At 69.2% G+C, this 46,134-nt stretch carries 35 protein-coding genes (1 of these 35 cut by a window edge); 20 read left to right on the top strand and 15 right to left on the bottom strand.

Annotated elements, in window-relative coordinates:
- Positions 1 to 378 (top strand): DUF4214 domain-containing protein (locus N553_RS0113055; protein WP_028046885.1); only part of this gene is annotated, 378 nt, incomplete at its 5' end.
- 37 nt (positions 379 to 415) lie between these two features.
- On the opposite strand, the gene N553_RS24345 is transcribed toward N553_RS0113055, so the two are convergent.
- The 6 genes from N553_RS24345 to N553_RS0113025 form a co-directional block, all read right to left on the bottom strand.
- Entirely contained in the window at positions 416 to 1,846 is a 1,431-nt protein-coding gene (locus N553_RS24345; protein ID WP_028046884.1) for a glycosyltransferase, read from the bottom strand.
- 71 nt (positions 1,847 to 1,917) lie between these two features.
- Positions 1,918 to 3,270, bottom strand: coding sequence for a glycosyltransferase family 1 protein (locus N553_RS24340; RefSeq protein ID WP_051640138.1), 1,353 nt, complete (start codon positions 3,268 to 3,270; stop codon positions 1,918 to 1,920).
- Positions 3,271 to 3,437: 167 nt separating this feature from the next.
- On the bottom strand, positions 3,438 to 4,394 hold the full coding sequence (locus tag N553_RS22640; protein ID WP_051640137.1) for an FkbM family methyltransferase: 957 nt from the start codon (positions 4,392 to 4,394) through the stop codon (positions 3,438 to 3,440).
- Positions 4,395 to 4,436: 42 nt separating this feature from the next.
- Complete coding sequence (locus N553_RS24335) at positions 4,437 to 5,957, bottom strand: glycosyltransferase (RefSeq protein WP_081844544.1); 1,521 nt, start codon at positions 5,955 to 5,957, stop codon at positions 4,437 to 4,439.
- A complete protein-coding gene (locus tag N553_RS0113030; RefSeq protein WP_028046882.1) occupies positions 5,954 to 7,426 on the bottom strand; it encodes a glycosyltransferase family 1 protein in 1,473 nt (490 codons plus the stop codon). The genes N553_RS24335 and N553_RS0113030 overlap by 4 nt, the downstream gene beginning before the upstream one ends.
- Positions 7,423 to 7,974 carry a hypothetical protein gene (locus tag N553_RS0113025; RefSeq protein ID WP_028046881.1) on the bottom strand — a complete coding sequence of 184 codons (552 nt, stop codon included), beginning with the start codon at positions 7,972 to 7,974 and terminating at the stop codon, positions 7,423 to 7,425. Before N553_RS0113025 ends, N553_RS0113030 begins: the two co-directional genes overlap by 4 nt.
- Positions 7,975 to 8,074: 100 nt before the next feature.
- Here N553_RS0113025 and N553_RS0113020 point away from each other — a divergent pair, with 100 nt between their 5' ends.
- Genes N553_RS0113020 through N553_RS0113010 form a run of 3 tightly spaced genes read left to right on the top strand, consistent with a single transcriptional unit; the run spans position 8,075 to position 12,559 of the window.
- Positions 8,075 to 9,061, top strand: coding sequence for a GDP-mannose 4,6-dehydratase (locus N553_RS0113020; protein ID WP_028046880.1), 987 nt, complete (start codon positions 8,075 to 8,077; stop codon positions 9,059 to 9,061).
- Positions 9,062 to 9,065: 4 nt separating this feature from the next.
- Positions 9,066 to 10,049, top strand: coding sequence for a GDP-mannose 4,6-dehydratase (locus tag N553_RS0113015; protein WP_028046879.1), 984 nt, complete (start codon positions 9,066 to 9,068; stop codon positions 10,047 to 10,049).
- On the top strand, positions 10,046 to 12,559 hold the full coding sequence (locus N553_RS0113010) for a glycosyltransferase (RefSeq protein WP_034621894.1): 2,514 nt from the start codon (positions 10,046 to 10,048) through the stop codon (positions 12,557 to 12,559). The genes N553_RS0113015 and N553_RS0113010 overlap by 4 nt, the downstream gene beginning before the upstream one ends.
- A 38-nt stretch (positions 12,560 to 12,597) precedes the next feature.
- Here N553_RS0113010 and N553_RS0113005 read toward each other — a convergent pair whose 3' ends face one another.
- Together N553_RS0113005 and N553_RS0113000 are read right to left on the bottom strand one after the other, a co-directional pair.
- On the bottom strand, positions 12,598 to 14,997 hold the full coding sequence (locus N553_RS0113005) for a glycosyltransferase family 4 protein (protein WP_028046877.1): 2,400 nt from the start codon (positions 14,995 to 14,997) through the stop codon (positions 12,598 to 12,600).
- 65 nt (positions 14,998 to 15,062) lie between these two features.
- Positions 15,063 to 16,055, bottom strand: coding sequence for a glycosyltransferase family 2 protein (locus N553_RS0113000; RefSeq protein ID WP_028046876.1), 993 nt, complete (start codon positions 16,053 to 16,055; stop codon positions 15,063 to 15,065).
- A 71-nt stretch (positions 16,056 to 16,126) separates the two neighbouring features.
- On the opposite strand from N553_RS0113000, the gene N553_RS0112995 reads away from it, so the two are divergent.
- Complete coding sequence (locus N553_RS0112995; RefSeq protein ID WP_028046875.1) at positions 16,127 to 17,242, top strand: glycosyltransferase family 1 protein; 1,116 nt, start codon at positions 16,127 to 16,129, stop codon at positions 17,240 to 17,242.
- Here the strand turns inward: N553_RS0112995 and N553_RS0112990 are convergent.
- The gene (locus N553_RS0112990; RefSeq protein WP_197030051.1) at positions 17,229 to 18,812 is read right to left on the bottom strand and encodes a DUF2142 domain-containing protein; all 1,584 of its coding nucleotides are present in this window, start codon (positions 18,810 to 18,812) and stop codon (positions 17,229 to 17,231) included. The two genes, N553_RS0112995 and N553_RS0112990, sit on opposite strands and share 14 nt — an antisense overlap.
- A 114-nt stretch (positions 18,813 to 18,926) precedes the next feature.
- On the opposite strand from N553_RS0112990, the gene N553_RS22630 reads away from it, so the two are divergent.
- The 4 genes from N553_RS22630 (at position 18,927) to N553_RS0112970 (ending at position 23,800) form a co-directional block, all read left to right on the top strand.
- Positions 18,927 to 20,105: a glycosyltransferase family 4 protein gene (locus tag N553_RS22630; protein WP_197030049.1), complete on the top strand. Its 1,179-nt coding sequence runs from the start codon at positions 18,927 to 18,929 to the stop codon at positions 20,103 to 20,105.
- 70 nt (positions 20,106 to 20,175) lie between these two features.
- Entirely contained in the window at positions 20,176 to 21,408 is a 1,233-nt protein-coding gene (locus N553_RS22625) for a glycosyltransferase family 2 protein (protein ID WP_231505260.1), read from the top strand.
- Entirely contained in the window at positions 21,405 to 22,547 is a 1,143-nt protein-coding gene (locus tag N553_RS24330; protein WP_081844542.1) for a glycosyltransferase family 1 protein, read from the top strand. The genes N553_RS22625 and N553_RS24330 overlap by 4 nt, the downstream gene beginning before the upstream one ends.
- 47 nt (positions 22,548 to 22,594) lie before the next feature.
- Complete coding sequence (locus N553_RS0112970) at positions 22,595 to 23,800, top strand: lipopolysaccharide biosynthesis protein (protein ID WP_156043824.1); 1,206 nt, start codon at positions 22,595 to 22,597, stop codon at positions 23,798 to 23,800.
- A gap of 10 nt (positions 23,801 to 23,810) precedes the next feature.
- On the opposite strand, the gene N553_RS0112965 is transcribed toward N553_RS0112970, so the two are convergent.
- Positions 23,811 to 24,428 carry a dTDP-4-dehydrorhamnose 3,5-epimerase family protein gene (locus N553_RS0112965; RefSeq protein ID WP_034621889.1) on the bottom strand — a complete coding sequence of 206 codons (618 nt, stop codon included), beginning with the start codon at positions 24,426 to 24,428 and terminating at the stop codon, positions 23,811 to 23,813.
- 88 nt (positions 24,429 to 24,516) lie between these two features.
- Here N553_RS0112965 and rfbD point away from each other — a divergent pair, with 88 nt between their 5' ends.
- The 4 genes from rfbD (at position 24,517) to N553_RS0112945 (ending at position 30,778) form a co-directional block, all read left to right on the top strand.
- Positions 24,517 to 25,371 (top strand): dTDP-4-dehydrorhamnose reductase, encoded by an 855-nt coding sequence (gene rfbD, locus N553_RS0112960; RefSeq protein WP_028046871.1) that lies wholly within the window; start codon positions 24,517 to 24,519, stop codon positions 25,369 to 25,371.
- A 118-nt stretch (positions 25,372 to 25,489) separates the two neighbouring features.
- Positions 25,490 to 27,187 carry a hypothetical protein gene (locus N553_RS24325; protein WP_231505259.1) on the top strand — a complete coding sequence of 566 codons (1,698 nt, stop codon included), beginning with the start codon at positions 25,490 to 25,492 and terminating at the stop codon, positions 27,185 to 27,187.
- The gene (locus N553_RS22610; protein ID WP_156043822.1) at positions 27,180 to 28,376 is read left to right on the top strand and encodes a glycosyltransferase; all 1,197 of its coding nucleotides are present in this window, start codon (positions 27,180 to 27,182) and stop codon (positions 28,374 to 28,376) included. Before N553_RS24325 ends, N553_RS22610 begins: the two co-directional genes overlap by 8 nt.
- A 41-nt stretch (positions 28,377 to 28,417) precedes the next feature.
- Entirely contained in the window at positions 28,418 to 30,778 is a 2,361-nt protein-coding gene (locus N553_RS0112945; RefSeq protein ID WP_028046870.1) for an FkbM family methyltransferase, read from the top strand.
- 67 nt (positions 30,779 to 30,845) lie between these two features.
- Here N553_RS0112945 and N553_RS22605 read toward each other — a convergent pair whose 3' ends face one another.
- On the bottom strand, positions 30,846 to 31,574 hold the full coding sequence (locus tag N553_RS22605) for a class I SAM-dependent methyltransferase (RefSeq protein ID WP_156043820.1): 729 nt from the start codon (positions 31,572 to 31,574) through the stop codon (positions 30,846 to 30,848).
- Between the two features lie 1,139 nt (positions 31,575 to 32,713).
- Between N553_RS22605 and N553_RS0112930 the strand changes: the two genes are divergently transcribed.
- Complete coding sequence (locus N553_RS0112930; RefSeq protein WP_156043819.1) at positions 32,714 to 34,915, top strand: hypothetical protein; 2,202 nt, start codon at positions 32,714 to 32,716, stop codon at positions 34,913 to 34,915.
- Positions 34,916 to 35,207: 292 nt separating this feature from the next.
- Here N553_RS0112930 and rfbA read toward each other — a convergent pair whose 3' ends face one another.
- Positions 35,208 to 36,077: a glucose-1-phosphate thymidylyltransferase RfbA gene (rfbA, locus tag N553_RS0112925; RefSeq protein ID WP_028046867.1), complete on the bottom strand. Its 870-nt coding sequence runs from the start codon at positions 36,075 to 36,077 to the stop codon at positions 35,208 to 35,210.
- A gap of 97 nt (positions 36,078 to 36,174) precedes the next feature.
- Between rfbA and N553_RS22600 the strand changes: the two genes are divergently transcribed.
- The 4 genes from N553_RS22600 (at position 36,175) to N553_RS0112905 (ending at position 40,690) form a co-directional block, all read left to right on the top strand.
- The gene (locus tag N553_RS22600; protein ID WP_034621886.1) at positions 36,175 to 37,299 is read left to right on the top strand and encodes a glycosyltransferase family 1 protein; all 1,125 of its coding nucleotides are present in this window, start codon (positions 36,175 to 36,177) and stop codon (positions 37,297 to 37,299) included.
- Positions 37,296 to 38,438, top strand: coding sequence for a glycosyltransferase family 1 protein (locus tag N553_RS22595; RefSeq protein ID WP_034621884.1), 1,143 nt, complete (start codon positions 37,296 to 37,298; stop codon positions 38,436 to 38,438). The genes N553_RS22600 and N553_RS22595 overlap by 4 nt, the downstream gene beginning before the upstream one ends.
- Before the next feature lie 36 nt (positions 38,439 to 38,474).
- On the top strand, positions 38,475 to 39,665 hold the full coding sequence (gene manA / locus N553_RS0112910) for a mannose-6-phosphate isomerase, class I (protein ID WP_028046866.1): 1,191 nt from the start codon (positions 38,475 to 38,477) through the stop codon (positions 39,663 to 39,665).
- An 80-nt stretch (positions 39,666 to 39,745) separates the two neighbouring features.
- The gene (locus tag N553_RS0112905; RefSeq protein ID WP_028046865.1) at positions 39,746 to 40,690 is read left to right on the top strand and encodes a glycosyltransferase family 2 protein; all 945 of its coding nucleotides are present in this window, start codon (positions 39,746 to 39,748) and stop codon (positions 40,688 to 40,690) included.
- Here N553_RS0112905 and N553_RS0112900 read toward each other — a convergent pair.
- Together N553_RS0112900 and N553_RS22590 are read right to left on the bottom strand one after the other, a co-directional pair.
- Entirely contained in the window at positions 40,665 to 42,770 is a 2,106-nt protein-coding gene (locus tag N553_RS0112900) for a hypothetical protein (protein ID WP_156043818.1), read from the bottom strand. The genes N553_RS0112905 and N553_RS0112900 overlap by 26 nt on opposite strands.
- Positions 42,771 to 42,841: 71 nt before the next feature.
- Positions 42,842 to 43,816 carry a lysylphosphatidylglycerol synthase transmembrane domain-containing protein gene (locus N553_RS22590; RefSeq protein ID WP_051640130.1) on the bottom strand — a complete coding sequence of 325 codons (975 nt, stop codon included), beginning with the start codon at positions 43,814 to 43,816 and terminating at the stop codon, positions 42,842 to 42,844.
- 69 nt (positions 43,817 to 43,885) lie between these two features.
- Between N553_RS22590 and N553_RS0112890 the strand changes: the two genes are divergently transcribed.
- Positions 43,886 to 44,941 (top strand): glycosyltransferase family 4 protein, encoded by a 1,056-nt coding sequence (locus N553_RS0112890; protein WP_028046863.1) that lies wholly within the window; start codon positions 43,886 to 43,888, stop codon positions 44,939 to 44,941.
- On the opposite strand, the gene N553_RS0112885 is transcribed toward N553_RS0112890, so the two are convergent.
- Entirely contained in the window at positions 44,938 to 45,663 is a 726-nt protein-coding gene (locus N553_RS0112885) for a TIGR03089 family protein (RefSeq protein WP_028046862.1), read from the bottom strand. The genes N553_RS0112890 and N553_RS0112885 overlap by 4 nt on opposite strands.
- Before the next feature lie 221 nt (positions 45,664 to 45,884).
- Between N553_RS0112885 and N553_RS22585 the strand changes: the two genes are divergently transcribed.
- Positions 45,885 to 46,134, top strand: the 5' portion of a protein-coding gene (locus N553_RS22585; protein ID WP_034621879.1) for a WhiB family transcriptional regulator. Its footprint extends 80 nt past the window's final position; only the first 250 of its 330 coding nucleotides appear in the window; it begins with the start codon at positions 45,885 to 45,887; its stop codon lies off the right edge, out of view.

Below are 46,134 nucleotides of genomic sequence, written 5' to 3'. Positions count from 1 at the left end.
ACGGTCGATGACGTGCAGCGGCGGTTCTACGACTCGGACGAGTACTTCACGGCGTCCGGTGGGACGTGGCAGGGGTATGTCCAGCGGCTGTACACGACGATGCTGCACCGGGGGGCCTCTGATGCTGAGGTCGCGTCGTGGGTGGCGCAGGTCTCGTCGAAGGGCCGGGCCTGGGTGGTGGACTCGATCTGGTGGTCTTTCGAGGCTGCGGCGATCCGCGCTGGTGGCTACTACCAGACGTTCCTGGGTCGGGGTCCGGACCCGTCGGGTCTGGAGGGTTGGACGAACGTGCTGCTCGCCCTGGGTGAGGGTGCTGTGCGGGTGGGTATCGCGGGCAGCCTGGAGTACCGCGCGCGCGCGATCGCCCTGTACCCCTGATCGACCAGCCCACCCGGCCCTGTCCAGGTCAGTACACCTAGGCCGGGTCGCCTGTCGTCAGGAACTGCCACACCTCGCCGGCGTACTGGTCCCACGTGCGTCCGGGCCGTCGCGCGGCTTCCTCGCGCAGGCGCTCGAGCGTGCCGTCGTTGCTGAGCAGCTCGCGCATCGCGTCGGCGATCGCCACGTCGTCGCGCGGATCGACGACCAGTGCGCCGCCCTCCTTGGCGATCTCGAGCATGCTGCCGAACGCGGATGTGATCACAGGGGTGCCGACCGCGAGAGACTCGGCGACCGGTAGGCCAAACCCTTCGTTGAGCGAAGGGAACACCGTGAAGCGGGCCAAGGAGTAAGCGGCCCAGAGACGCGCATCGGACAACCGGCTCTCGGTGTCGACCGGACGTCCAGCGCGCTGAGCAGCCGCCAGCTTCGCGACGAAGGCGTCACTGCCCCACGCGTTGCCGCCGACGAAGCTGAGACTGAACTCGTGGCCCTCACGCCACAAGAGCTCCGCGGCGTGCAGGACGGCGAGGTGGTTCTTGCGCGGCTCGTGGCTGCCGACGACGAGGACGAGCGGGAGCGTTCCGACCTGGAACCGGCTCACGGCCGCATCCACATCCCAGGTCGCGCGGTCGCCGACCTCGACGGGCAGCACGACCGCTCCGACCTCGGGTCCGTCGAGTCCGATCGCGGGCAGGGTCGCGCGCCATCCGTCGTACTCGGTCTTCGCTGCACTGGAGATGGCAGCGACCCGGTCGAAGTACCGAACCGCGGAGAGGTTCCCGGCAAAGACGGCGGACAGACCCAGCTGTGTCGTCTCTGCGGAGGTGATGGGGACGCAGTCGAAGCCGATGACACCTGTGCGGTTGGTCCCGAAGCGGGCGAGCGCGCGCAGCCGCGTGCTCCGCTCGGGTTCGGCCGCCAGCTCGGGGAGCACGTAGGTCGTGTGCCACGGGACGACGACGGTCGTGACCTTCGGCGCCCCGTTCTCGGCGGGAGCCTCGAAGTCGAGCAGTCGCTCCCGCTCGCGTGCGGTGAGCTCGCGCATCGCCTGGAAGCCGGACGTCCAGGAGATGGGGATCGCCTGACGTGTCGCGAGCCAGCGCCGGGTCGCCTCCCGAGCGACCCGCTGGATTCCGGTGGCGAATTCCGTCGACGCTGTGTGGGCCACGTCGACGACCGCACCGCCGGTGACAAGGCGAACGAGCCAGGCTGCGCTCTCCGGCGTCGTCTCACGCTCGATCGCTGACGCGAGGGACGCGCCGTCGTCGAACTCGTCACCCCGTGCGACGTCGATGACCGTGTCCTCGTCGGGCAGGCGGCCAGACAGGACCGCCAGTGCGAGCCAGACCTGCGAGCGATCGCAGACGTCGACGACCTCGACGAGCGCACGGCGCAGGGAGTCGGGATCGACTGACGTGACCGGTGGGGCGACGGAACCTCCGACCGCCTCCGCGAGGAGTGTCATACGTCGTTCCCAGGCGTTCCATCGGGGATCCGCGACAGGCGGTTGTGCTGGTGCGGCCCTTCGCCGGTTCCTCATGGTGTCCTTTCGGCCGGGACCAGCGCGTGCCACAGCTCGTCCGCATACTGGTCCCAGGTCCGCGCCGGACGCGCCACGGCCTCGGCCCGAAGCTGCTGGAGAAGTGCGGCATCCGTGAGCAGCCGGCGCATTCCGTCCGTCACGGATGCGTCGCTCCGAGGATCCACGGTGAGGCAACCTCCGCCCTCCGCGATCTCCTGCTGGCTCCCGAAGTTCGAGGTGATGACGGGTGTCCCGCATGCGAGCGAATCGGCTACGGGCAGCCCGTAGCCCTCATGCAGTGAGACGAATACCGTGAACTCCGCGGAACGGAGTGCTTCCCAGAGGTAGTCGTCGTCGACGCGTCCCGTGTCGAGAACGGGAAAGCCCAAGGACTGTGCTCGTGCGATCGCGCGCTCGAGGCCGTCGACGCTCCATCCGTCACCTCCGATGAGCTCGAGCTCGAAGTCGAGCCCCTCACGCCAGAGCCTCTCGGCGCCGTGCAGGACGGTCCGCTGGTTCTTGTGCGGCTCGCGGCTGCCGACGCACACCACGCGGGGGCGTCCGGTCCTGCGCACGACGGCCTCGTGGTGGGGCGGCGCGTCCTCCGTCAGGACCACTTCGCGGACCGTCGGCTCGGGGAGGCCCTGCGCGGCCAGCGAGCTCGCGAAGCCGCTGAACTCGGTGGTGGCCGACCTGCTGATCGCGGCGATGTTGCGCGCGTGCTTGACGACGGTCAGGTACTGGGCGAATCCGAGGGCGTCGGCGAACGGTCGGGTCTCGGCGCTCGTCACCGGGATCATGTCGTACCCGATGAGAGACAGATCGTTTCCGGACATGGACCCGATCGTGCCGAGCCGGTCGCTGGCGGCCGCATTGGGGACGTCCGGGAGAACGATGGTGCTCTGCCAGGGAACGACGAGGCGCTGCGGGGCGACTGTCGAGCTCCGCGCCTCGACGGCGCGCCCGTGGTGGAACACGCGGCCGCGCTCCGTCGGATCGAGCGTGCGGAGCGCGGTGTAGGAGTCGGTCCAGGCTGCGGCTGTGATCGGGTGGACGGTCGACCACCGCGGAAGCACCTCGCGGACCACGCGGTGGATCCCGGTGTGCGTGTCGTTGCGCGCGGTGAAGTCGACGTCGACGACCACCCCCTGATGCACGACCTCGATCTCCATCTCGAGGTTGCCCGTCGACGGGAACCGCAGCAGCTCCTCGAACATCACCGACTCCGCGTGGCGGAGCGAGGCGAGCGCGATGAAGCGGCCGAACTCGATGAGCTCGCTCGCTGTCGGGTACGCACCCCTGATCGCCGTCCACGTGATCCACCGGACGTCGGCACGCTCGGGGTCCGCGCAGCGTGCGAGGAGCATCGGGAGAAGCCGCGCAGCAACCCGGCCGACGGGTTCGCCCTCGGTGCGCGCAGGCGCATCGGATCCCAGGACAGCAGCGCACACTGCGTCCAGCCGCTGCTCGAGCGCGCGCAGGACGACGTCGGCTCGTCGTTCTTGGACCCTTGTCTCGTCCTGTGACCGGCCCATCACCGCGCCGGCCGCAGGTGTGCGGCGACTCGGCGCACGCCTCGCAGAGGTCGGGTCACCCGCCAGGACACCGTGTGCTGGAGGGCTGTGATCTGGGCGCGCAGATGCTCCGCCTCCGCCTGCAACCCGGCGTCCGGCACCGGTTCCTCCCTGGGTGTGGACGCCGCGACCGCATCAGCCCACGCAGTCAGGGCCAGAGTGCGCCAGTGCACTGCGTCGGCGAGCGCCGACCCGCGATCCCCGACGAGCCGGTCGACGGTCCTGGTCACGTACCGGTCGAGCACGCACGCGGGGTAGGACAACGCGGCGCGGAGCTCGCTGGCGCGCTCGGCCGCGACGTAGAACCGGGACACGCCGTCGAAGAGGCAGAACTCATACCCGGCGGCCAGGACGCCGTCCTGCCACGCGTCGTGGGTCTGCTCCGTCGAGTTCGGCGCCGTCGACTCGACGACCAGCACCCACGGTCGCCAGACCGTGAGGTCGACACTCGCGAGGACGTCCGCCTCGGCGCCCTCGACATCGATCAGGAGAAAGTGGATGTCCTTGCCGGCCAGGCCGGCGTCGTCCAGCAGGGCCTCGAGTCGCACGGCGGGAACGACGACGTCCTCGTGTGAGATCCCACGCCGCTCGTGCTCCTCGCTCACCGTGTCGACGAGGGTCGACAGGCCGCTCTCGGGGATGAGGTGCAGCGTCACGTCCCCCTCGACCGTGCTGATGGCGGCCTCGACGAGGGTGTCGCGCGGCCGGTCACGGCGCTGCAGCGCTGCGAACGCGGGCACGGGCTCGACGGTCACGCCGCTCCACCCGCGGTCGTAGAACGCGCGCGTGGCAGAGTCGTCGGAGGGGTGGTTCGCGCCCACCTCGACGTACGTGCCGAGCCCGACGTGCTGCAGGGCTCGCCACAGGACGACGTCCTCGCCATTCTGGGCATACGAGATGAACGGGGGCGATTGCACGCGAGCATCATAGTCGGGCAGACCTGGCGACCCGGTCCTTCGCTAGCTGTGCTCGGCCCCGTCGGCGATCGGCGTGGCCGACGTACGGGCGAGGGGCCAGGGCTCTTCGGTCAGGTAGGCCCAGACCTCACCCGCGTAGTCGTCCCAGGAGCGCGTCGGTCGGTTTCGTGCCTGCGCGCCGAGCTCGCCGAGCAGGTGGTCGTCGCGCAGGAGCCGCCCGAGCGCGGCGGCGATCGTGTGGTCGTCGCGAGGGTCCACCAGGAGGGCACCACCGTGCTCGGCGATCTCCCGCATGCTGCCGTAGTCCGACGTCACGACGGGGGTGCCCGCGGCGAGGGACTCCGCGACGGGGAGGCCGAACCCCTCGTTGAGCGAGGGGAACACGGTGAACCTCGCCAAGCGGTAGGCGGCCCACAGGAGCCGGTCGGGGACCTTGCTTGCCGCCTCGACGGGGCGCCCCGCCCTCTGCGCGTCTGCGAGCGCCGCGGTGAACTCCTGGCTGGCCCAGGAATTGCCCCCGATGAACGTGAGACTGAACCGATCGCCTGCCCGCCAACGCAGCTCGGCGGCGTGCAGAACCGCGAGGTGGTTCTTGCGCGGCTCGTGGCTGCCGACGACGAGGACGAGCGGCAGATCACCGACGACGAACCGTTCGCGCGCGTCGGCAAGGTCCTCCGCAGCGGGAGTCGGTGCCTCCGAGGCGAGCAGGATCTCCTTGACGTCGGGTCCGTGGGCGCCGACGGCACCGAGCATCCGGCGCCAGCCCTCGTACTCGGTCGCCGCTGCGTCGGAGATTGCCGCGAGCCGGTCGAAGTGCCGCACCGCCGCGAGGTTCCCGAAGAACACGGACGCGAAACCCTCCGCGCTGGTCTCGGCGGAGGTCAGCGGTACGCAGTCGAACCCGATGACGCCCGTCCGGTTCCCGGACCAGCGCGCCAGGGAGAGCAACCGACCGCTCCGGCCGTGCTCCGCGGCCAGCTCCGGCACGAGGACTGTGGAACGCCACGGTACGACCACCGTCGGCTCGTGCTCTGGCACGGGCAGGTGCGGTAGCAGGCGACGGAACTCGACGGCCGTCAGCTCGCGCAGGGCACCGAAGTCCTCCGTCCAGGCGAGCGGTCGGCACGCCGTGTGCACGACCCAGCGCTGGACGGTCTCCCGCGCGACGCGCTGGATCCCGGTGGCGAGGTCCGTGGCCACGGTGTGGTTGACGTCGGCGACGATCTCGCCCACCGCGACCCTGACGGCCCGGGCACGGGACTGGGGCGTCGAGCAAGACACGACGTGCCGCCACAGGGCGCCGGGGCCGTCCAGGGCGCATGCGCGGGTCAGCTCGACGACGTCACGGTCCTCGGGAAGCTGTGCGCTCAAGGTTGCGAGCGCGAGCCACACCTGCGCGCGATCGCGCAGGTCGACCACGGCTGCCAGCCCGGTCGCGAGGTCGCGTGCCGACGGTCGGTCGAGGCCGGCGAGCGGATCGGCCGCACCGACGGCGCGCGCCAGCTCGCTGAGCCGGCTCGCCCAGACGGCGCCGTCGGGCACGGGGCGGGACCTGCGCTTCATGAGCGGCTCCCGACGGTGGCGAGCACGTCCCAGAGATCGGCGGCGTAGTCGTCCCAGGTCCGGACGGGGCGCCGCAACGCCTCCTGACGCAGTCGCCGCACCTCGTCGTCGTCGACCAGGAGACGGCGCATCGCCTCGGTCACGGCGTCGTCGTCCAGCGGGTCGACCGTGCGGCAGCCGCCGTCCTCAGCGATCTCAGCCATCGACCCGAAGTCGGTCGTGACCACGGGGGTGCCACAGGCGAGCGACTCGACGACCGGCAGGCCGAACCCCTCGTGCACGGAGAGGAACACCGTGAACCGAGCGTCGCGGTACGCCTGCCACAGCTCCTCGTCGCTGACGCGGCCCCGGTCGACCAGGGGCCGTCCGCTCGCCACGACGTCCGCCAGGTGCGCCACGAAGGACTCGCTCTGCCACCCCGGTCCACCGATGAACTCGAGCTCGAAGTCCAGACCCTCGCGCCACAGGCGCTCCGCCGCGTACAGCACCGTGCGATGGTTCTTGTGCGGCTCGTGACTGCCGACGCACAGGACCCGGGGACGGCCCGCCGCCTTCGCCTTGGCCGGCGCGGGCGGGGGGACATCGGCCGGCAGCACCACTTCGAGCACCTCCGGACCTGGAAGTCCCTGAGCCGTCACGGCGTGCGCGAAGCCGGCGAACTCGGTCGTCGCCGACACGCTGATCCCGGCGACGCGCGCTGCGTGCTTGACGACGGTCAGGTAGTGCCCGAAGCGCACGGCGTCGACGTGCGGACGCAGGTCCGCGCTGACCACGGGGATCATGTCGTAGCCGATGAGTGTCACGGCGTTGCCCGAGAGCTCAGCCAGCGAGGCAAGGGCCGGCCCGAACCGTGGGTCAGGGATCTCGGGGATGACGAGCACGCCGCGCCACGGCACCACGAGGCGTGGCTGGTACGCACCCTCCGCAGCGGGGTCAGGGCGGCTGTCGCCGGCGTAGTCGAACACCCGCTGGAGCTCGCGCGGCGCCAGAGTGCGGAGCGCACCGTACGAGTCGACGTTGGCGGTCGCCACGTGCTCGTGGTCGCGCGCCCACCGGGGGAGCGTCTCGCGCACCACACGGTGGATGCCAGTGTGGATGTCGTGCCTGGCGCAGAAGTCGACGTTCACCACGACCCCGCCGACGACCACGTCCATCTCGAGCTCGAGCTCACCTCGCCACGGGCGGCGGACCACGTCGGCCAGCAGCGCGGCTGCAGCCTCGTCGTCGGACCGCGTCTCGAGAACGCGCCGGAACGACTGCACCTCACCTGCCACGGGAAGGGTGCCGAGCACCGCGGCCAGGACCAGCCACGCGACATCGCTCTTCTCGCTGCGCCGGGCGAGGGCGACGAGCGCGCACAGGGTGCCCGCCGTATCGGTGCCCGGAGGTCGCCCGAGCGCCTGGGCAGCAGCAGCGACGCGTTGGTCAAGAGCCCCCAGCAGGCCCCCGACCCGGCCCCGTTCCCTCACGACCGACGCAGGCGGGACAGGGCTCGCCGGCCGCCACGCAGCGGCCGCGTGACGCGCCAGGAGATGGTGCGCTGCAGGGCAGCGAGCTCCGTGCGGGCGCGGGCGGCGTCGTCGCGATACAGCGCGCCGTCCTCGTCGTAGCGAGCGGCGGCCACCGCCTCGCCCCAGGAGGACAGCGCGAGCGCGCGCCAGTGGACCACCTGCTCCAGGAAATCTGAGCCCGAGCGGTCCTGGGTTCCGAGGAACACGATCTCCGCTGCGGAGACCGCGTCTGTGAGCTCCTCGGTGACAGGGAGGTCGGCTGTGACGACGAGGAGCCGCAGCGGCTCCGCGAGTGCCGACCGGACCGCCTCGAGAACCGAGTCGTCGTCGACCGCCGTGACGTTGCCCTGCCAGCCGGCGTCCCGCAACGTCGTGACCCACGACGGCTCCGGCGCCGAGGTCGGGTGCAGCACCGCGAACCGCGCGTCCGGACCGTGCCCCAGCGCTCGCAGGAGGACGACGTCCTCGCCGTCCGGTGAGCGCAGGATCAGGTTCGGGGCGGCCACCGGTGAATCATAGGTGAGGAGCCACGTACGCGTTTCGGGCTGCCGGACGGCGACCGGTAGGCTTCTGGGCGTCCCCAACGCCAGCTGACCCCGAGGAATCATGCCCAGCGCTCTCATCACCGGTATCACCGGCCAGGACGGTCTCTACCTCTCGGAGCTCCTGCTCGCTAAGGGCTACGAGGTCTACGGCCTGATCCGCGGACAGAACAACCCGAAGTACGAGCTCGTCCGCGAGCTGGTGCCCGACGTGAAGCTGCTCACCGGTGACCTGACCGACTTCTCGAGCCTGATCCGCGCGCTCGAGGTGGCCAAGCCGGACGAGGTCTACAACCTGGGTGCGATCTCGTTCGTGGCGTACTCGTGGGAGAACGCGCTGGTCACCAGCGACGTGACCGGCAAGGGTGTGCTGAACATGATCGAGGCCGTCCGGCTGTACGCCGGTGACGACCTGAACCAGGTGAAGTTCTACCAGGCGTCCTCCTCGGAGATGTTCGGCAAGGTCCAGGAGGTCCCGCAGCGCGAGAGCACGCTGCTGTGGCCGCGTTCGCCGTACGGCGTCGCGAAGGTCTTCGGGCACTACATGACGATCAACTACCGCGAGTCGTACGGCATGCACGCCTCGTCTGGGATCCTCTTCAACCACGAGTCGCCGCGGCGCGGCCCGGAGTTCGTCACGCGCAAGGTCTCGCAGGCGGTCGCACGCATCTCGCTCGGGCTGCAGGAGGACATCACTCTCGGCAACCTGGACGCGAAGCGCGACTGGGGCTTCGCCGGCGACTACGTCGACGCCATGTGGCGCATGCTGCAGCAGCCCGAGGGTGACGACTACGTCGTCGCGACGGGTGAGACGCACTCGATCCGGGAGCTGCTCGACATCGCGTTCGCGCACGTCGGCATCGAGGACTGGGGGCACCTGGTCAAGCAGGACCCACGGTTCATGCGCCCCGCGGAGGTCGACCTCCTGATCGGCGACCCGACGAAGGCCCAGGAGAAGCTCGGCTGGACGCGCCAGGTGGACTTCCCCACGCTGGTCACGATGATGGTCGAGAACGACCTCGCGGAGCAGCGTGCGCTGAACGGTCGGTGACCGCGTGACGACAGCGCTCGTCACGGGTGTCACCGGGCAGGACGGCACGTACCTGGTCGAGCGTCTGCTCGACGACGGCGTCGAGGTGCACGGTCTCGTGCGCTCCGGCGACGCGGGCGCCGTCGGGCTGGCCGCGACGCGCCCGCACGTCAGGCTCCACGAGGGAGACCTCGCAGATCTCGACGGGTTGGCCGGGCTGGTCCGCGACGTCGCACCCGACGAGATCTACAACCTCGCCGGTATCAGCTCTGTCGCGCAGTCGTGGCAGCAGCCGACGCTCACGGCCAGGCTCTCGGGTCTGGCCGTCGTCGCGCTGCTCGAGGCGGCGCTCACGGTCCAGGAGCGCGAGGGCCGCCCGGTCCGGTTCCTGCAGGCCTCGAGCGCCGAGATCTTCGGGCAGCCCGAGGTGAGCCCGCAGGACGAGCGCACCCCGGTGAAGCCCATGTCGCCGTACGGTGCCGCGAAGGCGTTCGCCCACCAGATGACCGGTGTCTTCCGCGCGAGCGGCCTCCACGCGAGCACGTGCATCCTGTTCAACCATGAGTCACCGCTGCGGCCGACGGCGTTCGTCACGCGCAAGATCACGGCCGCGGCCGCGGGGATCGGCGCTACGGGCGAAGGTAAGATCCGGCTCGGGAACCTGGATGTCCGGCGCGACTGGGGCTGGGCGCCCGACTACGTCGACGCCATGGTCAGGACGGTGCGGCACGAGGTGGCGGACGACTTCGTCGTCGCGACAGGTCAGACGCACTCGGTGCGACAGTTCGCGGAGGCAGCTCTGCGTCGGGCCGGAGTCGGCGACGACTGGGAGTCCTTCGTCGAGGTGGACCCGCAGTTCTTCCGCCCGGCCGATGCGTCGGTGCTCGTGGGAGACCCGCGCAAGGCTGAGCGTGAGCTCGGCTGGCAGCGGACGGTCGAGTTCGACGAGCTGGTAGGACGGATGGTCGATCACGACCTCGCGTTGCTGAAAGAGAGTGAAGGTCGATGAGCCGGTTCGACACGGAGCGGGCGAACGTCACGGCAGGCGTCGTCTCGGTGATCCTGGTGAACTACCGGGGAGCCGACGACACGATCGCCTGCCTCGGCCACCTGGCACGTCTGGACTGGCCGGACTCCCAGCTGGAGATCGTCGTCGTGGACAACGACTCGGGCGACGACAGCGTCGAACGCATCCGTGCGGCGGCGCCGCACGTGACGCTCGTCGAGGCCGGGAGCAACACCGGGTTCGCGGGCGGCTGCAACCTCGGGGTCGACCACGCCACCGGCGAGTTCGTCGCGTTCCTCAACAACGACGCACGCCCCCACCCCCAGTGGATCGCGGCTGCCATCGCGACCTTGCGCACGGATGACCGGATCGGCGCCATCGCGTGCAAGGTCCTGGACTGGGACGGCGAGCTTGTGGACTACGTCGACGGGTCGCTGACCTGGTACGGCATGGGCTACAAGCGAGAGGTCGGCCGGACCGACTCGGCCGAGTTCGACACGCCGAAGGACGTGCTCTTCGCGACAGGTGCCGCGACGATCATGCCAGCACGGGTCTTCCGCGAGGTCGACGGCTTCGACGAGCGCTTCTTCATGTTCTACGAGGACGTCGACCTGGGGTGGCGGCTGAACCTGCTGGGCTGGAAGGTCCGGTACGAGCCGCGATCGCTGGCCTACCACCGCCACCACGTGACGATGAAGAAGTTCGGTGACTACCGGGAGAGCTATCTCCTGGAGCGCAACGCCCTGCTCTCGATGTACAAGAACCTCGACGACCAGTCGCTCGCCTTGGCCCTGCCGGCCGCGATGGCGCTCGCGGTGCGTCGCTCGATCGCCCGAACCGACTCCGACACCCGAGTGCTCGACCTGCAGCGCTCGCCCGGAGGGGACGACGAGCCCGATGTGACGGTGCCCAAGATGGCGCTGACCGGGCCGTACGCGATCGACTACCTGACCGAGAACATCGCGAGCCTTGCCGAGTCGCGTGCGTCACTGCAGTCGCGCCGCCGGCGCTCGGACCGCGACCTGTTCGCGCTGTTCCGGCACGCCATCGAACCCGCGTACGGCTACCCCTCCTACCTGCAGGCCCATGCCGAGCTGGTCGAGGCGTTCGGCATCGCCGAGCACTTCGTGTCCCGGCAGCGCGTCCTCGTCGTCACCGGTGAGCCCTTGCTGCCCCGGATGGCCGGACCCGCGATCCGGGCGTGGGAGATCGCTCACGTCCTGGCGCCGGAGCACGACGTGCGCCTCGTCTCGACCGCCGGGTGCCAGGTGACCTCTGAGGAGTTCACGGTGGCGCACGTATCCGGTCGCTCGCTCCAGGCGGCGACAGAGTGGGCGGACGTGATCGTCTTCCAGGGCTTCCTCCTCGAGTCGGCCCCCTGGCTCAAGGACAGCTCGAAGATCGTCGTCGCAGACGTGTATGACCCGATGCACCTCGAGCAGCTCGAGCAGGCACGCGACCTCGGGGTGGGCGGCCGAGCCGTCGCAGTGCGCGAGACGACCCGCGTGCTGAACGATCAGCTCCGGCGGGCCGACTTCCTGCTCTGCGCCTCCGAGAAGCAGCGTGACTTCTGGCTGGGCCAGCTCGCCGGACAGGGACGCATCAACCCCGTCGTCTACGACGAGGACGCGAGCCTCGACAAGCTCATCGCCGTCGTGCCGTTCGGTATCCCCGACGAGCCCCCCGTGCAGCGGCGGTCCGCCATCCGCGGTCAGGTCGACGGGATCGGACCGGATGACAAGGTCATCATCTGGGGTGGCGGCGTCTACAACTGGTTCGACCCCCTCACGCTCCTGCGCGCGGTGGACAAGCTCCGTGCGACTCGCCCGAACGTCAGGCTCTACTTCCTCGGTCTCAAGCACCCGAACCCGGGTGTGCCCGACATGCGGATGGCGTGGGAGACGCAGCAGCTCGCCGAGGAGCTCGGACTCGTCGGCACGCATGTGTTCTTCAACCACGGCTGGGCGCCGTACGCCGAGCGCGCCGACTACCTGCTCGACGCGGACGTGGGCGTCTCGACGCACTTCATGCACATCGAGACCGCCTACTCGTTCCGCACCAGGATCCTCGACTACCTGTGGGCGTCGCTCCCGATCGTCGCGACGGGCGGAGACACGTTCGGCGAGCTCATCCGTGAGCACGGACTGGGTCGCGTCGTTCCGCAGGAAGACGTCGACGCCCTGGCGGACGCGCTCGAGGAGATGCTCTACGACGACGAGGCCATCGCCGAGACGCGCCGCCGTGTCCAGGAGTTCTCGGCACGGTTCGCGTGGAGCAGCGTGCTGCGTCCGCTCGTGGAGTTCTGCCGGGACCCCCGCCGTGCTGCCGACCTGGCGGTCGAGCTCGGTGTCGCGACGACCACCGCTCGTCCGTACCGCCGCACCCGTCCGAAGCTCAAGGACGACGTGGCGCTCGCCAGGCAGTACTTCGCGGCGGGTGGCCCGCGTGAGCTCGTCACCCGCGCGGGTGGCCGAGTTCGGCGAGTCCTGATGGGCTCGCCGACCGACGCCTGAGTGCTCGACCTCGGCCCGCCGCGGCGGGCCGAGGTCGATCAGCGAAGCAGTCCGGTCCGCCGCAACAGGTTGCGGGCCCGGCGGACGCGCACGCGCCACCGGTGGCGGGGGAGCTCCCGGCGGATCTGCGCAAGCCGTGCCGCGATGTGGCGGCCGGCGACCTCGGGTGAGTGCAGCTCGCGCACGGTCCACGCCGCGCGCGCACCCTTGGCCGCTGCCAGGGCGGGGTCCTCAAGAGCCAGCCGCATGAGTCGGGCCGCCTCCTCGAGGTCCGGCTCCGCCCACTGCGTCCCCGCCGGATAAGGCTCGGCGTTGTCCGGAACGACTCCCGGCACCCATGGGACCAGGAACGCGTTCTCGTCCGTCGTGAACTGCAGGTTCCCGCTGTAGGCCGTCACGACGACTGGCTTGCCGTACGCCATGGCCTCGGCGATGGTCAGGCCGAGGCCTTCCGATCGGTGCAGCGAGACGTACACGTCGCAGAGCTGCACGAGCGCGTCGCGCTCCTCGGTCGACAGGTACTCCTCGAGCAGCACGACGTCGGGCTCGTCGGCCGCACGCTGCCGGACGCGCTCAGCGTCGCCGACGCGCTTGTCGGCGTTGATGGACTTGACGACGAGCACCGGGCCCTCGTTCGGTGCGAAGGCGATCCGGAAGGCGTCGATCAGCCCGACCGGGTTCTTCCGCTCAGCCGTGCTCAGGTAGTCGAACGAGAACAGGAACACCGGCCGGTCCTCGGGCAGCCCGAAGTCTCCTCGCACCCGTGTCGTCGCCGCGCGGGCCTGGGGGAGCGGAGGCGTCACGGTCAGCACGGGGCGCGTCGTGTGCGGGGCGATCGCCTGGCGTATGAAGTCCGACGCCACCCACACCTCGTCGACGTGCCCGAACCCGCCGCGCTTCGCTGCCGGGAACTCCTCGACCTCCCAGTACCACATCCCGATTCGGTAGCTCGACTGCAAGAGTCGCGGCTCGGCCTCGAGCACGTCGCCCGTCTGCTCCGCGTTGACGCACAGAAGCGTGACGTCGAACAACGTGCCCGCGCCGGCGAGCGAGCCGAGGGTGACGTCCTGGCGGTGCTGGAGGTGACGACCGACCGCGATGGTGGAGTACGGGACGTCGGTGGTCTTCAGGGCGGACACCATGAGTCGTGCCGACTCGCCGATGCCCAGCTCTCCGTGGAGGTACCCGGCCACGTTGACGCCGGCGGGTCGGCGGGCCGAACCGTGCGCGACCCCGTCAGCACCGGCGACGACACCCTCGGTCGGGCGGCCGCGGTGCCCGGCACGAAGGGCGGAGTCGATCAGGCGGGTCTCGTAGTCGTTCTCGAGACGCGCGTGCGTCTCGGCCCATCGCAGCAGTGGGCCGACATCCGCTCCTGGCACCTGGGGGTAGCGGGCCTGCAGGTCGGGCCGGTCGTCGTAGATCGCACGCAGGTAGCGCGTCAGGGGGCCACCGTCTCGGGACGTCACTTCGTCGAGCCATGCCGTGAACGCGCCGGGGTCCGATGTGTCGAACGGGTCCGGTGGTTCGTGGCCCGTCCCGGACCGCCAGGAGTCGACGGCCTTGCGGAATGCCAGGCGAAGTGCCCCGTGCACGGGAATGCCGTCAGCGGTCGTGTCGAACGAGACCGACGGGTCGATCGGGGCCGCCTCGAGCTCCTTGGCGTGCACCCGGCACAGGTCCCGGAGCAGCGGGTGGTCGCTCAGCCTGGCGCGGGCCTCGTCGGGGTCGACGGTCGAGAGCAACCACGGACGGTGCGGGTCGAACTCGGTCAGGTCTGCCAGCAGCGTCGGCACATCGTCCGAGGACCACCCGTCCCGGTCGCACAGGACCTTCGTGCCGGGCTCGAGCATCCAGCGCGACAGCATCGTGCCGGCCGGAAGGGTCTCGTGCGGGCCCGCTGTCGCGGCGTTCTGCCACGGTGTGGGCAGCCCCGGGTCGGAGAGGGCGATCCACGAGTCCACCAGCCCGAGCGAGCCGGGCCCGCATGCCAGCACGCTCCCGTGGAACGTCCCGGCTTCGAACATGTCTGCCGCGGAGGGCCTGAACCCGTCGTCGGCTGGCAACCCGTCGTGTCGGGCGACGAGACGGATCGAGGCGTCGAGCGGCTCGGCGAGGAGCGCGTCGAGCGGTCCGAGCGCCCGGACGCCCGGAGCGATAGAGAGGACAGGCTCACCGCGCCCGACGAAGTACCGCAAGAGTCGGGGCTGCAGCCAACCTGTCAGGTGCGTAGGGTCCGCCAGCATCGCCGCGGCGTGGAGCTCGCGGTCCGTGACGCCGATGTCCGTCAGCCGGAGCACCCTGACGTCGGGCCAGTCGGCGACGCCGTCGAGGTCGAGGACGTGCACCACGACGTCCGGGTGGAACACCCGGAGCGAGTCCAGGGTGACCCGGAGTGCAGCGGCCTCCGCACGCGCGGCGATGCTGCAGACATCCACTAGATGCACTCCTGTCCTGAAGGTGGCGGTTGAGAGTATCTGGTCCCGCTGGGTGGTGCGCGACGTCAGTCGGGCAGCGGTTCCGGTCTGCTCAGGTACCGCCCGACGACACGTCGCGGGACGACCGCGTGCTGCCACAGGGCGCGTCGCTCGTGCAGCGTTCGCGGAAGCCGGAGCACCACGTCGCGCAGCGCGCGAGCCCGGGCACGTGTGCCAGGTGAGGCCGCACCCTCGCGGACTGCCGCGCGCAGGAGCCCGGCGACCTGGCGTGCGAACGACGACGCCGCGACGCGCAGGGGCGCGTGACGAGCGAACACGACGAGCGAGTTGCGTGTGTTGAAGTAGCGGAACACGGGGCTGTCGGTCCCGGAGCTCGACGCGTGGCGGTGCACGGCCACCGCGTCGGCGCAGTACCGGACCGTCCAGCCGGCGGCCCGCAGCCGCCAGGAGACGTCCGTGTCCTCGTAGTAGAGGAAGAGCGACGCGTCGAAGCCGCCCACCTCTGCCAGCGCGGACGCACGGAGGAGCGCCGCACCACCGCAGAAGCCGAAGACGTCAGGGTCGCGGGACTCGTCGCCCTCCGGTCGCAGCCAGTCGCGGTCAGTCCCGGTACCCGCCGTGGTCACGACGTTCCCCGTGGAGTTCACGAGCCGCGGCTCGGTCTCCCGCTGGTCGGAGGCAGGCGCAAGCAGGATCTTCGCTGTCGCAGCGCCCACCCGCGTGGCATCCGGCGCCGTGAGCGTGCGCAGGAGGGCGCCGGCGGCATCAGGGGCGAGCGTCGCGTCGTTGTTCAGCAGGAGGAGCCAGTCCCCGTCGAAGTCCGCTGCCCCGGCGACCACGCCACCCGCGAACCCCACGTTGCGCTCCGTGCGGACGACGCGGACCTGCGGGTAACGCAACCGGAGCAGCTCGTCGGTACCGTCGGTCGACGCGTTGTCCACGACGACGATGTCCAGGTCCGGGACGTCCTGGGCATGTAGTGAGTCGAGGCACTCGGGCAGCAGGTGCGCGCCGTTCCAGGAGACGACGACGGCACGCATCGTCGTCTCGGCGGGCACCCCCCGAGTGTAGGTGAGCGCGGACGGGCTTCTCGTCGGGTGCCGCCACCCACCCTCTAGGCTCGCTCCTCGTGGACATCCGGGTGGCGATGACGGTCGAGCAGCTCTGGCAACCGGTGCCAGGCGGCTCGGGGACGTACATCGTGGAGCTCGCGCGCGGCCTGCAGGAGGCTGGGACGCCGGTCGTCGGCATCGCTGCGCGTCACGACGTCGCGGATGCGGCCGCCCGCGGCCTCGGCGGGCTCACGGTCCGTACCGCACCACTGCCTCGTACCGCGCTGTACGAGTCGTGGAACCGACTCCGGGCTCCTCGCGCGGAGCGGACGGCCGGAGCGCTGGACGTCGTCCACGCGACCACCTGGGCGGTCCCGGGGAGGCGCGCGCCGCTCGTCGTGACCGTCCACGACCTCGCCTTCCTGCGTTCCCCCGAGCACTTCACCTCACGGGGCAACGCGTTCTTCCGTCGGGCGCTGGAGATCGTCCGCGGCGAGGCTGCGCGGGTGGTCGTGCCGTCGTCTGCGACGCTGCGCGACTGCGCGGACGCCGGCATCGGTTCGGACCGCGTACGGGTCGTGCCGCACGGCGTGCGGATCCTGTCGGCCGATGCGTCCGATGTCGCCCAGTGGAGAGCCGACCACGGCGTGCACCGGCCCTATGTCCTGTGGTGCGGGACTCTCGAGCCGCGCAAGAATTTGCACGGGCTCGTCGCGGCGTACGCGCTCGCGGTCGACGCCGGTCTCGAGCTCGACCTCGTGCTGGTCGGCCCGGCGGGTTGGGGCGGCGCTGCGCAGGCGGTCCAGGAGGCGATGCGTGGCCTACCTGCGGGCACCGTCCACCTGCTCGGCCACCTGAGCGAGCGTGACCTGCACACCGCCTATGCGGGCGCGCAGGTCTTCGCCTTTCCTTCTCTGTGGGAGGGGTTCGGCATGCCGGTCCTGGAGGCGATGGCGCATGGCGTGCCCGTGGTGACGTCGCGAGACAGCTCGATGGCGGAGTTCGTCGACGAGCCCGCGGCCCTGGTCGACCCTCGCGACGCCGCGTCGATCGCGGACGGGATCCTGCACGCCGCGGGCGCGGACCACGACCGACTCGCGGTGGAAGCCCGCTCAGCCGCCGCGCGCTACACGTGGGCGAACAGCGCACGCGAGCACGCCGCCGTGTACCGCGAGGCGCTCAGGACGCGCTGACTCGCGCAGGGGCATCGAGCCGCGACTCGTCGAGCTCGGGGTCGGTGCCCGACCGTCCGAGCCGGACAGCCAGCAGCACGCCGACAACAAGGCTCGCCGTCGCCGCCAGCAGCAGGATCGAGCCGTTGATGGGAGGCGTCCACTCGCCCGAGAACAGCTGCCGCCAGGAACCGGTTTCACCCACGACGTAGCGGCGCAGGTTGACGGCGAACGCGATGAGCTGGCCCCCGGCGAGGAGGGCGGTGATCGTCGTCAGAAGCCGGTCGCCCACCCAGCCCGGAAGGTCCCGCAGCCCGTCGCGCGACACGAAGCCTGCCACGAGCACGACACCCACCGTCAACGGAATGGAGTAGCGCGCGGTCCAGATGTACCCGACGTTCCGGGCCTGCCAGGCGTGCACTACGACGGGGAACATCACGACGATCCCGACGACTGCCAGCATCGCCCAGCGGTCCCTCCGCCGACCGAGCGAGAGTGCGAGCAGCGTAGGGAGCCCAATGAGTGCCACGAATACGAGGGTTGTCAGGGTTGGCAAATTCGTATCGACCCAACCAAATCGGCCGATCGAGGCGATGAGGAAGTCGCCGGTGTCGAAAAACGTCCGATTCGCGGTGGTCAGGAAGCCGAGCTCGGCATGACCGGTGCCACCGGCTTGGAGGGTTCCGGCAGAGGCCGTCCATGCCAGGGATGCGACGACGCCTGCGACGACGACGCCGAGCCACAGCCACGACCGGCGGTCGGTGAGAACCGAGACGAACGCAGACCACGGTCCGACGACGAGCGTGACCGTGACGGCGATGACGGCGACATAGACAGGCGACAGGCCACGTGCGTTGGCGAGCAGGACTGCCACGATGGCGATGCCGGCGGCGCGAACTGGCAGGCGCTCTGGGTCAGGGCTTCGCACCAGGACGAGAAGGGACAGCCAGAGCGCCACGGCTGCACTGATCTCGAGGGAGGACGGATTCACGGTGCTGTTGAGGAAGATCACCATGGGCGTGAGCGCGGCGACCGTGCTGACGACCGGCAAGGCACGGTGAGTGATTTCGGCGACTGCGCGCACGCCCCACGCGAGGACGAGCGAGCACAACGCGGCGCTGAGCAGACGCATGAGGTACACCACGTACTCGCCCGCCGGAAGCAGCGTCGGGAGGCCGACGAACGCGTAGTACATAGGGTTGTTCCGGACAACCCAGGTGCCGGCATCCACTGGCTTCGCCGCCTCCGCGCCTTGCGCAAGCTGCGGGACACAGCTCGCGGGGGTCTCGCCATGGAATGCGAAGCACGCCGGGTAGACGGTCAGTTCCGCGTAGAGGCGGGGAACCTGCACAATGCCTGAGCCGGGGTTGTCGGGCGCGGACGTTCCGGTCAGCTCGCCTCGGACAACGGCGGCCGCCTTGATGATGTGCGCATTTTCGTCCGGGCCGGCCGCGAGCGGACTGGCCAGCGCCCACGCCGACGTCAGTGCCATAAGCGCGCCGAACGCGCCCCAGAAGGCCCTTCGCGTAGTGATCGGTCGCTGAGGCGAGGGGGTGGCCGTCTTCTCGGCCTCGTCGGCAGGCTGGGTCATCTCAGTCCTTCGTCGCGGCACGCCCGGGCGACGGCACGCGAGCGAGAGGGTACCGCGCAGGTGGCCGTGCATTCTGTTCCGCCGCGGGCGATGGGCGCCGGTACCCTGGCCCGCGTGCGCATCGCCGTGGTCTACGACTGCCTCTTCCCGGTCACGACCGGCGGTGGTGAGCGGCAGTACCGGGCGTTCGCGGAGACCTTCGCGGACGAGGGCTGGTCCGTCGAGTACCTGACGCGGCGGCAGTGGGAGCAGGAGCCGCCGTACGTGCCCGGCGTCGACGTCGTCGCCGTCAGCCCGTCCTTCCGGCTGTACGACGACACCGGGAACCGCCGACCGCTGCCCGCCCTGGGCTTCGCATGGGGTGTGCTGCGGTACGTGCGCAAGCACAGGCGGGAGTACGACGCCGTCCTGGTCAGTGCGCTCCCCGTGCTCAACGTGTTCGCCGTGCGGCTCGCGCTGGCGGGCACCCGCGTCCCGGTGTGCGCCGACTTCCTCGAGGTCTGGCGTCGCGACCAGTGGCTCGAGTACTCCGGACCGGTCATGGGCCGTGTGGCGAACGCGCTGCAGCGGTGGGCCGTCCGCGCCAGCCCGCTGGTGAGTGCCCACTCGCGGATGAACGGCGACCGGCTCGTCGCGCTCCGTGCGCGTCGCGCCCCGGTCGTCAGCCCGGGCCTCATCGACGCGCGTGACGTGCCGCCCGCTCAGCTGGTCGCGGGGGAGCCGCCCACCGTCGTGTACGTCGGCCGGCACATCCCGGACAAACGCGTCGAGTCGATCCCCGCCGCCGTGGCCTGGGCACGGGAGGCCGTACCGAACCTGCAGGCGGTGATCCTGGGCGACGGCGAACAGCGAGCAGCTGTCGAAGCCGAGGTCCAACGGCTCGGGCTCCAGGACGTCGTCGCGATGCCGGGCTTCGTGGACCAGGACGTTCTCGACGGCGCGATGCGGGATGCTGCCGTGCTCGTCAACCCGTCCCGGCGAGAGGGCTACGGGCTCGCGGTCGTCGAGGCCTGCGCGGCCGGGACTCCCGTCGTGCTGGCCCAGGCACCGGACAACGCCTCGGTCGAGCTCGTGGAGGAAGGCATCAACGGTTTCGTCGCGGCCTCCGAGAGGCCCGACGACCTGGGTGCGGCGATCGTGGCGGTCGTGGACGGCGGGCCGCGGCTGCGTGCGACCACGCGACACTGGTTCGACGAGGCGGTGCGCACCCGCACGGTGCAGGCCGCCGCACGCGGGATCCTTGCGGCACTGACGGAAGCGGGCGCGAAGTCTGGCGACCGGTGGAGGCGTTGAGCCTCGACCGACCCGGCGTCTCGCATTGGTAGAGTGCAGCCGCCCCTCTCCCACGCTGGACGGAAACACCTTGGCTCTGCCACCGAGCTGTGAGCTCACCATCCTCATGCCCTGCCTCAACGAGGCCGAGACCCTCGAGGTCTGCATCGCGAAGGCGCTGGGGTACCTGGAGCGCGCCGGGGTCGACGGCGAGGTCGTCATCGCCGACAACGGGAGCACGGACGGCTCCCAGGAGCTCGCGCGTGCGGCCGGTGCCCGAGTCGTTCCGATCGCCGAGCGGGGTTACGGCGCCGCACTGATCGGAGGAATCGCCTCGGCGCGGGGGCGCTACGTCATCATGGGTGACGCCGACGACTCCTACGACTTCTCCAAGCTCGATCCCTTCCTCGACCGGCTCCGCGAGGGCGCGCAGCTCGTCATGGGCAACCGGTTCAAGGGCGGAGTGGCACCGGGTGCGATGCCGCCGTTGCACAAGTACCTGGGCAACCCGGTCCTGTCCGGCATCGGCGCCCTGTTCTTCAAGCCCGGTGTGAGGGACTTCCACTGCGGGCTGCGCGGGTTCGACCGTGACGCGATCCTTGCCCTCGGGCTGCGGACCTCCGGCATGGAGTTCGCCTCCGAGATGGTCGTCGAGGCGTGTCTCGCGAAGCTGCGGATCACCGAGGTCCCGACGACCCTGAGCAAGGACGGGCGCTCCCGTCCGCCGCACCTGCGCAGCTGGCACGACGGGTGGCGTCACCTGCGCTTCCTGCTCGTCTTCTCGCCGAAGTGGTTGTTCCTGTACCCGGGCGCCGCGCTGTTCAGCGTGGGCTTCCTGGCGAGCCTGGTGCTGCTCTTCGGGCCCGTCGAGATCGGCTCCGTCGGCTTCGACGTGTCCACGATGATCTACGCCATGGCGGCCGCCATCATCGGCTACCAGGCGGTGCTCTTCGCGATCCTGACCAAGGTGTACGCCGAGCACGAAGGCTTCCTGCCGGCGGGTCCACGGTTCCGAGCCATCTCGCAGCGGCTGACTCTCGAGCGCGGCCTGCTCGTGGGCCTGGCGATCTTCGTCCTCGGGTTCGTCGTCGCTGTCGCGCAGGTCCTGCGGTGGGGCGATGCGGGGTTCGGTGGGCTCGACGCGCGGAATGCGGTACGCATCGCCGTCCCGGCGACCCTCGGGCTCGTCCTCGGCTTCGAGACGATGATGTCCAGCATGTTCGTCGGGATCCTGAGCATCCCGACGCGCGCTCGGACCAACCCGCCGGCGCCCGAGGCCGTGCCCGATGAGGAGACCGTCGAGGTCGCGGGCACCGCGTCGTGACTGCACGGCGGCCCCGTGTGGCGGTCGACCTGCTGTACTTCACCGGCAAGCGGGGCGGGACGGAGACCTACGTCCGACGCGTGCTCCCGACGATCGCCGCTCGGTCACCGGAGCTCGACCTCGTCGCGATCGCGAACACCACGGCAGCACCGACCCTGCGGGACTGGTTTCCCGGCGAGGTGCGCACGCTGCCCATCGACGGAGAGTTCCGACCGCTGTGGGCGCTCGCGGAGTACGTCGCGGTCGCGCCTGCTGCGGCCCGGGCGGACGCCGACCTCCTGTGGTGCCCGGCGAACTTCGGGCCGCCCGGCGGGCGCGTCCCTCGGCTGGTCACCCTGCACGACGCGATCGCGTTCGAGCACCCGAACCCCCAGGTCAGTGGCGCCACGCGCGCGGTGACGGCGGACGTCGTGCGACGCGCCGCCCGCGGGGCGTCGCACCTGCTCACCGACAGCGAGGACGCGGCTGCTGCGATCGTGCGGTCGCTCGGCATCGACCGGTCGCGCATCACACCGGTCGCGCTCGCCGGCAGCGTGCCCACGCCCGTGGACGACCCGGCAGGCCACCTCGCAGAGCTGGGTCTGCAGCCGGGCCGGCCGCTCGTGCTGAGCACGGGGAACCGGCTGCCGCACAAGAACTTCGACGGACTGCTGCGGGCTGTCGCGACGATCCCGGCCGAGGAACGCCCCCAGGTCGCGATCACGGGCAGCCACGGTCCGGACCCCCTGCGCGCCCTGGTCGCCGCGCTCGGACTCGAGAGCGACGTTCACCTGCTCGGCTGGGTGAGCCATGAACAGCTCGAGTCGCTCTACCAGGTCGCCAACGTCTATGTGTGCCCGTCGCTCGTCGAGGGTTTCGGCCTGCCCGTGCTGGACGCCATGGCGCGGGGCACCGCGGTCCTCGCGAACGACATCGCCGTGCTTCGCGAGGTTGGCGACTCGGCCGCTCGCTATGCAGATGCGCGCGACCCGGAGGCCTTCGGTGTCGCGCTGCGGTCCTTGCTGTCCGACGCCGATACCCGACGCGCGATGCACGCTGCGGGCATCGTCCGCGCGGGCCAGTTCAGCTGGCATCGCGCCGCCGAGCAGACCGGCGACGTCATCCTGGACGTGCTCGCCCGGTCCCCCCGCCGTCGATGACCAGCCAACCGCTGTGGAGGCGGATCGCCGGCTTCGCGGGTCTTCCGATGATCTCGCTGATCACGCCTCTGCTGGTGCTGCCGGTGCTCGGCCGGGTTGCCGGTGAAGGTGGATGGGCGAGCTTGGCGGCAGGGGAGGCCATCGGCACGCTCGCGGCGATCGTCGTCGCCTACGGGTGGAACACGGCGGGTCCGCCGCGGATCGCGCTCGCTCACGAACCAGCGGCCCGCGCCGAGTTCTACCGTGAGAGCCTCGTGGTCCGTGGCGTGCTGATGGCGGTCGCGGTGCCGGTCGTCCTCGTGCTCTGCCTGCTCGTGGCCGCACCCGGCTACGGCGCGCCGACCGTGCTCATGGGCATGTCCGGGTCGGTCGTCGGGCTGTCGTTCGCCTGGTACGCCATCGGGTCCGCTGACCCACGCTCGATCGCGCTGTACGAGGCGGTGCCGCGCGTGGCCGCAGCGGCGGTCTCTGCCGCCCTGGTCGTCGTGACGCACGAGCTGGCGATCTACCCCGCACTCGCGATCGCGGTGTCGGTCGGTGGGGTGATCCTGTTCAGCCGGCGCGTGCTGTCCGACGCGCCGCAGCGTGCCTGGACGGCCCGGACCGTCTGGGCTCTGCTCGTGCGGGACCGCGCGGTCGCGTTCAACGACATCGCGGGCGGCGCCTATATGAGCGTGCCCGTGCCCGTCGTCAGTGCGACCGCCCCTGCGGCCACCGCAAGCTCGTACGCGTCCGCCGACAAGCTGTACAAGTTCGGCCTGTACGTGCCGATCACGCTCGCCAACGCGTTCCAGAGCTGGACCGTCGAAGGGCACGTCAGCGAGCGGCGGCACCGACTACGGGTCGCGCTCGGTGCCCACGCGGGCGTCGGCCTGTTCGGCTGGCTCGTCCTGACCGCTCTCGGCCCCTTCGCCTCGGGCCTTCTGTTCGGTGCCGAGATCGCCGCGACCCGTCCCGCGTGCTTCTTCCTGGGCCTCGCGTTCTTCCTCGCGTCCACCCGCATCTCGATGACCCGGCACATCCTGGTACCCGCGGGGCGCATCCGGATCGTCGTCGTGTCGACGGTCTGCGCGGCGGCCGTCGGGGTGCCGCTGATCATCTGGCTGGCGGTGGCGATCGGTCCGGTCGGGGCAGCGGTCGCGCTCGCCGCGAGCGAGGTCATCGCCAACGTCGTGCTCGCGGTCCCGGGACTCCGGTACGTCTCGTCACTGCACGGGCCACTGCTGCCGGCGGAGATGACCCCAGGGCCCTGAGGCTCGTCGCTCACTGACCGAGCGAGTCGAGGTACGCCTGGGTCTCGTCGTAGCGGGGGAGGAGGCCCTGAGCGGCAGCGTCGGCAAGCGTCGGCGCCACGAGGTCCTTGTCGCTCAGCTGCGGAGTCACAGGGCGACCGTGCCGGTCCGTCGTCGGCCACTCGATGCCTACCTGCGGGTCCAGCGGGTGGATCCCGTGCTCGCGGCCCGGGCTGTAGCCCGACGTGACGAGGTACAGCACCGTCGAGTCGTCCTCGAGCGAGAAGAACGCGTGCCCGAGGCCCTCCGACAGGTAGATCGCCCGCCGGTCGACGTCGTCGAGCAGCACGCTGTCCCACTGCCCGAAGGTCGGCGACCCGACTCGCACGTCCACCACCACGTCCAGCACCGCGCCCCGGGCGCACGTCACGTACTTCGCCTGGCTCGGCGGGACGTCCGCGTAGTGGATGCCACGCAGCACCCCGGCGGCCGACACCGAGAGGTTGGCCTGCGCGAGCGCGAAGTCGTGGCCCGCTGCCTGCGCGAACGGACCGCCCTGGAAGTACTCCAGGAAGACGCCACGCGGGTCGCCGTGCTGCTTCGGGGTGATCTCCCAGGCGCCCGGGACGGTGAGCTCGCGGTAGGTCATGGGAATCCTTCGGCTTGGCGGACTGGCGGGGATCAGGGTAGCGGCCCGGTACGATGGTCGCCCAAGACCCCGACGGAAGGACCGCTGCGTGCGCTGGCTAGTCACAGGCGCGAACGGGATGCTCGGACGCGACCTCGTCGACTTGCTCGCCGTTCGCGGGCACGACGTCACAGGGGTGGACAGAGACGGCCTCGACATCACCGATCCGAACCTGACGGACGATTGCGTCCAAGGCTTCGACGTCGTGATCAACTGCGCCGCCTACACCGCGGTCGACGCCGCCGAGGCCGATGAGGACACGGCATTCCGTGTTAATGCCGTGGGTCCGTCGCTGCTCGCACGGGCCGCTCGACGTGCCGGTGCCCGTATCGTCCAGGTCTCGACCGACTACGTCTTCGGCGGCGACGCTACCGTGCCGTACCCGGAGGACTTCCCGGCCGCACCTCGGTCCGCCTACGGCAGGACGAAGGTGGCGGGCGAATGGGCTGTTCGGGCTGAAGCGCCAGATAGCCACATCATCGTTCGGACGGCGTGGCTGTACGGGCAGCACGGTGCATGCTTCCCGAAGACCATCGCTCGGGTCGCCGCGGAGCGGGGTGGGCTGGACGTCGTGGACGACCAGTTCGGGCAGCCCACCTGGACCGGCGACCTCTCGGACCTGATGGAACGGCTCGTCGTTGCCGGCGTTCCTGCAGGCACGTACCACGGCACGGCCGCTGGAGCCGTCTCGTGGCACGGGTTCGCGCGCGAGGTCGTGGCCGCCGCCGGTCTCGATCCGGAGATCGTCCGGGCGACGTCGAGCGCGGAGTTCGCCCGCCCTGCGCCCCGGCCCGCCTACTCTGTCCTGGGCCACGCCGCCACCACGGCAGCCGGCGTCACGCCGATGCGGAACTGGGCCGACGCGTGGGTCGCCGCGGCCGCCGACGTCCTTGCTGGCGTATAGCAAAGCTGATCCGTTCCCGACCACATGACGACTTGGTGACGAGGTATACATGTTCAAGCGGCTGAAGTCCGCTGCGGGGCGACGTACGCGCGCCCTCGTGGGCCGCCAGGCTCACCCCGTGCCCGAGCCGGTCGACGACGTTCAGCTCGTGTTCGACTCCGCGTTCTACAGGGAGACCTACGCCGACATCGTTGAAGCGGGCCTCGAGCCGTTCAATCACTTTCGCGACCACGGCCGCGCCGAGGGTCGGCAGCCCAGTGCCTTATTCGACCCGACGTTCTACCTCGAGCAGAACGAGGACGTCGCTGCGGCGGGTATCGACCCGCTCGCACACTTCCTCACGAGCGGAGGTGCTGAGGGACGCGACCCCATCCGTGCTGGGTTCAGCTCGGGGTGGTACCTCGATCGGCATCCTGACGTCGCGAGCGCGGGGATCAACCCGCTCGTGCATTGGCTCACGGACGGCGTGGAACTTGGGTACGACCCGTGCTCCAACTTCGATACGTCCTGGTACCTGACCCATAACGCCGACGTCGCCGGTGCAGGCATCAACCCGCTCGCGCACTACCTGCGCCACGGTGTAGGCGAGGGGCGTCGGCCCAACGGGCGCGGCACCACGCTGACCGGGAGTACAGGCAACGACGCAGAGATGCCGACAAATGTCTCGACGCTGCTGTCGCGGCGCAACCCGGACCTCCGAGTTTTCCGCACGATTCCTGGGCCGGCGGTGCCGCGAATCAATCTGGTGACGGACTCTATCGGTGCGGACAGCCTGTTCGGCGGAGTCGCGACCGCAGTCATCGTCGCATCGGCGTGGGCGGAACAGACCGGTCGACGCCTGCGCATCGTCACGAGGCACTCGAGCCCCGACGGTGCTGGCCTCGACAACCTGTTCCGGACAATAGGCGCTCGCCCGTCGCGCCAGCCCGAGCTTGCCTTCGTACCGATCGGACCGGGGGACTACCTCGAGACCGGTGACGACGACATCTTCCTCACCACGTCATGGTGGACGACGACGTCCGTGCTCCGCACGATCCCCGCCGACAAGGTGGTGTACATCCTTCAGGAGGACGAGCGGGCGTTCTACCCGACCGGCGGTGACTCGCTCGCTGCAGCCGCCGCGATGAACCACCCCGGCCTCACTGTGCTGGTGAACACAGAGGGTCTCCGCCAGCACCTCATGGCTACGGGCATCGACAACCTCTCGACCACCGGGATCTCGTTCGAGCCGTCGTTCACGCCCTTTCTGCGGCCCGGGCGCGTGGTCGGAGCCGGCGGAAAGCGGAACCTCTTCTTCTATGCGCGCCCCCACAACCCGCGAAACTTGTTCGACGTCGGTATTGCCGCGATCGACGCCGCGATCGAGGGTGGGCACCTGCCGCGCGAGCGCTGGACCGTACACTTCGCCGGCCGCGGCGTGCCTCCGATCGACTTCTGCGATGGCAGCCGTCCCGTGCTGCACGATGCGCTCGGTTGGGCAGAGTACCGGGACCTGTTGGGCCGCATGGACCTCGGCGTCTCCCTCATGGCGTCACCCCACCCCAGCTACCCGCCGCTCGACCTCGCGGCGAGTGGATCGGTCGTCGTGACCAACAGCTGGCCAGGCAAGCCCGAGCTCATCCACGTGTCGTCACGGTTGGTCACCGCCCCTTCGACGGTGGATGGGCTTACGGAAGCGATCGCCAAGGCGACCGTCCTCGTCGAATCGGCATCGCGCGAGCCGTTCGATCCCAGTGACGCTCCGTACTTCCGTCCCTGGTCGGACAATCTGGCGGACGTCGTAGAGCACCTGGTGCGGCGGTTCGGCGATGTTTGACATTCCGATCCGCTCGATGGACTACCGGGACCCCTGGGAAGTCCCGCTCGTCGACCGGGTGCGGACGTTTAGGGCCGGAGAGGTCAAGGTTGCCTATTACTACCGCGGTCCTGACGGCAGCACGTTCCGCTACCGGTGCTTCAACACGGCCAACGCACTCAATGCGCATGCCCCGGGAGTGAGCGCGAGTTGGTTCTTCGAGCGCGATGGTGAGCGACTCCTTTCGATCGTGAAAGAGGCCGACATCCTCGTCGTGTGTCGCGTGCCGTACAGCGACCAGGTTGCGCAGCTCATGTCGGTTGCCCGCCGCTTCGGGACCAAGGTGTTCTTCGATGTGGATGACTACGTCTTCGACATCGCCATGGTGCCCGAGGTCGTCATGACACTCGACCAGCACGAGGGGCTGCCTGACGCCGCGGAGCATGTCTGGAACTGGTGGTTCGGAGCGTTCGCCCGCATGCGGCAGACCATGGAGTTCGCCGACGAGATCATCGTGACGAACGAATTTCTGGCCGATCGGACACGTGAGGTCGTCGACAAGCCGATCCGCATCATCCCTAACTTCATGGGCGCTGAGCAGATCGAGTACTCCCGGGCGCTCGTCGCCGCCCGCGAGGCCGGCGGGAATCGCGGCGACGGGTCGCTTCACCTCGGATACTTCAGCGGTACACCGACCCACAACCGGGACTTCGCGCTCGTGGCCGGTGCCGTCGCTCGAGTGCTGCGGAGCGACCCTCGCGTGCGATTGCGACTCGTCGGATATCTCGAGCTCAAGGACTCCCCCCTCGCCGAGCTCGAGGACCGGATCGATGTGGTCGCTCCGACGAACTACATGGAGCTTCAGCGTCTCATTGCTGAGACCGAGGTCAACATCGCGCCGTTGCAGGACAACCGCTTCACCAACTGCAAGTCGGAGCTCAAGTACTTCGACGCTGCTGCGGTCGCGATCCCGACGCTCGCTTCGCCGACCTACACGATGTCGAAGGCGATCGAGGAGGGCGTGACCGGGATGCTCGTGCGTGTCGACGAGTGGGATGGGGCCCTGACCGAGATCGTCGATCGCTATCAAGACCGTGGTCTCGCCATCGGCCGAGCCGCTCAGACGCACGCGAACGAGCACTACAGCCCGGCTCGCATGGTCGACCAGATCCTCATTGCCCTCGGCATCGAACCTGCCGTAGCTGCCTGACTGCCCCCCCGCACGACCGAAGGAGACCCGTCGTGGAATCGATGGTCCGCGTCCAGCCGCTCGATTGCGACTTTTCGCTCGAAGCGCCCGAACGAAACCGCCGGTGGTACGAGGAGCGCGGGTACGAGTCGGCGTCGACGGCGTTGTTCCGGACCGTCGCTACGGGTGCCGACGTGATCCTCGACATCGGCGCTCATGTCGGCTATTACAGCCTGCTCGGCAAGTCGGCAGCACCCGACGCGCATGTCGTCGCGGTGGAGGCGTCGCCGGTCAACGCGCAGGTCCTGAAGCGGAACGTCGACTCGTCGGCACACCCGGACATCGACGTCGTGGTCGCTGCCTTCGCCGCGAAGAGCGGCACCGCAATGATCCAGCTGACCGAGGCCTCGGACAACTCAGGGTTCGGAGGGCACCCCAACTCGCCGACCGAGGAGTCGGTGGAGGTCCCGGCGGTCACCGCGGCCGACCTCAGCCTTCCTCACGGTGAGCGGATCGTCATCAAGCTAGACGTCGAGGGTTACGAGCTCGACGCCCTGCGTGGACTCGAAAGCGCGTTCGACCGCTACGGCGACGTCCGGATGCTCGTCGAGATGAATCCGAAGTGCCTGGTCCGCGCAGGTGTGACGGGCGACGACCTGGTCGAGCGGCTGACCGGCTACGGCTTTCGCCTTTTCGTGCTAGACGAGTCTTCCCGTGCGTGGCGGGAGCTGCGCGCGGGCGCTGATTGGACAGCGCTGATCGACCCCGCGAGCTACGCGAACCTGTATTGCGTGCGCGCGGATCGGTGCAGGACAGTATCGGCAGTCTTGCACTCGGGCGGTGTCACAGGCGCCCAGCGCAGCCATGTGGAGATGGTCGAGCGTCTCGTCGCTCAGGGGTTCATGGTCCATACGGTCGTCGCTGAGCCTGCCTTGGGGATCGAACACGAGCTCGTCCGCTGCGGTGGCTCGGTCGACGTGGTTCCGCACATGCCGTGGTGGTCAGTTCCGCCCGTAGGGTCGGAGACCGGTCCTGATGCATGGCTGAACAACGACTTTGTTCAACTGCCGCTCATTGATTCACTGGCACTGGTCGACGCGGACGTCGTCTTGAGCCAGAGTGGCGTGATTCCGCAAGGCGCGATTGCCGCCAGTGCCCTCAGGAAGCCGCACGTCTGGTATCTGCGCGAGTACGTCGATCTCGATCACGGCCTCGTTCCGCCCGCCGGCGATGTCGCGCAGATGGGCGCTCTCATCGAGACGCTCTCGGCAGTCGTGGTGGCGAACTCCGCGGCTGTCGCAGCCCACCTCTTCGGCACCCACGCAGAGCGAGTCGTCGTCGTCTCGCCCGTCCCGTCGCTAGAGGCGTCGACGCCTCCACGGGCGGGAGCGTCCGCCGGACCGATCCGTGTAGGCATCGTCGCGAGTCTCAACTTGCGCAAGGGGCAGGAAGATGCCGTCCGCGCCATCTCGATCCTTCGTGAGTTGGGCGTCGAGATCGAGCTTGACCTGATTGGACCGGCGTCCGACCCTGACCGTCAACGTGTGGAGCAGCTGGCGGCTGAGCGCGGTATTGCGGACCATGTGTACCTTCGGGGTGCGATCGCGGACCGTGACGAGGTGTACAGAGATCTCGATGTCGTGGCGGTCACGTCGCACGCAGAGGCATTCGGGCGGGTGCCGTTCGAGGCGACGAGCTACGGCGTCCCGGTTGTGTACGCAAATGTCGGCGGACCCGCTGAGTATCTTCGAGACGGCGTCACGGGGCTGAGCTATGTCGCCCGGGACGTCGAGAGCCTCGCCATCGCGCTCCGTCGACTCGTCGATGAGCCGGGACTCGGACAGAAGCTTGCGAAGACCGCCGCCGGTGACCTGCTTAACCCTGTCCGCGCGGTGGAGTACGACTCGGCGGTCCGTGCGTTCCTCGACCAGGCCGTCGAGAAGGTTCCGACGGCCTTCGCAGAACTGGTCGGCTCCGTTGCCCGGTCGGCAGTGGCCGGACAGCGCTGGCGTGCCTCGGCGAGCGCTGCGGAGGCGGACCTGGCAAGGGTGGCCAGCGAACACGACGACCTCGTCGCGACGCACGCGGCCCTCACGGCACAGCACGGTGCCCTTGTCGAGGGTCATCTGGGGTATGTCGAGATGCACGAGGGATTCGTCGTGGAGCGCGACGGGCTTGTGCAGCAGCTCCGCGATAGCGGCGAGGCGAACGCGGCGCTGCGTGCCGAACTCAGTGAAAGCCGCCACGCGAACGCGGCGCTGCGTACTGAGCTCGGCGACGCTCTTGATGCGCGCGCTTCGGCTGACGTCCGAGCAGCCGAGGAAGGTAGTCGCCGGGCTGACGCCGAGGCTCGGCTGGCGCTCATCGAAGGTTCGAGGACCTGGCGGGCCCGAATGGCTCTCCGGAGGACGCTCAGGCGCTGAACCTTTGCGCACGCCCTAGTGGTTCGTCGTTGAACCGACTTCGGGTAAGTGACCCCCTCGCGAACGATCAAACCTCCGGCCGAGTGAAGATCGTGGTCTGCCAGAGCAGGTTCTCGTACGGGCCGATGCCGAAGTAGTTCTTCTGCCTCCAGCCCATTGCCGCGAGGTCGGTGGAGATCTGCCCGTAGTCGGGTCGCTCAGAGTTGTCCAGCACCAACCATCCGCCCGGCTTGACCTTGGCATACGAGTGCTGGGCGCTTGCGACGCGCGCGCGTCCATCCACCAGGACGATGTCGAACGACCCGTTGTCGAACCGGTCGATGCTGCTGGTGTAGGTCGTGAAGTGATGGTCGGGATAGTTACGCGACAGCGCCCCGGGGGTGTCGCCGAGCACTCGCGGGTCGGGTTCCGCCAGGATGAACTCGACATTGGACCTGTCAGCGAGTTCCTCGCGCACCAGCAGCTGCCAGCCTGCATCATGCTCGACGCTGACGACGTGGGCGGCGAGCTTCGCGAAGAAGACGGTCGAACCGCCGGCCCCGAACTCGAAGACTCGCATCCTCGGCGTCACGATCGATTCGAGGGTCCTGAGTGCATCGTAGGTAACCCATGGAATGCCGTCGTGGAACGGAAGTCCACCGTTCGCCTTCTTGCGCAGGGTCGCGTCGCGTGGACTCAGGTACTTCAGTTGGCTTGGACGCAGTAACGCGTAGGCCAACGCGCGACGCCGGAGGCCCGGTACGGCCACAGCAGCGACTCGTTCATCGACGTTGAACAGCCGATCGAAGCGATTCATAACCCGTCCTCGGTCAGCGAATCTAGGTTCCCAGTGCCGGCGAACGAGGCGTCGATGGCCTCGGACGTTATGCCGCCGAGCCTAGTCATGTCAACGACGAGGGTGGCTTCCCCGCGCCGTGGGTGGCTCGGGTAGCAGCGCATCGAATAGGGCGGCTGGGTCGCTTCGTTCGGGACGAGCGGGCCGTCTAGTGAGTTTGTCGTCGATCGCCGTCGCTCGCTACGCCGAGGCGGTCGGGCGGAATGACGCCGCCCAGGCCCGCCGTCGCGATCGCCGGCCACGCTACCGCAACTCACTGGATCTGTGCCGCGCTGGAAGCGGGCGAAGGCTCCGACCGCGCGTTGCCGTAAGTCGTGCGCCTCCGCCTACATTCCAGCGGAAGCCATAGGGGGCGCGAGCCCAGAGACGCCCGACCAGCCCAAGCGTGAAGCCGACGATCAGCGACAGGTCGGCGCTTGAGTACGGGCGCGCCTGCTGGGACCACGTGCGTACGGCGTGAACGACGACTTCACGAGGTCTGCGTCGAACGGGACCGCATCGACACAATTCGAGCTCGGGATCGACACCCTCGCGACATTGAGGTGATATCAAGGCCGGCCGATGCCTCTAGGGGCGCCGAACGGCGCTCAGTGACCGGAAGGCATGCACGATGGGCATCTTCTCGCGACCGATCGGTCTGAAAGGTCGACGATCGAGCCGCAAGAGCCGCCAGGTCCAGCCGTTCTCTACCTGGTCCTCGATGTCGAGACGATGGGCTTGTCTCCGAGCGACAAGCGCGACCTCGAACTCACCCTCATTTGTATGGACGCAGACGGCGCAGTCGTCGCCGAGTGGACCCCCAAGACGACCCGCGACACCTGGTTTGTGATGCGACGCGCATCCAAGGCACCTCGGCGGTCGATGTTCGGATTGGGCACCGTGCCCGCCAGTCGTGCGGTGAAGGTATCGGGGGCCGGGCGAACCTCCGCAACACTCGCCCTCGTAACCAGGTGCCCAGGCTGCCAGCCGGCCGCTCCAGGCCGATCCGGTAGTCTTCCGTGCCGTGCGACGTCGACCATCGACTCCTCAGCCTGGTTGGCTCCGGCCTGCACGACTGCGCCCCGTCCGACACGACGAGGCAGACTAGAGCGAGGCGATCCTTGAGCGACTTCCGTAGTGCACCGGAGACAGTGTCCTCCGAAACCGCCTCCGTCGAGGGCCGACCGCTGGATCAAGCGTCCCCTGTCGTCGCCCGCCCCAAGACACGCGCTACCTTCCCCGCGTCGGAGGTCGAAGAGAAGCCGGGCATTCTCGCGAGGGCCCTGCGGACCCTGCGACATGAGCGCGGAATTCTCGCGTTCTTCCTGCTCATCTTCTTGCTTATGATGCCCTATCTGACTTTTGCCACCCCCTTTGTCGACGAGCTGGATAACCTCGTAGGGGCACTGGCGGTTGCGGATGGCGGGACGGTCTACAAAGACTTCTTCTCCCAGCACACGCCATTGATGTATTATATAATGGGACTGTTCGCGCGAATGGGCGTGTCGTCAGTTGCGGGTTTCCGAGTGTGCTTTTATGCGATCATTGCCAGCTTCTTCCTGTTTATCTACTATCGCTATAAGAAGACATTCGGCACCAGGACCCTCCTCCTTCTTCCCGTGCTCTTCGTGCTCGACATGGCTCGAAACCCCCTCGTGGGCACGGTGCTTTCCGACATGGTTCAGAGCATGGCGCTGTTGGTGCTGTACCTCGAGTTTTTCAGATTCGCCACAAGTAAGCCACAAAGACTGCCAAAGTCCAGCACCGTCGCCATCGCTCTCGCGATATTCTTCGCCGTTGGGACGGCGCTCATGTCGGTCTACGCTGTCGCTGCCATATTCCTGGGCGTCGTCCTGGTCGAAATCGAACGCGCTCGCGCAGGCGGAGAGGGCAATGCTGATTGGCACGGTGTCGTCACCAGTAGCAAACGCTTGCTCGGTCGCTTCACGCCCCTCGCTGGACTGCTACTAGCGTTGCTCGCGCTTTATACGGCTTATTTCGCCCTGAAACATGCGCTGCGTGCGATGATCTACCAGGCGTTTACTTTCAACACGGAAATCTACCCCAAATACCTGGGCATCGCGAGCACGCCGGCCGGCACGGTTCTGAATGGGCTAGTCCAGTATGCAGAGTACGTCGCGGCGACGTTTTCACAACTCTACACGTTCTCGTCCCTTGTGTCTGCGGTCTTAATCGTCGGCAATGTGGCCATGTGCTGCTACGTGTTCAAATTCAGTTCTGCCTTGAGTGTGGCGACCGCACTATTCACGGTTTACACCGGAATTCGGGGCTACGCTGACTTTCACGGCACCGCTTACACCATGTTTTCCTGGTTCTGCGTCGCCTATCTCGTCGAACGCGTCGTTCTGGAGGCTAGGGACCGACGTGCTGTGTTCGCAACAATCTTGCTCTTCGTCCTGTGTTTCGCCCCAACGTGGGGCGCCGGGCTTAAGGGCGTACATGGCTTGACGCACGCCTTTGATCGGCGCGCATCGAGTTACTACCTCGAGAAGTACGTTCCGTCAGGCGGTTACTTTTTCGACGCTTCTATGGATGTGCAGACCTATCTCGATAACGATGTCCGCCGGGCAAGCCGGGTCGCCAGTGGACTCGCGCCATGGATCGCCGAAGCCTATATGCCCGACGTGATCTCGGACATCGAAAACAACAAGCCTAACGTGGTATTCTATGACCCCAACGACGAGGTTTGGGGACATAGGTATAGCGAATACAGCCAGCCCCTTCAGGCGCTGCTCGACCGAGACTATGTCTACTACCCGTACTCCGACGCCGCCGAGACGTACTCGGACGCCGAGAGCGCCCGGGTGTGGATCCGAAAGGGCATCGGCGTCGACCAACTGTTCAGCGAGGTCGTCTACGCCACCAGCACCGCGGATGCGACGATGGCGCCCGCTGGTGAGATCGCCGGTCAAACGGAGATTTTGCAGACCTTTGATCTGGCTGCATCTGACGTGGGCGCGGCCTCGGTCGACGTTGCTACGTATTCTCGGACGAACACCTCGCACCTCAATTTTGAATTTGGGCAGCTGAATGTCGCCGACAACGTGAAGACTCCGTTGTACAAGGGCACGATCGACGCGGCCGAGCTCAAGGACAACGCAATGCACACGGTGAAGTTCGATCAAGAGCTCAACGTGCCTGCCGGGCAGTACTACATCCGACTCACCACGGACGACGCCACACCCGGGAACGCGGTGACGGTGTGGACGGCGGACGGTGGGGAGTCGGCCGGTGGCGCCGACCATCTTTTCGTGAATGGCAAGGAATCCCCGGCGGAAATGAACTTCCAGATCATGAATTGAAGACCGCACGGTGCGCGTCGGCTCCGCATCCCGTGCGGCCGCCCTCAGCTGGACGGACCAATGCTGTATCGGCCCTGTGGGCGTCAAGCGCAGCCGCGTCAGGTCGGGAGGTACGCCCTTCTCGTCGACGTCCGCGTGGCGGCGTGTGATCTTGGCTGGTGTGGATGCCGTCGACCTGTGGCCGCAGCATCAGTTCATGTCGGTCGCGAAGTCGTGGAGGAGCGGCCTGTCGGCTACCAGGCGCGCGAAAGGCGGTCGAGCCGGACGGTCGCGATATCGGACCGTGCCGTGGTCATCGGTCGGTCTCCAGAAGGCCCAGGAGATATGTGCCGTAGCCCGACTTCACGAGCTGCTCGGCGCGGACGCACAGGTCGTCGTCGGAGAGGAAGCCGCGGCGCCACGCGACCTCTTCGGGCGCTCCGATCTTGAGCCCCTGCCGGTGCTCGATCGTCCGGACGTAGTCGCTGGCCTCGAGGAGCGAGTCGAACGTCCCGGTGTCGAGCCACGCGGTGCCGCGGGGGAGTACCTCGACCTGAAGGCGTCCCTGCTCGAGGTAGGTGCGGTTGACGTCGGTGATCTCATACTCGCCGCGGGCCGACGGTTGGAGGTCCCGAGCGATCGCGATGACGTCGTTGTCGTAGAAGTAGAGGCCGGGCACGGCGTAGTTCGATCGCGGTACGGCGGGCTTCTCCTCGAGGGACAGAGCGCGACCCGACTCGTCGAACTCGACGACGCCGTAAGAGGTCGGGTCGGCGACGCGGTACGCGAAGACGGCGCCACCCTCGATGTCCTCGAACCGCTGCAGTGTCGAGCCGAGGCCCGGGCCGTAGAAGATGTTGTCCCCGAGCACGAGGGCGGTCGAGTCGTTCCCGACGAAGTCCGCACCCAGCACGAACGCTTGCGCGAGACCGTTCGGCTCGGCCTGGACCGTGTAGGTGATGGAGATCCCGAACTGCGAGCCGTCGCCGAGGAGGCGCTGGAACTGCTCGGCATCGTGCGGAGTCGTGATGATCAGAACATCGCGGATGCCCGCCAGGATCAGTGTCGACAGGGGGTAGTAGATCATCGGCTTGTCGTAGACAGGAACGAGCTGCTTGCTCACCCCGAGCGTGATCGGGTGCAGTCGCGTGCCGGAGCCGCCGGCCAAGATGATCCCTCGCATGGGTCGACAGTCTGACGTATTCAGCGGGCGCGATCGAACCGCATCACGTGGCCCTAGGTAAAGTGCTGCGACCGGCCGCCAAGTCGAAGAGGTTTTCGTGCAGGGACACACATCCGCCGGACCCACCATCCTCGTCGACGGAACTCCCGTCTCGCGGCGCACCGACGGGATCGGACGTTGGAGCGCGAACGTGCTCCGCGAGACCGCACTTGCGCGCCCGGACTGGCGGCTCGTGGTCGTCGGCTTCTCGGACGACCGGTCGCGCCCCTACCTGCTGCCGGAGCTCCCCAACGTGGAGCGGCTGTTCCTGCCGGTCCCTCGCCGCGCCTACCAGGCGGTGTACTCGCTGGTCGGGCGCATGCCGGTGGACCGGTGGGTGCCTCGGGCGGATGCGCTCGTGAGCACCAACTACACGGCGTTCCCGGCCGTGTCGAACACGCCGTCGGTCGTGACGGTGTTCGACCTCGCGTACGTCGACCTGCCCGACGTCATCGAGAAGCGCAACCTCGCCCACCTGCGCAAGCACGTGCCCCGCACGATGACCGAGGCGTCGGCCATCACCACCATCTCGCCGTTCACGGAGTCCCGCATCGACGCCGAGTTCCCCGGGCACGCGCCCGTGCATCTCGTGGACTGCGGCCTGGATCCGCAGTTCCTCGCCCCACGGTCGAGTGGTGGCCCGCGGCTTCCCGATGGCTACGTGCTGGCGGTCGGCACCCTGGAGCCGCGCAAGAACCTCGTCACTCTTCTCCGCGCGTGGGCGCTGCTCGACCCGGACGTGCGCCGTCGGCACCCGCTCGTGGTCGTCGGGAGTGCCGGTTGGGGGGAGCAGCAGCCGCCGGCTGATATCCCGGCGGACGTCCTGGCAGGCGTGACGTTCACCGGGTACGTGGAGGACGCCGACCTTCCAGCGGTCTACGCGGGCGCGGCCCTGTTCGTCTTCCCGAGCCGGTACGAGGGGTTCGGGCTGCCACTGCTCGAGGCGATGTCCTGCGGCGTCCCTGCCGTGGTGTCCGACATCCCTCCCTTCCATGAGATCGGGACCGACCTTGTGGACTATGCCGACCCGGACGACCCGAGCGACTTCGCTCGGGCGGTGACGGAACGACTCGGGTCTCGCGACGACGGCCGGGTGGCTCTGGCGAGTGAGCGTGCACGGGCGTGGACTTGGGAGCGCAGCGGCGCGCAGATGGCCGCGACGATCGAGGGGGTGCTGCGATGAGGATCCTGGTCGACGCGACGGCGGTCCCGGCCGACCGCGGGGGAGTCGGCCGGTATGTCGATGCCCTGCTTCCGGCGCTCACGGACCTGCACCTCGAGGTCGTCGTCGTCTGTCAGCCGCGCGACGTGGACCTGCTCCGGACGATCGCGCCGGCCGCACGGCTGGTTGCGGCCCCGGCGCTCACCGCCAAGCGCCCGGTCCGCATGCTCTGGGAGCAGCTGGGGCTCCCCAGGGTCGCCCGACGCGTGCACGCCGACGTGCTGCTGAGCCCGCACTACACGATGCCGGTCCGGCCTGGTCTCCCGGTCGTCGTGACCCTGCACGACGCCACCTTCTTCAGCCATCCGGAGCTTCACTCGCCGATCAAGGCGCGCTTCTTCCGCCGCGCGATCCGCTATGCGGTGCGGCACGCGGCAGCGCTGGTCGTGCCGTCGCAGGCGACCGCCACCGAGGTCGTGCGGTTCGCAGGAGCGGACGCGGCGCAGTTCCACGTCGCGTACCACGGCGTCGACACGACGATCTTCCACCCGGTCGACGACGCGGAGCGTGCCCGCGTTCGCGCGACTCTCGACATCGGGGAGCGGCCCTACGTCGCGTTCCTGGGCACCCTGGAGCCTCGCAAGAATGTTCCGGCCCTCATCCGCGGCTGGGTGGCGGCGACCGACGGTCGCGACGAGGCGCTCGTGATGGCGGGGGGACCGGGCTGGGACACCGAGGTCGAGCCGACGCTGGCTGCGCTGCCCGAGCACAAGGTCGCCAGACGTACCGGGTACCTCCCGCTGGAGGACCTGCCCGGTTTCTTGTCAGGCGCCCGCGTCGTCGCCTACCCGAGCCTCGGTGAGGGGTTCGGGCTGCCCGTGCTCGAGGCCATGGCGTGCGGCGCAGCCGTGCTGACCACGCGCGAGCTGTCGCTGCCGGAGGTCGGCGGGGACGCGGTCGCGTACTGCGGTACGGACGACACGAGCATCGGCCGCGAGCTGCGCGCCTTGCTCGCTGACGACGAGCGTCGCGCAGACCTGTCGACCGCCGCACTCCAGCGTGCCGCGACCTTCACGTGGGACGCCGCGGCGCGCGTGCACGTCTCCGCGTTCGAGTCAGCGAATACTCGTTCTGTCAGGACGAACCCGGCGTCTCGGTAGGATGCACCGTCCGGCCGGCCGATCGAAGAGGGTTCAGTGCTAAGGATTGCCCCCGCCACCCAGCCCTACGCCTGGGGTTCGCCCACCGCGATCCAGGACCTCTTCGGTCCTGCCACGACGGACCTGGTCGCTGAGGCGTGGATGGGTGCGCACGCGTCTGCTCCGTCCCGGGTGCTCAGCAACGGGATGCGAGGGCTGGACGAGCTGATCGCATCGGACGCCGAGGGTGCGCTCGGGCAGGACGTGGTGACGCGGTTCGGCCCGGTCCTGCCGTACCTGCTCAAGGTCATCGCCGCCGACCGGCCGCTGTCGCTGCAGGTGCACCCGCACATCGAGCGCGCACGCAAGGGTCACGCGGAGGAGGAGGCGGCGGGCATCCCGCTCGACGCCCCGCACCGGAACTACCGCGACACCAACCACAAGCCCGAGCTGGTCTACGCGCTGACCCGGTTCGACGCGCTGTGCGGTTTCCGGGCACCGCGCCGCGCAGCCGAGCTGCTGGCGGACCTGGACGCCCCGCTGGCCCGCGAGCTGCACGAGGCCCTGATCGCGAACCCGACGCCCGACGGGATCCGTGCGGCCTTCACGCTGCTCCTCGAGCCGGAGACCCGCCCCAGCGCCGAGGCCGTCTGCGAGGTGGCGGATGCGTGCGCGCGTCGCCTCTCGACCGGGTCGCCGTCGCCGCGCGCGGACCGCAACGTCGCCCTGCTGCAGGAGGCGTACCCCGGCGACCCTGGCGTGGTGATCTCGCTGCTGCTCAACCCGGTCACCCTGCAGCCTGGTGACGCGATGTTCATGCCCGCCGGCGGTGTGCACGCGTACCTGCGCGGTATGGGCGTCGAGATCATGGCCAACTCGGACAACGTCCTGCGGGCCGGGCTCACTCCCAAGCACATCGACGTGCCCGAGGTGCTGCGGAACGTGGACTACATCGCCGCTCCTCCCATCAGAATCGCCCCTGAGGTGTTCCACGGCGCGACGCGTGTCTTCTATGCGCCGGTCGACGACTTCGAGCTGTCCGTGACGGAGATCAGGGACGACGCGGTGCACCCACTTCCGGGTCGTGGGCCGCGCATCCTGCTGTGTCTCGAGGGTGCGATCACGATCGCGACGGGTGACGGTTCGGCGTTGACGCTGGAGCGTGGACAGGTCGCGTTCGTCCCGGCGAGCGACGGTCCGCTGACTGGCAGAGGTGGCGGCGTCGTCGTCCAGGCCGACGTGCCGTGACGTGGGCGGCGCCCCGATAGCATCGGGGAGCCTCACGGCGGCCACGCCGATGCTGCAGGCGACGTGGCGACAGGACGGTCATGAAGATCTTCATCCAGGTTCCGTGCCTCAACGAAGAGGCGACGCTGCCCGACGTCCTAAAGTCGATCCCGCACATCATCGAGGGTGTCGACGAGGTCGAGATCCTCATCATCGACGACGGCTCCACGGACCGGACGGTCGAGGTGGCGCGGGGTCTCGGCATCACACACGTCGTCCGTCACGCGCGGAACATGGGCCTGGCGCGGTCGTTCCGCGACGGTGTCGACTACGCGCTGTCGCACGGAGCGGACATCGTCGTGAACACGGACGGCGACAACCAGTACCCCCAGGACCGCATCCCCGACCTGGTGCGCCCGATCGTCCAGGGCCGTGCGGACATCGTCATCGCGGACCGTCAGACGTCCACCATCGAACACTTCTCGCGGTTCAAGAAGCTGATGCAGCGCGTGGGCAGCCGGGTGGTCAACGGAGCAGCGGACACAGACCTGCCTGATGCGGCGAGCGGGTTCCGGGCCTACTCGCGAGCGTCGCTGCTCCGGCTGAACATCGTCACGGACTTCAGCTACACCATGGAGACGATCATCCAGGCGGGCCACAAGCGGCTGCGCATCGAGAGCGTCCCGGTGGTGACCAATGCGGAGACCCGCGAGTCGCGCCTCTTCAAGACGATCTACCACCACATGTTCAAGTCGGCGTCGGCGATCGTGCGCAGCTACCTGATGTTCAAGCCGCACGTCATCTTCCTGACCTTGACGGTCGTGTTCGGGGCGCTGGCGCTGGTCCCGTTCGTGCGCTTCGTCGTGCTCTGGGTCGCGTCCGACGGGCAGGGCGGGCACGTCCAGTCGCTGATCTTCGGCTCGATCATGACGGTCGCGGCCCTGCTGTCCCTGTCGCTCGGCGTGCTGTCGGACCTGCAGCGCGTCAACCGTGTGCTGCTCGAGGACCAGCTCGAGCGGATCAAGGAGATGCAGTACCGGAGGTGACCGGTTCGAGGGTCCCGTCGGGACGGATCGTCGCCACCCAGAGTCGCGAGGTGGTCTCGTCGGCGCTGTACGGGATCTTCTGCAGGCGCTCGCGCCACGAGGTGATCGTGCTGGTGCGCAAGGGCTCGGGCGCCACGCCGTCCGGCCAGCTCACCGTGTAGGGCACGAAGGTCACGACCTTGACGTCCTGGTCGCCCCAGGCCTGACGGATCGCCCGCAGGTCGCCCCTCCCCATCGGCTCCAGCGCCTGGACGACCTCCACGTCGCACATCGTCCGCAGCGTCGCGAGGTAGGGCGGTGCCACCTTTCCGACATGCACGTAGACGACGGGGTCGTCCCCGATGGCGTCGCAGGCCGCGTGCAGCTCTCCCAGTCGGCCGTCCTGCTCGACCGCCGCCATCGCGGGTCCCCACGTGAGCGCGGGGAAGACGGCGACCGCGACGGCGCCGATGGCGGCGAACGTGCGCCCCGCCTGAGTCCGCCGGGACCAGAGCACGTCGATCGTGACGGTCGCTGCGAGGAGGAAGCCGGGGATCGTCACGGGCAGGAACCGCCGCATGGCCCAGATCTGGTCGGGCGTGATGTTCACGACCCACAGGTAGAGCAACGACGGCGCGACGACGACGCCGAAGACGAGGGCGAGCCGCGGGTCGCGTCGTGCGACGACCCGGTGCAGGACGATCGCCAGACCGACGACCGCCAGCACGACCATGGGCCAGCCGAAGTACCAGGCGTGCCACGACAGGGACGACTCGTCGTAGCTGCGGGTCGAGTCGACCGCCACGTGCGCGTTCATCTGGAGCGTCGCGACGTGGTGGGAGTACCCGGTGTGCGCCGGGACGTGGTGGTTGACCATCCACATCGGCCGGCTGGCCAGGAACACAGCCACGACGCCGACGGCCGCTGCCGCCGCGGTCGCGAGCCTGCGCCGGTGCAGCAGGACCCAGCGCCGCGCGGGGTCGAGCCGGTGCAGCATCCCCAGTGCGACGACAGCGGCGACGGCTACGACGAGCAGACCGATGAGCGAGGTGTACTGCTCGTACTGGTTGTAGAGGTACTGCTCGCTGTGCAGGCGCAGGTCCAGGTAGCCCAGCAGGACCATCGACAGCGCTCCGCCGGCGACGAGCCCGAGTGCCACGAGCTGACGCTGGCGGGTGCGCGGCGGTACGGCCGCTGCTGCGGTCAGCCCGATGCCGGCGATCAGCCCGACGACCGCTGCGGCGCCGTCGATGCGCACCAGGGCGGTCGCGCCGATCATGCCGCCGGCGACCAGGTAGCGCGCCGACGACCGCGTCTCGATCGCGGACCACGCCATCGTGAGACCACCGAACACCAGAGCCATGGCGAGCGGCTCGGTGTACGCGGCGCGCGAGAAGACCATCATCGGCATCGAGAGCGCCAGCGCGGTGACGGGGACCAGCGCGAACGCAGGTCGGACGATCCGGCGACCGAGCGCGAACACGGCGAGGAGCGCCACGGCTCCGATGAGCAGGTTGGCGCGCAGGACCGCCTGCTCACCGCCCGCCCAGCCCGCCAGGCCCAGCATCCCGGGCAGCAGCTTGGCGCCCTGCACCTGCAACGACCCACCGACGAGGTCGTACGCGCCGGTCGCTGCCGTCAGGCCGGGGATCGCGTGCTGGACGCTCGACGCGGCCCCCACGGGGATGTCCGGGGAGGCATGGCCGGACAGCCACAGGCCCTCGAGCGTGAGGAAGCCCGGGTCGCGCCAGACCGTGATGAACGTGGACGCGAAGGGGAGGTTCACGGCGAGCCACACGAGGCCCGCACCGAGCGCGGCGATCGACGATACGAGGTGCGCGCGAGTGACCGGGAGCGCCGCGGGCGTGAACCTCCAGGTCGACGCGACCACCACGGCGAGGAGCGGGAGCACGACGTACGGCCGGAACTGCGAGACGAGCACGCACCCGGATACGACCAGTGCGCACCAGAACAGCAGCATCACGATCCGGTCGGGCAGTCCCACGACGACCCTGGCCCAACGGGCGGGCTCGGGTTGCACGGGAGCCGGCGGCTGCGCCACCCGTTGCGGCGCCGCTGTGCTCGTGTGCGGTGGGTTCACGTGCGGAGTCTCGTCTCTCGTCGGCGGATCGGCACGGCGACCCTATCCGCGCCGTCTGTGGCCCCGAGGGCTCACTGGTCGTCGCGAGGGGTGGATCCCGGCGCCCGGCGGGCCAGCATCGCGCGGTGCCGGTTCTCGGCGAGCACGGCGGCCCCGGCACTGAGGAAGTCGCCCGCGATCATCAGCGCGCGGCTGACGAGCGCGAGCGCGAGCGCGGTGGAACGGTCCATGACCGGTGAGAGGGCCAGCACGAGCGCGGCCTCGCGTGCCCCCGCCCCGGCCGGGAGGACGACGATCACGAACCCGACCACCCAGGCCAGCGCGTACGCGCCGGTGGTGAGCAGCCCGAGCTTCGCCGACGAGACACCCGAGCCGGCCGCGAGCAGCCACAGGTGGGCGCCGAACGCAACCCACATCAGGACGGCCCACGCCGACGACCGCACGAGCGTCCGCCCTGAGATCTCGTCACTGCCGGGACGGCGCAGGACGCGGCGTGCGAGGGCGACCACGCGGTTGAACACCGGGGGGACCAGCATCACGATGCCTGCAACCGCCACGAAGAGCAGCCACCAGTACGCGCGCACCGCGTCGGCAGATGCGACGGACAGGGTCGAGCCCGCGACGACGATGCCCACGACCAGCCCGACGACCAGCTGGGTGAGTGCCGCGGACGCGGCCCGGGCCCGGGGGACGCCGTACTCCGTCGACAGCTCGGTCTGCGCGAGGACCGGCCAGATGCTGCCGGGGATGTACTTGCCGAGCTGGGACAGGAAGTACACGCGTGCGGCCGCCGAGACGGGCAAGGGGGAGCCCATGCCTGCCAGCACCGCCCGCCACGACAGGGCGGCCGCGGCCAGACCGACCAGGACGAACCCGAGCGATCCGGCGAGACTCGCCGCATCCAGGCGACGGACGGCGTCGACGATCTCCGACCACTGCCCGGCGACGAACACGGCGACGAACCCGACGACGAGGACGGCGCCCGCTGTCTTGAGCCACCGGGCGCGGGTGCGGCGAGAGGTCGCGTGCTCGGGGGTGGGCTGCACCCGACGATCGTAGGGGCGCGACGGCGGCCGACCGTCGGCGGTCGGTCAAGCGCCGGTACTGTCCGCTCCATGCCCAGGGTGCTCTTCGTGACGCGGAAGTTCCCGCCGTCGGTCGGTGGGATGCAGACCCTCGCCGCGGACGTCTGGCGCGCGCTGGAGGACGGTGAGGCGCGGCTCGTCTCGCACGGCGGACCGAACCGGTCGCTTCCCCTCTTCCTGGTGCGTGCCGTGCGCACGGCCAGGCGCGTCGCGCGTCGTCGGGAGGTCGACGTCGTGCTTGCCGGTGACGTGCTGATGTTCCTCGTCCTGCGGCCCTTCGTCCGGTCGGTCCGGTTGGCGACGATGGCGATGGGCAAGGACGTGGTCTGGTCACCGGGCGCCTACCAGTGGCTCGTCCGGCGGTGGCTGCCGGACGCGCACCAAGTCGTCGCGATCAGTCAGGCGACCGCTGCCGCCGCGGTCGCCGCCGGAGTCCCTGCCGACCGCGTCCAGGTCGTCCGGCTCGGCGTGGAGGTACCCACGGTCTCGGACCCGCAGGTGTCTCGGCGAGAGCTGCGCGAGAGCCTCGGTGTCGCCCCCGAGGCGGTGGTGATCGCCACGTTGGGGCGCCTCGTCCGCCGCAAGGGGGTCGCGTGGTTCATCCGCGACGTGCTCCCGGCCCTCCCCGCGGACTGTATCTACGTCGTCGCCGGGGACGGGGAGGACCGAGCAGGCGTGGTCCAGGCGCGCGCGACGATCGCCGACCCCGAGAAGGTGCGGCTCCTGGGCAGGGTGGACGACGCCGCTCGCGAGCTCCTGATGCGGGGGTGCGACATCTTCGTGCAGCCCAACATCCCTGTGGCCGGGGACATGGAGGGTTTCGGCCTGGTCGCTGTCGAGGCGGCAATGCGCGGTGCGCTCGTCGTGGTCGCGGATCTCGAAGGTCTGCGCGACGCCGTCGTCGACGGCCAGACCGGAATCGTCGTCACGGCACAGGATGCCGACGCGTGGACCCGAGAGCTCGACGCCTTGGTTGCCGGCGGTAGGGCGAGGTCGCTCGCCCAGCGCTACGCCGATGAGGCCCGGGACCTCTTCAGCCGTGAGCGGATGGGCGCAGAGCTGCGGAGAGTCCTAGGTGCCGACTAGGAGCGCGTGATCAGCTCCGACGCGACGAGGCGCGCGGCTCGATCCGCATCGGCATCGAGGGCGCTCGCGAGGTCCGCGTCGACCAGCACGACCGAGCCGTTCCGCGCGAGGACCCCGAGCACGTGCCGGACGTCGGTTGCCGAGGTGCGACCCCGGCCTGCCGTGACCAGCACCCGCTCTGCGCCCTCGGGGTGCGCGCCGAGCGCCCACGAGACGAGCTCACCGTGGTTCGGGCCGGGATCCACCGCAAGATCGGTGTGCGCCGGTGTGGGTGCCCAGCCGATCACGTCGCCGTAGGTCATCACGGATGCTGCGGCATCCAGCGCGCCGGGCGGCAGGTCGCCGACGAACCGTCGGGCGAGCGCCGGCAGGCTGACCGCGACCAGGTGGGTGGTGCTCGAGGTCGCGTACGACGAGGGGGAGTCCGTCACGACGACGTCTGCGGGAGGACCGCCGGCCAGCACGACGCACCCGCCGGCGCGCCATACGGCGAGCTGCCAGACGATGGTCCGCCAGTGGGTCGGCAGGTCGAGGAGGACCCGTGTCCCGGGTTCGACGTCAAGCTCCTCGACCAGGAGGTTGGTGGTCTTCGCCACCCAGTTGTCCAGCACCGCCCCGGAGAGCTCGACCCGGTCACCGTCGGCCGCGTACCAGGTGATGCGAGGACGCCCCGGCTCACGCGTCAGGAGGGTGAGGAGGTCGGGGATGGTCGCTGGAGGCACGCCGCAACCCTACGGCGACACGCCCGGGGGACCAGAATCACCGAAGATCACCCGGAGAAACCGGGCAAATACCACCTCTCGGCTTGACCAACGCGAACGACACGCGTGTAATTCCTAGGAAGGGATTCACCCGGACGGAACTTCATCACATCAGCACCTCGGCACGGTGTCACACCCATCCACAGCAGCACCCAGCACACGAATACCGCACGGAGGCACGCATGTGGAACCTGCTCGACAACGACGAGATCTTCCCATCAGACGCACGCAAGACTGCACAGACGCAGGCTTCGAACGTGCTGCCGATCTTCGGCGCCCTCGAGGACGAGGGCCCGATGGGTTGGCAGGAGCGCGCTCTGTGCGCCCAGACCGACCCTGAGGCGTTCTTCCCCGAGAAGGGCGGCTCGACCCGCGAGGCCAAGAAGGTGTGCACCGGGTGCGACGTGCGCTCCGAGTGCCTCGAGTACGCAC

This window comes from Cellulomonas sp. URHE0023, assembly GCF_000688475.1.
Taxonomy (GTDB): domain Bacteria; phylum Actinomycetota; class Actinomycetes; order Actinomycetales; family Cellulomonadaceae; genus Cellulomonas.
The sequence above is the reverse complement of the archived record's forward strand: the minus strand, read 5'-3'. Positions and strand labels throughout refer to the sequence as shown.

Excerpts from the sequence above, each read along its gene's own strand:
- N553_RS24345 (WP_028046884.1), bottom strand. The coding sequence starts at position 1,846 with ATGACACTCCTCGCGGAGGCGGTCGGAGGTTCCGTCGCCCCACCGGTC.
- N553_RS24340 (WP_051640138.1), bottom strand. The coding sequence starts at position 3,270 with ATGCTCCTCGCACGCTGCGCGGACCCCGAGCGTGCCGACGTCCGGTGG.
- N553_RS24335 (WP_081844544.1), bottom strand. The coding sequence starts at position 5,957 with ATGAAGCGCAGGTCCCGCCCCGTGCCCGACGGCGCCGTCTGGGCGAGC.
- N553_RS0113020 (WP_028046880.1), top strand. The coding sequence starts at position 8,075 with ATGCCCAGCGCTCTCATCACCGGTATCACCGGCCAGGACGGTCTCTAC.
- N553_RS0113010 (WP_034621894.1), top strand. The coding sequence starts at position 10,046 with ATGAGCCGGTTCGACACGGAGCGGGCGAACGTCACGGCAGGCGTCGTC.
- N553_RS0112990 (WP_197030051.1), bottom strand. The coding sequence starts at position 18,812 with ATGACCCAGCCTGCCGACGAGGCCGAGAAGACGGCCACCCCCTCGCCT.
- N553_RS0112970 (WP_156043824.1), top strand. The coding sequence starts at position 22,595 with ATGATCTCGCTGATCACGCCTCTGCTGGTGCTGCCGGTGCTCGGCCGG.
- N553_RS0112965 (WP_034621889.1), bottom strand. The coding sequence starts at position 24,428 with ATGACCTACCGCGAGCTCACCGTCCCGGGCGCCTGGGAGATCACCCCG.
- N553_RS22610 (WP_156043822.1), top strand. The coding sequence starts at position 27,180 with ATGTTTGACATTCCGATCCGCTCGATGGACTACCGGGACCCCTGGGAA.
- N553_RS0112945 (WP_028046870.1), top strand. The coding sequence starts at position 28,418 with ATGGTCCGCGTCCAGCCGCTCGATTGCGACTTTTCGCTCGAAGCGCCC.
- N553_RS22605 (WP_156043820.1), bottom strand. The coding sequence starts at position 31,574 with ATGAATCGCTTCGATCGGCTGTTCAACGTCGATGAACGAGTCGCTGCT.
- rfbA (WP_028046867.1), bottom strand. The coding sequence starts at position 36,077 with ATGCGAGGGATCATCTTGGCCGGCGGCTCCGGCACGCGACTGCACCCG.
- N553_RS22595 (WP_034621884.1), top strand. The coding sequence starts at position 37,296 with ATGAGGATCCTGGTCGACGCGACGGCGGTCCCGGCCGACCGCGGGGGA.
- N553_RS0112905 (WP_028046865.1), top strand. The coding sequence starts at position 39,746 with ATGAAGATCTTCATCCAGGTTCCGTGCCTCAACGAAGAGGCGACGCTG.
- N553_RS0112890 (WP_028046863.1), top strand. The coding sequence starts at position 43,886 with ATGCCCAGGGTGCTCTTCGTGACGCGGAAGTTCCCGCCGTCGGTCGGT.